This window comes from Acidipropionibacterium thoenii DSM 20276, assembly GCF_000423445.1.
Lineage (GTDB): Bacteria > Actinomycetota > Actinomycetes > Propionibacteriales > Propionibacteriaceae > Acidipropionibacterium > Acidipropionibacterium thoenii.
The window spans coordinates 1-56866 of record NZ_AUHZ01000016.1; the positions used below are offsets into that span (position 1 = coordinate 1).

Genomic DNA, 56866 nt, shown 5'->3' on the forward strand with positions numbered 1-56866 from the left:
CGACTTGCATGTGTTAAGCACGCCGCCAGCGTTCGTCCTGAGCCAGGATCAAACTCTCCAATGAAAAAATATCACCAACCACCACCCACAACAACAGGCAGCAGCACAGGCAACCACATCAAAGAATCCAAAACAAACCCCAACAAACCAACTGACTTCCATCAGATGATCAATCGAAATCAATCAAAGGAATCAATAAATCCGACACACAACCAAGTTGTGCATCAACCAACAAAATTATTGACTAAAAAATAGACACACTGTTGAGTTCTCAAACATCACACACGACCCGCACCAGGACTCACACCCCGGCTTGGAGCACTTGCTCTACATTACTCTTTCCATCGTCGGTGTCAATTCCGACTCTTTCGGAGCAACGATTCTTTCCATCTCCTTCTGGAGACTTCCCGAACCGCCAGACACCCGCTCTCGCGGAGGCCCTGGTGAATTGTAGACCCTTGGGGCCACTCGGTCAAGACCGCCGATCGACTAGCAATCAACTCATTCCTGATCTTTCACCAAGCCGTAACCCCGAGGGGGAACGGCCGAGGGCCAACTATGCCGCGCCTCTGGCCGGAGTGCAAGTCGGTCCGGCAGCTGCGCGGATCCGGGTGGACAGGCGGTCCGGATGGCTGCGCCGGCGGCCCCTGGCACTCCCCTCGACACCGGGGTGGTGCACCCGCCCATAGACTCGGTCCTGTGCCTGCCCTGCCTTCCCTGTCGCGCCGCTGCTGTGGAGTGCTTGCCGCTGCAGTGGCCGGATGTCTGTTCGTGACGGGTTGCCAACGGCCGACCGTCGATGACCCGCAGCCCAGCGTTGCGACGATGTCTGCGCACAGTAGTTTTCCCGCGACAGCGTCACCCTTCTCCGGCGATGTCGCCCCTCACATCGTCGACGAGCTCGTCCAGGCGGCCGGCGGTGCACCTGTGACCAAGGTCGACATCACCTCCAAGCAGGTCAGTGTCACAGTGCGGGTCGGAGCCACTGCGCAGATCTGGAGCTGGCAGGCCGGCCAGATCAGCTCCACCCAGGCGGCCAGCTCGCAGACCGTCTCGAGGCCCTTCAACCCCGACAGCTTCGCCCTGGAGCGCATCTCCCAGATGCTCAGCACTGCCGCCTCGGTTGCCGGCTCGCGGAAGAACCAGGAGCTCCAGGTCCTGGAATACAACCAGGGGGTGGTGCTGATCTCGGTCTCCACCCGACCCGAGACCGCTCCGGTCTTCTTCCGTCCGAACGGCAGCCTCATCAACACGGTGGACTTCGCAACCACTGCGGGGATGACCGAGGCCCTCAGGGATGCGGTGGACGGGTCCCGTCAGGTGCTGGCGATCAGCTACCAGTCGGGCAAGGGGGTGATGGTCGACACCCCCTCGGGCACTGACGGAATCATGGTGCGCCGTACCCGACCCGCTGCCCTGCCCGCGTGGGCGGTCGAACGTCGGGGCGACACCAGTGCTCAGCTGTTCAGCCCCAGCGACATCTCCCCCACCGTGCTGGCGGGCCTGATGGCCCAGATCCCGATCACCCTCGGCAAGGCCCCGTTGGCCTCCCAGCTGTCCTTCCGTATCGACATGTCGGACAAGCGGTCACTGCCGACCATCCACTTCTCCCTGGACGGCGCCACCGTCGTCACCGACATCACCGGGAAGGACATCACCTCGCAGGTCAGATGAGCCCGTCTTCGGCAGCTGCGCCTCCGGTGGTTGAATGGAAAACGTGCTGGTAGTCGCGATAGGAGCACCGGGGAGCGGGCAATCCCTCGCTTTTCGTGTGCCCCACGGCATGAACCCGCACCAGGAACTCTGGCGTCGGGGGCTGGTTGCCAAGGAGTACCTGTCGGCTGATCTGTCCGATTCCGAGGTCACGATCACGGTCCGGGTGATGCCGCGAACCTCCCGTTCCCGGCCACCCAGGAACCGCCCCGGCGTCCCCGATCTGGCCAAGGATCGCAGGCCCGGGGAGCCGATCAGGCTCTACCAGCGACTTGCTGCCTATGCGGTGGTCCGTTCGAGTCTGGGTCTGCTGGGTACCGAGTGCTCCACGGTCACGGCGGTGCCGGGGCTGTGGGCCCTGCCAGGTGGCGGGATCGAGAAGGGGGAGTCCCCAGCCCAGGCGGTCACTCGTGAGGTGATGGAGGAGTCGGGTCAGACGGTGCGGCTCAATCGCATCATCGATCTGCAGTCCGACCACTGGATCGGACGTGCTCCATCCGGGGGCCTGGAGGACTTCCACGCCCTTCGCATCATCTACAGCGCCACCAGCAAGGAGCCGACCGAGCCGGTCGTCCTGGACGTCGGCGGTACCACCACCCGGTCGCGCTGGATCCCGATCTGGAGGTGGCGCAGGCTGCCCTGGGGGGCGGCCACCCGGTCCTGCCTGGAGCACCACCTGCATGACGTGCCCCCCACCTGACCGATCACCCGATCGGTGCGGTGTCCGGCGGCCCGGTGGTCGCCGGGTCCACAGCCCCCGGACGCGACTCGGCCCCGGCTTGGAATAGCCGGGGTCGAGTCGCGTCCGGGCCTGTCACGGCAGGCCGGGATGAGCCGAGGATCAGTTGGACCTGAAGTAGCTGAGAATCCGCAGGATCTCGGTGTACAGCCACACCATCGTCACCGCGACGCCGAAGGCCGCCCGCCAGGACTCGCTCGCCGGAGCCTGGTTCCGCACTCCTTGCTCGGCGCTGTCGAAGTCGACAACCAGGTTCATCGCCGCCAGCACGACGCCGATCGCCGAGCCGAGAATCGGCAGCCAACCGGCGCCGGCGCCGAAGGCGCGCAGACCGAGGCCGGCCGGGACGAAGAAGGCCATCACGAGGTTGGCCAGCATCGCGACAGCGAACCCGATGGTGGCGATGGTGACCACCTGACGGAACCGGCTGGTCACCCGGATGTTGAGGAACTTGTAGGCCGCCAGGGTGACGCCGGCCGCGCAGAAGGTCCCGAGCACCGCCTGGACGACGATGCCGGGGAACATCCTCTCGAAGATGGCGGAGATGGCGCCGATGAAGACACCCTCGATCACGGCATAGGCGATCACCCCGGCCACCGGGACCTTGGCCCGGCTCGCCACGATCATCACGGTGACGAAGCCGACCAGGGCCGACAGCAGGGCGGCTCCACCTGCCAGACCCGGCCGGTCGATGACCCCGAGATAGGTCACCACGCCGATCGCGAAGATGGTGAGCAGCACCAGACCGGTCTTGGCGACGACGTCGTCGAAAGTCATCACCGGTTGGGACTGCTGAGCGTATGGGTCGTAGCCGGGCCCGGCCGCGGCGGGCTGGCCACCCCAGGACTGAGACTGCTGATATCCCTGCTGGCCCTGCCAGACCTGCTGATTGCTGTGAGGCTGGAAGGCCTCAGCACGGGCGAAGACGGGATTGCCCATCATGTACCTCCTGTTATGTCACCTGGTCGCCAGTCTATCGAGGCGGCAAAGGCGACCGGGCTCGGCCGCAGGAGTTCCTGGTCGCCTCAGGGGCGGCTCAGACCCTGGCACCAGGACCCGGGGCATCGCTGTGTGCCTGACTTGCGCCCGATGGTGAGCCTCCAATAGTGTTCATCGTCGATGTCGGGCGGATGATCCGCCGGGCACCATGCGGACGTGGCTCAGTTGGTAGAGCATCACCTTGCCAAGGTGAGGGTCGCGGGTTCGAGTCCCGTCGTCCGCTCGGAGAAGGTCTTTCGGACCTGGATCCAAGACGGCTCGTCACGATGATCGGCACCGATCACCGGCACCGGCGATCGTGGTGGAGTGGCCGAGAGGCGAGGCAACGGACTGCAAATCCGTGCACACGGGTTCAAATCCCGTCTCCACCTCGGGCGATTGGCGCAGCGGTAGCGCGCTTCCCTGACACGGAAGAGGTCGCCAGTTCAAACCTGGCATCGCCCACCACGAGGCTGTCTGATGTCGGCCCGGTTGCTCAGGGCACTGCCCCATGGCGGAGGTCGACGCCTCTGGTCACTCAGGCCGCAGGCCCGGTGGTCAGAGTCACCGACGCCGTGTGACTCACTCCCTGGCTGTCGGTCCAACCCAACGTCACCGTCGAACCCGGCCGGTAGCCGGCCAGCGCACTGCTGAGGCCCGAGGCCGTGGAGATCGTTCTCCCGCCGATCGAGGTGATGGTGTCACCGGCTTCCAGGCCGGCCTGCGCGGCCGGCGTGCCGTCGATCACCTCGGCCACCTGCGCGCCACTGACCGTGCTCGAGGTGGCGGCCTGGCCCTGCTGGCCCTCCCCCCCCTGCTGCCGACGAGGTGGTGCTGGTCGCGCTGGCGACCTCGACTCCCAGGAAGGCCGGGTAGCCGAGGGTGACACCGTCGCCCTCCTTGCCGCTCTCGACCTGGCTGACGACCTTGAGGGCGTTCTCGATCGGGATGGCATAGGCGACCACGGCGGTCGTGCCGCTGGAGGCCGCCGTCGTCATCCCGACCACCTCACCCTCGGTGTCCAGGAGAGCACCACCGGAGTCACCGGAGACGACATCGGCGGAGATCTGGATCATGTCGTCCAGGGACTCGCTGCCGACGGTTCCCTCCGCCGACGTGGTCACTGTCGAGTTGAGCGCGCTGATCACTCCCGATGCGGCCATCAACGTCCCCTGACCCTCGGCATTGCCGACAGCGGTGACCTGCTGGCCGACGGACTCGGCGTCCTTGTCCTGCTTGACCGTGGTGAGTCCCGACGAGCCGGTGAGCTTCAGCACAGCGATGTCCTCGCTGGTGTCGGTGCCGACGACGGTCGCGGGGTAGGACTTCCCGGTGGCGGGCACGGTCACGGTGATCCTGGTGGCCCCCTCGATGACATGGTTGTTGGTCAGCACGGTCCCGTTGCTGGTGAGGACCATGCCCGTGCCGGCGGCACTCTCGTCGGCGTAGCTGAGCGTGGTGTTGATGGTGACGACCCCGGCCGACTGCTCACTGGTGGCGGTGACCGCCTCGCTCTGGGTCTGACCGGAATCCTGCTGCCAGGAATCCTGCTGCCAGGAATCCTGCTGCCCGGAATCCTGCTGGCCGGAGTCGTCCTGCCCGGACTGCCCGTACTCGTTGTGCCCCGTGGAGTCCTGACCCGAGCCCGGCCAACCGGAGGGATCGTTCCATCTCCCGCCCGACACCACGGCATCCTGCCCGCTGGTGATCACCGAGGACGCGACCTGCCCGCCAACGACCAGCGGAACCCCCAGGGCCAGCGCCAGGACCGGCGCCAGCCCCGAGACCATCGCCGTGAGTCGGGTTCTCCTGCGTCGCCTGAGCGGACCGCCGCCCTGCGGTGTGGTGACTTCCGTCGGCAGCTGGTCCGCCTGGTCGTGCTGGTGCCCGCTCATGGTGATCTCCTCGCTCGTGTGCCACCTGAGGAGATCCCACCGCGACAAACCATGAGGAGAATGAGGAGAAGCTGTCTCCTGCTGAGGACAGGCTCGCGACGAACCTTCTGAGAACCTGTGGACCAGCTGTTCTCGGCGGCCGCATCCTCGCGGTGGTGCCCCCGGCGGGACTCGAACCCGCACTTGAGCGGGTTTAAGCCGCCTGCCTCTGCCGTTGGGCTACGAGGGCCGGTCAGCCGATCAACAGCCGACGGGCGATACCGTCCAGAATATCGGTCTCCGAGACGATCAACTGGTCAGCTCCCATCCGGGTCCCGATCTCGGCCATGATGAGAGCCCCGGCACAGATCACCTCGGCGCGACGGCGCTTCAACGGGCCCATCGTCAGGACCTGATCCACCGTCGAACTGAGCAGCCGACTCGCCAGTTCCGTCAGATCGGATCGGCTCAACCGCGATCCGTGGACCTTCTGCCGGTCGTAGACGGTCAGGTCCTGATGAATCGCCGAGAGGCTGGTCACAGTTCCGGCGACCCCGATCACGGTGGCTGCGACGCTCGGATCCACCTGAGCCGTATCCAACATCTCGCGCACCAGGTCACGGGCGGCGTCGATCTCGCCGGCGGTGGGCGGATCCCCGTGCAGGAACCGTTCCCGGAGCCGCACCGAACCGATGTCCAGGCTCACCGAACGGTCGACGATCGGCGTCCCCTCCCCGTCGCGGTGTCCGAGTACCAGCTCGGTCGAGCCGCCTCCGCAGTCGATCACCAGTACCGGCTCCGCGGTGACCTCGATCCCCGACATCGCGCCGGCGAACGACAGTGCCGCCTCCTCGGTACCGGGCACCACCTCCGGATCGACGCCCAGGCGGGCGCGCACTCCGGCGGCGAAGGCGTCCCGGTTGGAGACATCACGGGCAGCCGAGGTGGCCACGAACCGCACTCGGTCGCAGCCCTGCTCCGAGATCGCCCCGGCGTACTGGTCGCAGGCCGCGAAAGTACGCTCCAGGGCGGCGGGGCTGAAGGCCCCGGTGGCGTCGACCCCCTCCCCCAGTCTCACCAGTTCCAGACGTCGGTCGTACTCGACCAGGTTGCCGCGCCCCCCGTCAGAGGCGATCAGCAGCCGGATCGAGTTCGTGCCGCAGTCGATGGCGGCGACCTTGGGAGCACCGGTTGGCGCTGTCATCTGCTCTCCTCATCCTGGCCTGGGGGCTCGCTGTCCCCAGACCCGCTGCGATGCTCGGCCAGGAAGCCCTGGAGCATCTCGACGACCTCGTCGCCGATGGGGTTGACGCCGGGACCGGCCGCCAGCGCGTGAGCGGCCAGTGCGTGCAGGCACTTGACCCGGGTGGGCATCCCGCCGGCCGAGATGCCGTCGATCTCGGGGACCGGGCCCAGTCCGGCCTGCTCGGCATAGTGCCGACGATCGTTCAGATAGGCCTGATGGGCCTGCCGGTAGCGCCGGGCCAGCTCGGCGTCCTGGCCGAGGCGCTCGGTCATCCGGGCCATCTCGCCGGAGGCCTCGATGGTGCCGATTCGTGAGGCCAGCGCCGGGCAGGTGAGGTAGTAGGTGGTCGGGAAGGGGGAGTTCCCGGGCAGCCTGGGCAGGGTCGCGATGACCCCGGGACGCCCGCAGCTGCACCGCCATGCGACGCCGATCACCCCGCGCGGTTCGCGGCCGAGCTGGGCGGCGACATCGGCACGGTCCTGAGCACCGAAGGGTTCGAGATGGGTCATCGAGTCACCGCTTCCCAGTGGTAGCGACCGGCTTGTCGGCGGTTCTCACGCTGCCGGTCAGCTTCTGCCACCACGGGCTGGTGGCGGTGGTCGTGGCGGTGGATCCTGCGGAGTCCAGTTCGGCGCCGGGTCCCATCACCTTGCCATCCTTGCCGATCACCCTGAATCCGGTCTCCCCCGGCACCACCCAGCCCAGCTGGCTTCGTGCCTGGGAGCGGACGTAGTCCGGATCGTCCCATCGCTCGAGCTCATCGCGGAGGCTGTCGATGGACTGGCTCGTCTGGGCCTGCTGGGCGGTGAGATCGGCCAGCTCGGAGCGTTGCTTGAAGTAGACGCCCAGGCTCGGGGTGATCATCACGATCACCATCACCACCGCGGCGGCCAGGATGAAGGCCCTCGATGTGAGGCTCAGACGCCCCAGCCCGAGCAGCGTCCGAGGCTGTCGGCGAGAGCTGGAGGATCCGCCCTTGCCAGCTCTGCCGGCCGGACCCGTCCTCTCGTCGGGGGTCGACCTCCCGGTACCGGCTGCCGGCTCGGCGCGGGCCATCCGGCGGCTCGAGGCACCGGCATTGCGTACGTGGGTGTTAGGGCGGGAGGCAGGACGCCGTGCCCCCGACCGCGGCGCACCGGCGTGCGGTCCGGTGGCGCCGCCGCGGGCACCGGAAGCGCCACCACGCAGGCCGGAGGCACTGCCGTGGGGACGGGATGCGGGGGTTCTCGGTGAGCTGGCCATCACCGTCCATGATCCCCCTGCCGCGGGGGCTCACACCAGACCGACACGGACCTGACACCAGACCGGCACCGGCCTCACCTCCCGACAGCGGCCGGTCCGCCACCGACAAGTCGTCCCTCGGCAGACCGCCGACCCGGCAGAAGGGCCCTTCCCATCAGGGCCTCTCCACAGAACCCAATGACACAAAGGCCCTCGACACACAGCCATGGCCCGGAGTCCTGATGGACTCCGGGCCATGGCTGTGGATCAGCCGGGGAACCGCACCGGACCCACAGCGGGTCGAATGCGGCTCAGCGGCGAATCAGGCCTTGAACCGCGGGAAGGCGGAGGCACCGGCGAACACTGCCTCGTCGTCGAGCTCCTCCTCGATGCGCAGCAGCTGGTTGTACTTGGCAATCCGCTCGCCGCGGGCCGGAGCGCCGGACTTGATCTGACCGGTGCCCAGGGCGACGGCCAGGTCGGCGATCGTGGTGTCCTCGGTCTCACCGGAACGGTGGGACATCATGCAGCTGAACCCGTTGCGGTGGGCCAGCTCCACGGCGTCGATGGTCTCCGACAGGGAGCCGATCTGGTTCACCTTGACCAGCAGGGCGTTGGCGGCCTTGAGGTCGATGCCCTTCTGGAGTCGCTTCGGGTTGGTGACGAACAGGTCGTCGCCGACGATCTGGATCCTGTCGCCGAAGCGGGCGGTGAAGGCCTGCCAGCCGTCCCAGTCCTCCTCGTCGAGGGGATCCTCGATGGAGACCAGCGGGTAGTTGGAGATGAGCTTCTCGTAGTACTCGATCATCTCGGCCGAGGAGCGCTTCTGACCCTCGTAGAGGTACTTGCCGTCCTCGTAGAACTCGGAGGAGGCGACGTCCAGTGCCAGCGCGACGTCCTTCCCGGGCTCATAGCCGGCAGCCTTGATGGCGTCCTCGATGAGGTCGAGGGCGGCAGCATTGCTCGGCAGATCGGGGGCGAAGCCGCCCTCGTCGCCCAGGCCGGTGTTGAGGCCCTTGTCCTTGAGGACCTTCTTCAGGGCGTGGTAGACGTTCGCGCCGATCTGGTAGGCCTCGGCGAAGGAGCCGGCGCCGATCGGGGCGATCATGAACTCCTGGATGTCGACGTCGGAGTCGGCGTGGGCTCCACCGTTGAGGATGTTCATCATCGGGACGGGCAGCACGTGAGCGTTCGGGCCGCCGAGGTACTGGTACAGCGGCAGGTCGGCGGATGCCGCAGCGGCGCGTGCCGCAGCCAGCGAGACGCCGAGAATGGCGTTGGCGCCGAGCTTGCCCTTGTTGTCGGTGCCGTCGAGCTCGATCATGGCGGCGTCGATGGCGCGCTGCTCGGAGGCGTCGTAGCCGAGAACCTCCTCGGCGATCTTCTCCTTGACGTTCTCAACGGCCTTGAGGACACCCTTGCCGCCGAACTGAGACTCATCCCCGTCACGCAGCTCGACCGCCTCGAAGGCGCCGGTGGAGGCTCCCGAGGGAACAGCGGCCCGGGCCTCAGTGCCGTCGTCGAGGACGATCTCGACCTCGACAGTGGGATTGCCACGGGAATCGAGAATCTGGCGAGCGTCGATGAATTCGATGGTTGCCATTGGCCAACCTTTCACATGGATAGTCTTTCGCCCCCAAGCCTAACCGAGGCCGGCCACGACACGCCCGGCAGGTCGCAAATCCTCAGTCCTGGACCTCACTGCCGCGTAGGTGGGGGTCAGGCGCACCGTCGGGCCGGTGCTCGGCGAGGCGCACCCGCGACTCCAGGCGGCGCACCGCATCGCGGGTGGCCTGATCGGCGTCCACCCCGCTGGCATGGGCCCTGGCAGCCAGCGCGAGGATCCGGTCGCCGACCTGTTCGGCGCTGATCGGCTCGGTGGGCAGGGCCACCGGCACCTGGTGCTTGCGCATCCGGGCGACCACCTTGACGGCCCGGGCCAGCGCCGACAGCGACTCGGCTATCCCGTCCAGGCTCGAGACCCGGCCCTTCTCGGCGGTCTTGCGCGCCTCCCAGCTGCGATCCAGATCGTCGGGTACCGGGGCGTCGGCGAAGACATGGGGGTGACGCCGTCGCAGCTTGGTGACGATTCCCCCGGCCACCTCACGGATCGAGAATCGACCCTGCTGCTCGGCGATCCTGGAGTGCAGCACCACCTGGAGGAGCAGGTCGCCGAGTTCCTCGACCAGATCCTCATCGGTGCCGATCTCCACGGCGTCGACCACCTCCCCCGTCTCCTCGATGAGGTAGGTGACCAGGCTGCGATGGGTCTGGCGGGCGTCCCAGGGGCACTGGTCGCGCAGCAGCGCCACCAGATCGACCAGCTCCCCAAGGCTGGCGGTGGGGCGCTGCAGCTCGGCCGCCGACCCCTCCGGATCCAAGGTCACGAACGGGTACCGGACCACAGATTCGACAGCGAGGAGCTGCCGGCCACCAGCAGTTCCTCGGACTGCCATCCGCCCAACCTGGGGTTGACCTGGACGTCGAGGTCCCCGATCTGGGCCATCAGGGTCTTCTCATCGGTGGTCTGGACGACGGCATAGAGGGAGGCCAGGCTGCGACCCATCTGGTGGCAGGTCGGGTTGGACTCCAGCACGGTGAGGTCGTTGGCCTTGAGCACCTCGTCACGGGCCGCAGTGCTCAGGGTGCGCCCCGACCGGGCCAGCAGGGCCTCCCCCACCGCCCCCCGGGTGACGGTGGTGGCGATCACCTGACGTGGGGTCATGGTGTCGGAGACCGCCAGCGAGGAACATGCGTCCAGGTCCTTCTGGAAGGTCTCCATCGAGACCTTCTGGTCACCGACCTCCACGGCTGTCGAGGAGGAGGGCACGCATCCGGCCAGCGAGCCGGCTGCAAGAGTCGTCACCGCCACCGCCGCGACCACTCTGGTCGGGCGGGACACTCGGCCGGTGAGCCGGGCGAAGTAGGTCATCGTGGAGTCTCCTGACTGGTGTCTGGCGCCGGCCCGCAGAACTGCCGTCGCGCCTGCGATCCTACGACCCCTCATCCGACCCGGGCCGGGCTTTTCGAGGTTCCGGCGGCCTGGCCCGCCGATCCGGCCCCGGCCGGTTGGGGCACCGCGAGAATGTCGGTGACCACGGCACGGGCCCAGTCCAGCAGTTCGGCCCCGGCCAGTGGACGCCCCCCGACCCTGGCGGTGCGCGGCTTGGGGACCAGGACCAGCCCGGCGGCGTCCTTGACGGTCGAGCCGGGGTGCAGCCGCTTGAGCCGCATCGTCCGCGACTCCGGAAGGTGGATCGGGGAGAACCGGATCGAGGAGCCTGTGGGCACCACCTCCCGGATTCCATGGGCCCGGCACAGCAGCCGGAACCGGGCGACGCCGAGCAGCGCCTCCACGGCCTCGGGCAGTGGACCGTAACGGTCCAGCAACTCGTCGCGGATGGCGTCCACCTCATCATCGGAGCGCACTTCGGCGAGCCTCTTGTACATCTCCAGTCGCAGCCTCTCGGACTCGACGTAATCGACCGGCAGATTGGCGTCGACCGGCAGCTCGATGCGCATCTCGGGTTCCTCGGCGGTGGTGTCCCCGCGGAACTCGGCCACGGCGTCCCCCACCAGCCGGATGTACAGGTCGAAACCGACGTCGGCGATGTGGCCCGACTGCTCCCCGCCGAGCAGATTGCCCGCCCCGCGGATCTCCAGATCCTTCATCGCGATGGCCATCCCGGCGCCCAGGTCAGTGTGCTGGGCCATCGTGGCCAGCCGGTCGTGGGCGGTCTCGGTGAGCGGCTTGTCCGGCGGGTAGAGGAAGTAGGCGTAGCCCCGCTCGCGGCTACGCCCGACCCGGCCGCGCAGCTGGTGGAGCTGGGACAGCCCCATCCGGTCGGCGCGGTCGACGATCAGGGTGTTGGCCGTGGAGATGTCCAACCCGGACTCCACGATGGTGGTGCACACCAGGACGTCGGCGCGCCGCTCCCAGAAGTCCACCATGATCTGTTCCAGCTGCTTCTCGTTCATCTGGCCGTGGGCTGTGGCCACCCTGGCCTCGGGTACCAGTTCGCGCAGCTTCGCGGCGGTCTTCTCGATGTCCTGCACCCGGTTGTGGATGAAGAAGACCTGACCCTCGCGGGCCAGTTCGCGGCGGATCGCGGCGACCACCTGGCCATCGTCCTGGGGTCCGGCGAAGGTGAGCACCGGATGACGCTCCTCCGGCGGGGTGGCGATGGTGCTCATCTCACGAATCCCGGTGACGGCCATCTCCAGGGTGCGCGGGATCGGGGTGGCACTCATCGACAGCACGTCGACGTCGACCCGGAGCTTCTTCAGCTGTTCCTTGTGCTCGACGCCGAAGCGCTGCTCCTCGTCGATGATCACCAGGCCCAGATCCTTGAATCTCATGGTCTCCGAGAGCAGCCGGTGGGTGCCGACCACCACGTCGATGGTCCCTCTCTCCAGGCCCTGCCTGACCTCGCGGGCCTGGGCCTCGGTCTGGAACCGGGACAGCGAGGCGACCGTGACCGGGAAACCGGCGTAGCGCTCCGTGAAGGTCTGGGTGTGCTGCTGGACCAGCAGCGTGGTGGGCACCAGGATGGCGACCTGCTTGCCGTCCTGAACGGCCTTGAAGGCGGCCCGGACGGCGATCTCGGTCTTGCCGTAACCGACATCCCCGCAGACCAGCCGGTCCATCGGGACGACCTGCTCCATGTCCTCCTTGACCTCGGCGATGGTGGTGAGCTGGTCGGGGGTCTCGACGTAGGCGAAGGCGTCCTCCAGGTCGTGCTGCCAGGGGGTGTCGGGGCCGAAGGCATGGCCCTTGGTGGCCTGCCGGGCGGCGTAGAGCTTGATGAGTTCGGCGGCGATCTTGCGGACCGCCTTGCGGGCCTTGGCCTTGCGCCTCTTCCAGTCCGCCCCGCCCATCTTGTCCAGGGCCGGGGCGTCGGAGCCGACATAGCGGGTGATCTGGTCCAGGGAGTCCATCGGGACGAAGAGCCGGTCGCCGGGCTGTCCCCTGCGGGCCGGGGCGTACTCGATGACCATGTACTCGCGGGTGGCCCCGGCCACCGTGCGCTGGATCATCTCGACGTAGCGGCCGACGCCGTGCTGCTCATGGACCACCAGCTCCCCGGGCTTGAGCTCCCGGGGCTGGATCTGGTTCCGACGCCTGGCCGGCATCTTGCGGGTGGCTCGGTCGGTGGACTCGGCCTGACCGGTGAGATCCGCGGTGCCGTGGACCACCAGTTCGAGCCGTTCGGCGCGGAACCCCTGACGCTGGTGGGCACGAACGATGTGGACGACGCCGCCCGACGGGTTCTGCCGGCCGGCGTGAGAGGGGTCCTCGGCAGCGGCGGCCGGCAGATCGGCAGGCTCGGTGAGGTCGGCCTCGATGGTGGCCGGTACGTCGTGCTCGGCCAGCAGCTCGGCCATCCGGTGGGCCAGCCCCTCCCCCTCCACCGCCAGTACCACGGTCCAGCCGGCGGACAGCCGTCCCGACATCGACGCCACCGCCGAGTCGACATCGCCATGCCAGGGATCGACCTCCTCGAGTTTGAGGTCCAGGCTGTCGGGGGCGTCGGCGAACTGGATCTCGTCGGCCTCATCGGGATCCGCTGACTCGACCCCGGAGCTGAAGGCCGACAGGGACCACCAGCTCATGCCGCGCTGCAGGGCATGGTCGCGGACCTCCACGAGGCTGCGGTAGCCGGAGGAGGCCAGGTCGATCGGCGCCGCGCCACCGGAGGCCGCAGCCGCCCAGCCGGCGTTGAGGAACTCCTCGGAGGTGCGCACCAGCTCGGCTGCGCGGGTCCGGATCAGTTCGGGATCGCAGGCCAGCACCATCGCCTCGGCGGGCAGCACGTCGACCAGCAGCTCGATCCTGTCGACCAGGGCCGGGATGAGGGCCTCCATCCCCTCGACGGCCTGGCCCTGGCCGATCCTCTCGAGCATGTCGGCCAGCTCAGGGTGGTCGGGGATCAGGGCGCGGGCCCTGGCGCGCACCTGGTCGGTGAGGATCAGTTCGCGGCACGGTGCGGCGGTGACGGCCTCGTGCACCTCGTCGGTGGAGCGCTGGTCGGCCACCGAGAAGGACCGGATCTCCTCCACCTCGTCGCCGAAGAAGTCGATCCGCACCGGGTGGTCCAGGACCGGCGGGAAGAGGTCGAGGATCCCGCCGCGTACCGCGAACTCGCCGCGGCGCTCGACCATGTCGACGCGCAGATAGGCGGCCTCGACGAGGTCCTGGGAGAGCTGGGTGAGGTCGTACTGCCCACCGGTCCGGATGAGCACCGGTTCGACGGTGCCCAGACCGGCCACCTGGGGCTGCAGAACCGCCCTGATCGGGGCGACGATGACCTTCGGGGGCCGCTGCCCGCCGGTGCCGAGTACCCGCCTCAGCACGGCCAGCCGGCGTCCCACGGTGTCGGAGCGGGGGCTCAGGCGCTCATGCGGAAGGGTCTCCCAGGACGGGTAGTAGCAGACCTCGTCGGCACCCAGCCAGGATTCCAGGGTGGCGGTGACCTCCTCGGCCTGCCGGAAGGTGGAGGTGACCATCAGGATCGGCAGTCCCCGGCCCGATCCCTCGAAGGCATCGGCCAGCACGGCGGCCACCGCCGGCCGGGAGGGGGCCGCGGCGGTGAGGTCCAGGGCCCGGACGTGACCGGTCAGGCCATCGCGGATCACCCGGTTCAGCACGGGTTCACGGGACAGCAGGGAGACCAGACCAGCAAGAGGCACCCGCACACTCTACGTTGCCCGCTACCGGGGTTCTAACTGTTGAAACGGTTCTGGGCGGCTGCCAGACCCTCGGTCATCAGGTACTCGACGGCGTCCGCGGCCAACCGGACCTGGCCGCCGACCTCCGCCTTCTCCCGTGAGGCGAATCCCTTGAGCACATAGTCGGCAGGGTCCTGGTGACCCGGGGGGCGACCCACCCCGATCCGGACCCGGAGGAAGTCGCCGCTGTGCAGGTGGGCGCGGATCGACCTCAGGCCGTTGTGGCCGTTGTCCCCGCCACCGGCCTTGACCCGGAGCTGTCCCAGGTCCAGGTCGATCTCGTCGTGGACGACGATGATCTGTTCGACCGGGACGCGGGCGAAGTCGGCGACCTTTCGCACTGCGATCCCCGACTCGTTCATATAGGTCCGGGAGCGCATCAGGATGACGGCCTCGGACTGAGCCGCCGGAACTGCCAGGCCTGCTGCTGAGATCCGGGTGCGGGCCAGCTCGGCCCGCTGACCGCGGGCCGAGCTGAGAGACAGCCCGGCCCGTCGGCACAGCTCCTCGACGACCATCGCGCCGACATTGTGGCGCGTCCCGGCGTAGGTCGGACCGGGGTTTCCCAGCCCGGCCACCAGCCAGGTGCGAGTCACTCCTCGGCGTCCTCAGGGGCAGCCTCGGCGTCCTCGGCCTCGGCGTCCTCATCGGTGGCCTCCGGCTCCTCGACGGGCTCGGCGGCAGGAATGACGATCGAGATGGCGACCGACTCGGGATCGGCGGCCAGCTCGACGCCCTCGGGCAGCGCAACCTCACCCAGGGTGATGCTGTGGCCGGCCGGCAGGTCGGTGACGTCGACGGTGAGGCTCTCGGGGATGTTCAGCGGATCGGCGTTGACCTCGACCTCGTTGACGTCGACGGTCGCGACGGTGCCCTGCTCGGGCTCGCCCTCGACGCGCAGCGACACGGTGACGGTGACCTTCTCGCCGCGGCGCACGGTGATCAGGTCGACGTGGGTGACGAAGCCGGTGAAGATGTCACGCTGGACGTCCTTCGGCAGGGCCAGCTGGGGCTCGTCGCCCTCGACCTCGATCGACAGCAGCGGGTTCTCGGCGCGCAGCGCCAGCAGGGTCGCGTGACCCGGCAGGGTGACGTGGATGGGGTCGGTGCCGTGACCGTACATCACGGCGGGGACCAGGTCGGCACGGCGGATGCGGCGGGCCGCACCCTTACCGAACTCGGTGCGCTTGCCAGCTTTGAGGGTGATGACGTCAGCCATGTGTTTCTCCTACTCGGAACCGATCGATGGGCTCGACGAGTGGGATATCCAGAGTTCCTCTGAACGGCCAGTCGATCACGGACCTTCCGGTCCCTCGCCAAGCATCAAGAAGTGTACAGCGTCCTCGGCCAGGACCGGAAACGCAGCCAGACGGTGTCGTCCCCGCCGGGGACGACACCGTCTGGCTCGGCTCAGCGGAACAGCTGGGCCACCGAGCCGTCCTCGAAGACCTGCTGGATCGCCTTGGCGATCAGCGGGGCGATGGACAGCACCGTCATCTCGGGAATGTCGACGCCATCGGCGGGAAGGGTGTTGGTGACGATGAGCTCCTCGATCGGCGAGGCCTTGATGCGATCGGCCGCCGGCCCGGAGAGCACCGGGTGGGTGGCAGCCGCGATGACCTTGGCCGCCCCGTGCTCCTCGAGTGCCTTGGCGGCCTGGCAGATCGTTCCGCCGGTGTCGATCATGTCGTCGACGAGGATGCAGGTCTTGCCGGCCACCTTGCCGACCACCTCGTGGGTGGTCGCCTCATTGGCCTTGGTGGGATCGCGGCGCTTGTGGATGATGGCCAGCTGGCAACCCAGCTTGTCCGTCCACATGTCGGCCAGCCGAACCCGGCCGGCGTCCGGGGAGACGATCACGACGTCCTCGTGTCCGTACTTCTCGCGGACGTAGTCCGACAGCACCGGCAGGGACCAGAGGTGGTCGACCGGACCGTCGAAGAAGCCCTGGATCTGTGCGGCGTGCAGGTCCACCGCCATGATGCGGTCGGCCCCGGCCGCGGTGAACAGGTCGGCCATCAGACGAGCCGAGATGGGCTCGCGACCCAGGTGCTTCTTGTCCTGGCGGGCGTAGGGGTAGAACGGCGCCACCACGGTGATCCGCTTGGCCGAGGCCCGCTTGAGGGCGTCGATCATGATGAGCTGTTCCATCATGGCCTCGTTGACCGGGGCGCAGTGGGACTGCACGACGAAGGCGTCGCAGCCGCGCACCGACTCCTGGAACTGGACGTAGATCTCAGAGTTGGCGTAGGTGACCTGGCGGGAGGGCACCAGACCGACCCCCAGTTCCTTGGCGATCTCCTCTGCGAGTTCGGGATATGCCCGTCCCGAACACAGCATCAGGTGTTTGTTGTTGGGTCGTGTGGCACCGCTCACGAATGTTCCTCCGGCGTGGAAATGTGGTCTCGGCTGTCGGACCGGGGGTCCGAGTCTGAGGAGGGGGCGGCCTGCCCCCGGTGCCGGGCCACCCAGCCCGAGCTGATGTGGCCGCGGTCCCTGGCGATCGCCAGAGCCCCCTCGGGCACATCCTCGGTGATCGCCGAACCGGCGGCCAGGAAGGCGCCTGCGCCCACACTGACCGGGGCGACCACCACGACATTGGAACCGACGAAGGCGCCATCACCGATGCTGCTGGTGGCGGTGGACTGCCCGTCGTTGTTGGCGAACACTGCACCGGCACCGACCGTGACCTCATGGCCGATCACCACGTCCCCGGCGTAGACCAGCCGCGGGATGGATGTGCCGGCACCCAGATGGGCGTTCTTGGTCTCCACGAAGGCACCGATCTTGGTGCCCTGGTCGAGCACCGTACCCGGTCGCAGATTGGCGTAGGGCCCCACCCGGACGCCCTGTCCGAGCACCGCGAGGGTGGCGTCGGTGCGGGTCACCACGGCGTCCTCGCCGACCTCGCAGTCGGTCAGCGTGGTGTCGGGCCCGATGACGGCTCCCGATCCGATGCTGGTGGCCCCGTTGAGATGGCTGCCGGGAAGGACCGTGACGTCCTGGCTGAGGTCGACATCGGGCTGGATCCAGGTGCTGGAGGGGTCGGCGATGGTGACGCCGTCGCGCATCCAGCGCTCCAGGATCCGACGGTTCATCTCGACGTTGACACGCGACAGCTGGACCCGGTCGTTGACCCCCTCGGTCTGCCACAGGTCCTCGGTGCGATAGGCCGCCACCCCGGACCGCTCGGAGCCCTCGCCGCGGATGCTGCCGGCAGCCGCCATCGAGACGACGTCTGTGAGGTAGTACTCCCCCTGGGCGTTGTCATTGGACAGCGCCGCGACGCCGCGCCTCAGGGCCACCGCGTCGAAGACGTAGATGCCGGAGTTGATCTCACGGATTCGACGCTGGGCGTCGTCGGCGTCCTTGTGCTCGACGATGCCGGAGACCCGTTCACCATTGCGCAGGATCCGTCCGTAGCCGGTCGGGTCGGGCACCTCGGCGGTGAGCACGGTGGCCAGGGTGTGGGCCGCCCGATGGGCTGCGACCAGATCCTGCAGGGTTGCGGTGTCGAGCATCGGGACGTCGCCGTAGGTGACGACGACCTCCCCGGTCAGCTCGCCGAGGCCCTCCAGGGCACAACCGACCGCATGTCCGGTGCCCTTCTGCTCGGCCTGGACGGCGGTGGCGACGTCGGGGGCGTCCTCGGCCAGCTGGGCCTCGACCTGCTCGCGCAGATGGCCGACCACCACGACGAGATGCTCCGGGTTGAGCCCACGGGCGGCATTGACGGCCCACGACAGCATCGGCCGGCCGGCCACCTCGTGGAGAAGTTTCGACCGCCTCGACTTCATCCGGGTGCCCCCGCCGGCAGCCAACACGATGACAGCCGCCACACCTGTAGAGGTCGTCTGGTCGCTGGTCGTGGTCACGTTCCTCACCTCTCGCTGTGCAGAGTTGGTACTCCGGGAGTCATCCTTGCAAAGACCCTCCGGTGATCCCTGGTCGCTGCGAACTGCGCCAGCTGAGCGTACCGCCAGTTGACATCGGCCCACGCTCCCCGGACAGGAGTCGAACCTGTGTCGCTCATCCTGATTCAAAGTCAGGCGGGCCCTGCCGGCAGACCAACCGGGGATCGCTCGAGATCGAGCGGGCCCCACGATACGGCAAACAGCTCACCGGCTGCGCCGCCGAGGTTCTCGGCCACCGGCCGGCGCGCTCGGGGGTGCGCACCCGATCCGGCCCTGGAGTGGCCCGTCGAGTATCTTCAGGGCATGATCACCTCGTCATCTGGAAAGGACAATCCGTCACGGCGCCAGCCGAGAGTCCGGATGACCAGTGCGCAACGCCGCAACCAGCTGATCGGCGTCGCCCGAGGACTGTTCGCCGCCAATGGCGTCGGCGGCACCTCGGTGGAGGAGATCGCCTCGACCGCCAGGGTCTCCAAACCTGTGGTCTACGAGCACTTCGGCTCCAAGGACGGGCTCTACGCGGTGGTCGTCGACCGCGAGGTCCAGCTTCTCCAGTCGAGCCTGCTGGCGGCCCTCACCCGGCCCCACCAGAGCCCCCGCAGCATCCTGGAGTCGGGTGTGCTGGCGCTGCTGGACTACATCGACGACCACACCGACGGCTTCCAGATCATCTCGCGGGACTCCTCGGTCGGCACCTCCACCGGCTCCTACGCCTCGATCCTCTCCGATGTGGCCTCCTGGGTGGAGGGCCTGCTCAGCGAGACCTTCGCCGGCCACGGGTATGACCCCTCGGACGCCGGTATCTACGCCCAGGCGCTCACCGGCATGGTGGCGATGGCCGGTCAGGCCTGGCTGGAGACCAGGCAGCCCTCCAAGGAGCAGGTGGCGGCCCATCTGGTCGATCTGGCCTTCAACGGCCTGGGACGGCTCTCGGCCTCCCCCCAGCTCACCCGTTCGACCCAGCGGGCCCGTGGCCTGACGAACCGCCCCTGATCTCCTGATGACCCAGCACGGCCCGGAGCCCGGCTCCCAGCTGGTCGACGTCCTGGGGGTCGAGTTGGCGCATGAGACCGCCCTCGGAGTCCAACAGGGCGGCCAGCGCACCGTCGACCAGCTCCATCCCCTTGCCGGTGAGCTCGACCAGGGCGCTCCGGCCGTCCACCGGATGGGGACGCCGCAGCACCAGGCCGCGGGCCGACAGTCGCGAGATCCGATTGGTCATGGTGCCCGAGGAGACCTCGAGCTCGCTCAGCAGCTGACCGGGACTCATCTGGTAGGGCTCTCCACTGCGGCGGAGGGCCGCCAGCACGTCGAACTCCCAGACCTCTAGGTCGTGCTGGGCGAAGGCCCGCGACCGGGCACGGTCGAGCAGCCGTGACAACCGTGTGACACGCGACCACACCTCCATCCGGTCGACCGGCAGGTCGGGGCGCTCGCGGGCCCATGCGGCGATGATGCGATCGACGGAGTCAGCCACGTCACATCCTCGCCTGAAGGGTGCCCGGCAGCAGTTGGGCGCCGGGCACCGGGCCGCGCACCACCCTCACGTCATCGACCTGGTCGAGCTCGACCAGCGCCTTGGCGACGGTGCGGCCGGCGGCCTCCTCGCCCACCAGGAAGGCCACTGTCGGGCCGGAGCCGGAGACCAGGCCGGCCAGCGCGCCGGCCTCCACCCCGGTGCGCAGCACAGCTGACAGATCGGGGCGGAGGTCCAGCGCGGCGTCCTGCAGATCATTACCCAGGCAGTGCGAGACGGTCTCCACATCGCCGCTCGTCAGCGCCGCGATCAGGGCGGTCGGCACCCAGTCCCCGCCGGCTCCGCCCAGTTCGTCGAAGCGCCGGTAGACCGTCGGGGTGGACAGTCCCCGCTCGGAGGTGGCGAAGACCCAGTGATGGGTGCCGCGCGAGATCACCGGGACCAGATGCTCTCCCCGGCCACGGCCCAGCGCCACCCCTCCCACCAGGGCGAAGGGGACGTCGGAGCCCAGGTCGGCGGCCAGCTGCTGGAGATCGTCGGGGCCGGTGTCCAGGTCCCACAGCACCGAGCAGGCCAACAGGGTGCCTGCGGCATCGGCCGATCCGCCGGCCATCCCGCCGGCCACCGGGATGGACTTGGAGATCTGGATGTCGGCGCCCAGGTGGGGCCCGGCCCACCGCTCGCGCATCAGCTCGGCGGCCCGGCAGGCCAGGTTGGTGTGGTCCTGGGGCACCATCTCGGCCTGCGGGCCCTCGACGGTGACGCGGATCCGGTCGTCGGAGCGGGCCGAGACGCTGATCTGGTCGTAGATGCCGACGGCCTCGAAGACGGTCGCCAGCCGGTGGTATCCGTCCTCACCCAATGGCCCCACCCCCAGCGCGAGGTTCAGCTTCGCCGCGACCCTCACCATCACCGGTGGGGCCTCGGGTGTGCTGCGTGGATTGCCGGCCATGAGGCCAACTTATCCACTCCCCGGCTCGCGGCGTAGCCCGGCGGCCGGGTTCACAGCCGTCCGGCGCCGGCCAGCTGCTCGGCGATCCGGGCGAATCCGGCGATGTCGAGGGACTCCCCGCGTGCCGTCGGGTCGACATCGGCTGCCGCCACCATCGCCGAGGCCGCCGCCGATCCGCCGCACAATCCCGACAGGGCCGAGCGGAGCATCTTGCGACGGTTGGCGAAGGCGGCGTCGATGACGGTGAAGACCTGTTCGCGTGTCGCCGAGCACCACGGCGGTGCGCTGCGGGTGATGCGCACCAGGCCGGAGTCGACATTGGGCATCGGCCAGAAGACCCCGGGCGGCACGGTGCCGACCTTCGTGGCCCGGGCGTACCAGGCCAGTTTCACGCTGGGGACGCCGTAGACCTTCGATCCGGGCCCGGCCACCAACCGGTCGGCGACCTCGAGCTGGACCATCACCAGCCCGGTGCGCCAGGCCTCGGCGATCGCCAACAGGTGCAGCAGCACCGGGACGGCGACGTTGTAGGGCAGATTGGCCACCAGCGCGGTGGCCGGATCCCCTGGGAGCCGATCGACCTTGAGGGCGTCGGACTCGATGAGTTCCAGCCTGCCGGCGGCCTCGGGCATCCTGGCGGCGACGGTGCCTGGCAGCCGACCGGCGAGCAGCGGGTCGATCTCGATGGCCAGCACCTGGGCGCCGGTCTCCAGCAGTCCCAGGGTGAGAGATCCCAGACCGGGGCCGACCTCGATCACCCGATCCTGCGACCCGATGCCGGCCAGCGAGACGATCCGGCGGACGGTGTTGGCGTCGTGGACGAAGTTCTGACCCCTGGACTTGGTGGGGCGCAGCCCGATCTCATCGGCCAGCCGGCGGATCTGGCGGGGTCCGAGCAGCCCACTGCCGTCCTCACTCATCGACGCCCCCGGCGGTGGTTCGTGAGGTCCGCTCGAGCTGAGGACCCGCGCCGCCGTCGGCCTCCGGACCCCATGGCCCGCCGTAGGCCGCCGAGGCGTTGGCAGCCAGCAGCCGGCAGCAGTCGATCTCCGTCAGGCCCAGCTGGTCGCCGATGAAGCGGGCGGTGTGGGCGGCCAGATAGGGGCCGTTGCGCGCGCCCCGGCAGGGCGTCGGGGTGAGGAAGGGGGCGTCGGTCTCCACCAGGATGCGGTCGTGGGGGGTGACGGCCAGCGCCTCGCGCTGGGGGCGCGCGGAGTTGAAGGTGACGGTTCCCGAGAAGGACAGCCAGGCGCCGTGGTCCAGGCAGCGGCGAGCATGATCGGCGTCCCCGGAGAAGCAGTGCATGATGACCCGCTCGGGCCAGCCCTCGGCGTCCAGGATGTCGAGGATCTCATGGTGGGCGTCGCGATCATGGATGGCCAGTGTGAGGCCGTGTGTCCTCGCCAGCGCGATGTGGGCGGCGAAGGCCTCCCGCTGCACCTGCCATCCGGGGCCCTCGGGGGTGTTGTGGTGATCGATGCCGGTCTCCCCGATCGCTCGCACATGGGGCCCGGCCCCGGCGAGCCGGTCGATCTCGTCGATGGCCTCGCTCAGCGACTCGGGTGATCCGGCCGCCAGCGCGGCAGCGTCATCGGGGTGGATGGCGACCGCGGCCACCACCTGCGGGTGGCTGCGGGCGAGTTGCTCGGCGAACTGGGAGCCGGCCACGTCGCAGCCGATCTCCACGATCCAGGTGACGCCGGTCGCTGCGGCGGCAGCCAACGAGAGTTCCGGGTCGATGCCGACCATCTCCGCGATGGTGTCCAGGTGGGTGTGGCTGTCGACGATCGGGGCGGCCAGCGGTTCGGGCAGCTCGGGGAGGCCGAGCCCAGCGAGCCGGCCGGAGATCTCGCAGCGGTTCACCGGTCGGCCTCGCCGTCATCCTGACCGACCTGCCGGTCCTCCTCGGGGCGGCCGGCTGCCCGGTCGTCCGCCGAGCCGCGGGTGCCCGATCTGTGGTCCAGGGCCGCTGAGTAGAGCTCTCGGCGGTTCACCCCGGTGCTGGACGCCACATCGCCCACCGCACTCGAGAGCTTCTCCCCGGCGGCGACCAGCTCGGCGACCATCTCACAGGCCCGGGCCATCCCGACCGTGACCCCCTGGGCCCCGGCGATCACCACGGTGATCTCTCCCTTGACTCCCTCGGCGGCCCACTCAGACAGCTCCGCGAGGGTTCCGCGACGGACCTCCTCGTAGGTCTTGGTGAGCTCCCGGCAGACCGCGGCCTGGCGGTCGGCGCCGAGCTGGGCGGCAGCCTCGTCGAGCAGTGCCGCCAGCCGGTGGGGTGCCTCGTAGACCACCATGGTGCGCTTCTCGGCCGCGAGCTCGGCCAGCGCACGGCGTCTCTCCCCCGCTTTTCTCGGCAGGAAGCCCTCGAAGCAGAACCGGTCGGTGGGCAGCCCCGACAGTGCCAGGGCGGTGGTGACCGCGGTGGGCCCGGGCACCGAGGTGACGCCGATCCCCTCATCGATGGCGGCCCTCACCAGCCGGAAACCCGGATCGGAGACCGACGGCATCCCGGCATCGGTGACCACCACCACATCGCGGCCGGCGCGCAGCTCCTCCAGGAGTTCCGGCAGCCGATGGGACTCGTTGCCCTCGAAGAAACTGATCACCCTGGCCGCCGAGGTGATGCCGAGCCGCTTGAGCAGGTCACGGTAGCGGCGGGTGTCCTCGGCGGCGACCACCTGCGCGGACTCCAGGGTCTCCAGCAGCGCCCGGGAGGCGGTCCGTCGGTCCCCGATCGGGGTGCCGGCCAGGATGACTCGTCCAGTCTCGTTCACCGGCCCAGTCTCCCATGGCAGGCGAGGAACTCCTGACCGGGCGGCGCCCGCCCTACGATGGGTCGGGTGAGTGCAGCGAACCGTGGCCCGACCTCGACCCTGGAGCGGCTGGACGACGGCCGGATGACCGACGGCTTCACCAGCTGGGTGGTCACCGTCGCCATCACCGCATTCGCCCTGGTGCTTCGGATGTACAACGTCTCCTTCCCCAGGACCCTGGTCTTCGACGAGACCTACTACCCCAAGGACGCCTGGACGATGCTCCATCTGGGCTACGAGGGCAGCTGGCCCGATGCCAAGACCGCTAACTCGGACATCGTCAACGGGATGACCGGGATCTGGAACAACCAGGCCGAGTTCGTCGTCCACCCCCCGCTGGGCAAGTGGATCATCGCCCTGGGCGAGTGGATCTTCGGGATGAACTCCTTCGGCTGGCGGTTCATGTCGGTGATCTTCGGCTCCCTGATGATCCTCATGACGATCCGGCTGGCCCGTCGGCTGTCGCGCTCGACCCTGGTCGGGGCCATCGCCGGGGTGCTGCTGAGCCTGGACGGATTGTCCTTCGTGATGAGCCGGATCGGCCTGCTGGACATCTTCCAGGCCTTCTTCATCGTGGCCGGGGTGGCGGCGGTCGCCGCCGACCGGGACTGGTTCAGGCACCGGCTCGCCGACCATCTCCGCGACACTGGAAAGCTCAACCTGGACGGCGCCTTCGGACCTGCGCTGTGGTGGCGTCCCTGGCGGCTGGCGGCCGGCCTGATGCTGGGATGTGCCATCGGCGTCAAGTGGAACTCGATGTTCGTCCTGGCGACGATGGGCGTCGTCTCGGTCTGCTGGGACTTCTCGGCCCGCCGTCTCGCCGGGGCCCGCAAGCAGTCCTGGTGGTCGCTGGCCCGCGACGGCCTACCGGCCTTCTGTTATCTGGTGGTGGTCGCCGGCGCGGTCTACCTGGCGACCTGGGCCCGTTGGCTGCTGGCCTATCCGCAGATGAGATTCGGAACGGGCTGGGCCGGTCCGGTTCCCGATCCGCAGGTGCAGGCGCTGGTGGGCCGCCGGCTGGCTGCGCTGTGGGACTACCACAAGCAGATCTACGACTTCCACACCGGCTCGTACATGATGACCCAGACCCACGTCTACTCGGCCAACCCGTCCGGCTGGCTGATCGTGCAGCGGCCGATCGGCATCGATGCCATCAACGGGATCGCGCCGGGGACCCAGGGCTGCGAGGCGGTCGATGACACCTGCCTTCGGGTGATCTCGGCGGTCGGGACGCCGACCCTGTGGTGGATGGCTGCGCTGGCGCTGGCCGCCGGGGTGGTGTGGTGGATCGCCGGTCGCGACTGGCGGTTCACCCTGCCGATCGTGGCGATGGCCTCCACCTGGATCCCCTGGTTCCGCTACGACGACCGCCCGTTGTTCTTCTTCTACGCGATCTGCATCATCCCGTTCACCGTGACGATCCTGGCGATCTGGCTGGGCCAGATCCTGGGCCCGGCCGAGGACACCCCCAGACGCCGGATGGGGGCCGCCATCGTCGGGGCCGCGATGGCCCTGGTGGCCCTGAACTTCGCCTTCATCTACCCGATCCTCACCGATTCGCTGATGACCAGGACCGCCTGGTTGACGCGGATGTGGTTCCGCAGCTGGATCTAGCCCAGTCGCAGATCGATCCTCGCCCCGGGCGACAGCTGGGCCAGGGCGTCCAGATCGGCCGGCAGCACGACCCCGATGACCGGGTATCCGCCGGTCACCGGATGGTCGCGCATCAGGATCACCGGGATCCCGGCGGTGGTCACCTGGATCGACCCGGCGACCGTCCCCTCGCTGGCGAGCTCGCCCTGCCTCACCCGTTGCAGGGGGCGGCCCTCCAGACGCAGCCCGATCCGGTTGGAGTCCTCGGCCACCCGCCATCGCTGGCTCAGCAGCGACTCGACCGCCTCGGCGGTGAACCAGTCATCGCGAGGGCCGAGCACCACCCTGGCGCACGCCCGGCCCTCGGGCAGCGGATCCGGGCGGGTTCCGGGTGTCGGCTCGACCGCCCTGCGGGACGGCGCCACCGGGAGGATCTGACCCCGCTGCAGCGGTGCGGGGCCGATCTGCGACATCACATCGGTGGCCGCTGAGCCGAGCACCCGCGGCAGATCCACTCCGCCGCGCACCGCCAGGTAGGCGCGCAGCCCGGCTGCGGGGGCACCCAGGCTGAGGACCTCGCCGTCCATCAGCCGAATCGGAGTCTCGTGCTGCAGCCCTCGAGCCGGCTGCTGCTGCGGCCCATTCGTCGCCTCGGTCCGATCGGAGGACTCCCGGGTCAGCGGTACCAGGGCGCCGGTGACGGCCACCATCTGATCCCCGAGGGCCCGGACCTGCAGCCCGCCGGCCAAGTTCTCGATGAGCGGGGCCGTCAGCGGGTTGCCGACCAGGACATTGGCCAACCGGGCGGCGCCACGGTCCATCGCTCCGGACTCGGCCACCCCCAGGTCGGCGTGTCCGGGTCGACCCAGATCGGTGACCAGGCACTGGGGCCCGGTGGCCAGGATCTGCAGCCCGCGGGCCGCCGCAGGCTGGGCGGGCGCAGGCGGTCCGACCACCTCGACCAGCTCTCGTACCGCTCGGTAGCAGACGGTGCTGCCCGCGGTGATGAGAGCCGGGGACCGGCGGTCCGGGTCCCACAGCACGGCGGTGGTCCGGCCGATGAGTTGCCAGCCGCCCGGGCTGGTGCGCGGGTAGACCGCCGAGAAGGGCCCGGCCAGCCCGACCGAGCCGGCGGGAACCGCAGTGCGCGGGGTGGATCGGCGGGGCACGTCCAGACTGTGGTGCTGTGCGATGCAGTAGCTGAACCCGGGAGCGAACCCGCCGAAGGCCGCCGTCCACAGCTGCCCGCAGTGAGCGGCGATGACCGCCTCGCGGCTGCCTCCCAGGAGCTCGGACAGATCGTCCAGATCCGGCCCGTCGTAGCAGACGTCGATCTGTACCCGGCCGGTGTCTGTCGGCTGCCGTTCGGACACAGCCATCCGGGAGATCTCGGCGGCCAGTCGTTCGGCGGCCGTGGTGGAGGCCGCGCGAACCATCACGGTGCGGGCTGCGGCGACCACCTCGAGCTGGCCGGGAAGCGGATCGGAATCCAGTTCGGCGTGCAGCGCCAGGACCGCCTCGAGGCTGGGCAGCTCCACCAGGAAGGCCGTCGGGCCGGATGGTCGGATCCGGCGGCCGGCCCCCGACGGTGGGCCCGGCGGCGGGGCCGGGCTCATGCGAACCGTGCCAGGGCGACACCCGCATCGAGGAGTGCGGCGCGAACCGCCGAGGCGATGGCCACCGCCCCGGGGGTGTCGCCGTGGACGCAGATGCTGGCGGCGTCGATGCCGATGGTGCTGCCGTCGATCGCGGTGACCTGGTGATCCACCGCCATCGCGACGACCCTGGCGGCGATCAGGTCGGGATCACGCAGTACCGATCCCGACCGGCGGCGGGAGACCAGCGTGCCATCGGGGTTGTAGGCCCGGTCGGCGAAGGCCTCGAGGACGACCCGCAGACCTGCGGATCCGGCGGCCCTCGCGATCTCGGAACCGGGCAGGCAGAGCACTGCCAGTGAGTCGTCGGCAGCCGCGACCGCCCGGGCGACCGCCTCGGCCTGGCCCCGGTGGTGGACGATGGCGTTGTAGAGGGCGCCGTGCGGCTTGACATAGCTCACCCGACCGCCCACGGCCCGGGCCATCGCCTGGAGAGCGCCGATCTGGTAGATCACCTCATCGGTCAGCTCCTCCGGAGCGACATCGACGAAGACCCGGCCGAAGTGATGCAGATCGCGGTAGGAGACGTGGGCGCCTATCGCCACACCGTGCTGGACCGCGGAGTCGACCGTCGCGTGCATCACGGTGGGATCCCCGGCATGAAAACCGCAGGCGATGCTGGCACTGGTGACGATCCCCATCATCGTGGCGTCATCGCCCATGCTCCAGTGGGAGAAGGACTCCCCGGAGTCGGCATTGAGATCGATCATTCCTCGCCCCTGTCCGGTGCGGCCGCCCGGCCGGCACCGGCTGGGCGGTCTGCTGAATGTCGGGAGTCTAGTTCAGTCCTGGTCACGGGGGGCTGTCGGCGATGGACCGCCGTGCCCGGGCCGCAGGAGCTGGGGACGGCTGCCGCGATCGGTCGGCAGGCGTCTGAGGGGTGCCCCCGGTGGGCTGGAGGTCGGCCCCGCCGGCCTCCTCACAGCCGCAGCCTCTTGGCGAGCTCGCGGCGGGCGTCGGGGAACCAGCCGAGCAGCCTCACCAGGCCGGCCCCCGAGACGGCGACGCAGACCCACGAGGCGATCGGGTTGGGCGCCCAGCCGAAGACCAGGAAGAGAATGGGGACCAGGCCCAGCAGAGCGATGAGGCCGCTGTAGACGATGTGATCGCCCACCTCCATCCGCATCACCCGCACCGCGATGAGCACGGCCACGATGGAACAGGCGGACACGATCGGCACCACATAGCTCAACGACCAGCGGTGCCATCCGGTGAGGTAGTCCCAGTAGGCCGAGACCCCGCCGATCACCAGCACCAGGTAGACGGTTCCCTTGGCGGCGTTGCGGCGCTTGCGCACGGCCATCAGCACCACCCACCACATCGCCACCACCCCGAGCCAGACCGACCGCAGGACGCCGATCCCGGCGGGCCCGCGGTGCAACAGCAGCTGGCTGGCGAAGGATCCCAGGATCACTGCCAAGGAGCACCCGAACAGCACCCGGAGCACCCGTCCGCGGGAGAAGACCAGCGGGACCCTCGGCAGTGGGTCGGGGGTCGCCCGGCCCTGCAGCGGAAGGTGGCACAACGGGCAGCTCTGCCAGTCCCCCTCGACGTCGACCCGGCAGGCCTGACAGCGCCTCATCGGTGCTCCCGGCCGGGTCGGTGCCGTCTGGTGCGGTGTCGGGGCAGGTTCACCACGCCCAGCTCGGCCTCGATGACCCGGGATGCGGCCACCGTCACGCCGATCCCCTGGTCGGTGAGCAGCCGGGCGAACTCCCGGACGTGACCGGTCTGGACGAATGGAGAGGTGAAGCTGATGGTCAGCCTCCCGGCATGGGTCATCGCGCAGAACTGGGGCCGTACCGCGGCGGTGTGGAACATCATCGCCGCCACCCGCGACTCGGCGGCATCGGGCAGCCGGACCAGGCCGAGGTTGGAGACGGCCACGGTCAGACCGCGATTGCTGGCCCGGTTGACGCTGCGCAGGATGAGGTTCTTGAGCGGGCTGGGCATGATCCTCAGCGGCGGCATCCGTTCCAACCGGATGAGACGCCGCAGCTTCTGCTCCAGCGCCTCGGGGGTGGCGCCGGCGCTGAACTGGCCGGACAGGTCGGCGCAGATCGCTGCGATCTCGTCGTGGCCCTGTCCGAAGTCGTGGCCCACCCGGATGGTCGCGAAGAAGTTCCTGGCCGAGGAGGAGGGGAAGAACTGACGCAGGTTCACCGGCACCGAGGCGGTGAGGGTGGCCGGGCTCTCCGGTCCGGGCGAGGACTGCCGGACCGCCTTGAGGAAGAGGGCCGTCAGATAGACCGTGGTGGCCGCCCCGCGGCTGCGCGCCAGTTCCAGGACGGGGTCGGCGGCCATCCCGAGCTCCACCACCCGGGTCCGGTTGTCGGGGTTGCGAGTGCCTCGAACCCGCTGGATCCGGCGGTCGAACAGCCGGCGTCGGCGTCTGCTCGGGCGGGCGGCGGGCGATCCGGGGCCCTCGACCGACAGGGCCGCGGGGGCGGCGGCATGCCGGAACTCGTCGCGGCCGGCGGGCTCCCCGTCGGCCCCGGATCCGCGTCCCCGGCGGAAGTACTGGGCGAAGGGATCGGTGCTGAGGTCGTGGACCGGCACCCGTGCGGGCTCGGACTGGCCCCGCGGGTCGCCCGCCTGGCAGCGGCGCCGGCAGTAGGCGTCCACCAGGTCGGTGAGGAACCACAGCGCGCCGGTGCCGTCGGACAGTGCGTGAAAGATCTCCACCATCATGCGACGACGCCGGTAGAGCACCCGGAACAGCAGGTTGCGCCGGTCGGGCTGGTAGATCGGGGCGCACGGGTAGTCGGTCTCGGGTCGGACCCGGGGGCGCAGATCGCTGTCCTGCAGGTAGTACCAGAAGATCCCGCGGCGCAGCACCGCGTGGAACAGCGGGTACCGCTCGAAGGTGAGGTCCAAGGCCTCCTGGAGGACCTCCGGATCGACCTCCTGATCCATCTCGGCGCTGATCCGGAAGACCTTCGGGTCGATGTCGCTACGGGCGGCCAGGAAGATATTGGAGGCGTTGTCGAGGGCCACCCAGTTGCGGCGGGTCATCGCGACCTCCACTGCCGGCTTCCGGCGGTGGCCGGCGCCGGCCCGAGGAAGTCATTGATGACCTGGTAGCCCTCGCGCAACGGCCGGGCGAACCGCGGCAGGGTGATGAACCCATGCAGGGCTGCCGGCACCCGGTGGATGCGCACGGTGTTGCCCGCCGTCTCCAGGGCCCGTCCGTACGCCTCCCCCTCGTCGCGCAGCAGGTCGAGCTCGGCGGTCACCACCAGGGTGCTGGGCTGGTGGGTCAGGTCGGTGGCCATCAGTGGGGCGACCAGCGGGCTGTGCCGGTCGGCGGGATCGCAGGTGTACAGGTCGAGGTAGTCCTGCACCTCGGTATTGGTGAGTCGGTAGTCGCGGCCGTGGTCGCGGACCGAGGGAAACGGAGAGGTCCTCGGGTCGTGGTCCCAGTGGGTCACCGGGTAGAGCAGGATCTGCCGGTCAGCGCCGCGCTGGCCGCGGTCGCGCAGCAGCAGGGAGACCACCGCGGCCAGATTCGCACCGGCCGAGTCGCCGATCAGCACGATCCCTGAGGGGTCGGCGATGTCGGCCCGAGCCGGCTCGTCCAGCAGCAGGTGGGCGACGCGGTAGCAGTCCTGCAGGCCGGCCGGAAAGGGGTACTCGGGAGCCAACCGGTAGTCGACGGAGGCCACCACCGCGCCGGTGAGATCGGCCATCGTGGCGCACGCCGGGGTGTAGCTCTCGATGTCCCCGGTCACCCATCCGCCGCCGTGGAAGAACAGCAGGATCTCATCGCGCCGACGCTGCCGGGGTTCGAAGACCCGCACCGGGATGGGGTGGCTGTCGTCGGCGGCCATGATCTGGCGGTCGAGAGCGCGGTAGCGCTGGGCCGGCAGGGCGGCGAGCTGCCGCTGGATCCGACGGACCTTCCGGTAGTCCTGGCGGATGTCGAGCCGCGGCGCCGCGAACAGTCTGAGCACCGCCCGGGCGAGCGGACCCACCGGCGGTCGGAGGGAGGGGGCACGATCGGTTCCCATGCCCCCAGCGTAGGGACTGCCCGGACCGGCCACGTCCGTGGTGGGGCCGGCCCGGACCTCACCCGGCTTCCGAGGAGGATGCTCCGGTAGCCGTGTGAGGGGCCCGATCCCGGAACTCAGGCCTGCGCGGCCAGGGTCTCCTCGATGGTCCTGTTGAATGCGTCGAGATCGCCGGGCTGGCGCGAGGTGATGAGCCGGTAGCCGTTGGCCGGACACACCTTGACCTCCTGATCCACCCAGGTGGCGCCGGCATTCCTCAGGTCAGCGCTGATGGAGTGGTAGGAGGTCAGCGTCTTGCCCTTGGCCAGACCTGAATCGACCAGCAGCCACGGGGCGTGACAGATCATCGCGACCACCTTGCCGTCATCGGCGAAGGACTTCACCAGCGCCTGGGCGTCGGAGTCGGTCCGCAGGGTGTCGGCGTTGATGGTGCCGCCGGGGACCACGACGGCGTCGTAGTCGGCCACCCTGACATCGGACAGGGTGGCGTCGGGGTGACCTTCTCACCGGGATCCTTGTCGCCCTCCAGGGTGGCGATCGGATCGGTGCTGGGAGCCGCCACGGTCACCTGGGCGCCATGCTCCTTGAGGTAGCGCAGGGGTGAGGTCAGCTCCGAGGTCTCGGTGCCGTAATTCGTCGAGAGGATGAGAATCTTCTTGTCATTCAGTGTGTCTGTCATGAACTTCTCCCTTCCACGTTCAACGCTACGTGGCGATCCCGGCCGACTCCAGCGAACACGTGCTCAGCGAACAGTGCTCGGATACCGCCTCCGCCGGGAATAGCGGTGCCCCTCAGGGCCGGCCGCCGACCAGCTCCCCGATCTCGCAGACGACACTGCGCAGCGCCGCCGTGAGCGCCTCTGCTCCCTCGGGGGCCTGTTCGGACTGCAGGGTGAAAGCCAGGGCCGCGGTGACGACGCTGACCGCCAGCCGGGAGCGGTGGTCCTCCCCGGTGCGCCGGGCGGCCAGCTCCACCAGGTCGCTGCGGAGCTGATCCATCTGCCGTCCGACGTCGCCGAGCAGTCCCGGCTGGCACACCGCCAGCCGCTTGAGCCCGGCCGCATCGCTGGAGGGCTCGACATGACCGCCGAACATCTTGCACAGGTCGGCGATCAGGTCCTGGTCCCTGCCCAGGAACCACTGCCGGTCGGCCTCGGTGATCGGCCGGATGGTCATCCCGAGCACGGCTGCGACCTTCGACGGGAAGTAGTTGAAGAAGGTCCGCTGGGAGATCTCGGCTGCCTCGCAGATCTGCTCGACGGTGACGCCGTCCAGCCCGCGTGCCGCAGCCAGCTTCAGCGCCGACTGATGGATGGCCGCCCGGGTGGCCTGCTTCTTGTGCTCCCGCAGACCACCCGGCCTGGTGTCAGCGCTCACTGCGCTGCTCCTGGCCATCCTCGACGGCCTGGCCGGCCGCATCCGTGTCGGTGGCGTCATCCTCAGCGTGGTGGTCAGGTTCACCGGCGGCCGCAGCGGCCTCGGCCTGCTGACGGGCATGGTGGGCGCGCTCCTCCAGGGCGGAGCGCTCGCGCAGCGGCGGCACCTTGAAGAACCAGGTGAGCACGAAGGCCAGCAGGATGACCCCCAGACCCACCCAGTAGACGGCCCGGGCCGAGGAGGTGAAGCCGTTGAGGAAGGGCTTGGCCAGTGCGTCATCGGCACCGTTGAGGAAGGAGGTGTCGGAGGTGTCGGCGGTGGATGCCGAACCGGTCCCCGATGCGATCTGGTCGGCCAGCTCCGGGACCACCTGATCCACCACATGGGAGCGCTGTGCGGCGTCGGAGTAGTTGACGGCCAACTTGCCATCGACCACGCTGACATGCTGCTCCTCGGCGACCTTTGACAGGGCCTGCTGGAGCGCCCGCTGCTGAGCGGCGGCCGGCAGGGATGCCGTCTCGGCGCTCACCTGCGCAGTGACCTTCTGAGTGGCCTGATCGAGGCCCTTCGCGTAGCTCTGCTGGATCCTGTCGGTGATCGGCGACCACATCGTGTCCATGATCGCCGCGTTGTTCGGCGCAGCGGCGACCTTGGGATCCAGTGCCGCGTCGAGGGCGGCAGTCAGGGTGGGGCGATCGGCCATCGCGGTGCCGATATTGGTCGGCATCACCGAGAACAGCACCGACAGCAGCACTGCGGTGCCCAGCGTCCCGCCGATCTGGCGGAAGAAGGTCGACGAACTGGTAGCCACTCCCATGTCCTTGCCGGGCACCGCGTTCTGGCTGGCCTGGGTGAGGGCCTGCATCAGCAGGCCGAGGCCGAGACCGAGCACGAACATCCCGATCAGGACGTGCCAGAGCGGGCCGCCGAGGGCCCACAGCAGCACCAGGTAGCCGCATGCGGTGATCCCGGTGCCCACCGGCGGGAACCACTGGTACCTGCCTGTCCGGGCGATGATGACGCCGGCCATGATCGAGGAGATCATCAGGCCCAGCATCATCGGCAGGGTCGCGAAGCCGGACTCGGTCGGCGTCAACCCCACCACGATCTGAAGGTAGAGCGGGATCGTCATCATCGCGCCGAACATCCCGAACCCGATCAGCAGGCCGAGCACCGAGGCCCAGGAGAAGGCCCGGTAGCCGAACAACCGCAGCGGAATGATCGCATCATCACCGACAGCGTGCTCGATGAGAACGAAGGCGACCAGCGAGACTGCCGAGACGACGTAGCAGAGGATGGCTGCCAGCGACGTCCAGCCCCACTCGCGTCCCTGCTCGGCGACCAGCAGCATGGGAACAAGAGCCAGCACGACGGTGGTGGCTCCCCACCAGTCCACCCGGGCGCGCTCGTTGGCATTGAAGCTCGGAAGGTGCAGGAAGAGAAAGACCATGATGACGGCGAGCACACCGACCGGCACATTGACCAGGAAGACCCAGCGCCATCCGGAGATCCACAGGATCTGGGAGGCGTCGGCGAAGAGGCCGCCGAACAGCGGACCGACCACCGTCGAGATCCCGAAGACGGCCAGGAAGTAGCCCTGATACTTGGCCCTCTCGCGGGGGGCGAGCATATCGCCCATGATCGCCAGGGGCAGGGACATCAGGCCGCCGGCGCCGATCCCCTGAAAAGCCCTGAAGGCCGCCAGCATCAGCATCGAGGTGGAGCAGGCCGAGGCCAGCGAGCCCAGCACGAAGATCACGATCGCGATGAGGAAGAGCGGCCGACGGCCGAACATGTCGGAGAGCTTGCCGTAGATCGGCGTCATGATCGTGGAGGTGATGAGGTAGGCGGTGGTCACCCAGGCCTGCTTGTCGAGGCCGTTGAGATCATCGCCGATGGTGCGGATCGCCGTGGAGACGATCGTCTGGTCCAGCGAGCTGAGGAACATCGCGGTCATCAGGGCCAGCACCACGAGCATGATCTGGCGCTGACTCATCAGAGCGCCGTGACCCTGGCTCGCGGGACCTCTGCCGGTGGGCCCGTGCCCACTCGCAGCAGAGGTCTGCGGCACCCCCGCCGCGGCGGTTGGAATTTCTGCGGTCACTGCGTTCCTGCGATTCTCATTCGAGCAGGACAGGGGCAGGTCCGAGGTGTCAACGCGGGGACGTGCCCCGCGTCCCTGCGGGTCGCCCGGGGAAACCTCCGGGCTGGAGCAAAGCTAGCTCAATTTGCACAGTATGCAAAAATTTCGCCCCGAGCATGGCATCGGCCAGCTCGGGGCGAGACTCTCCGAGCCGCTGGGACGGGGATCATCCCGGACTCGACAGGACCGCCAGCGGATCGCCTGCCTCACGCAGCGGAGGCGATCCGCTCGGAGAACTCCACCATCCGGTTGGAGAATCCCCACTCGTTGTCGTACCAGCCCAGCACCTTGACCTGCCTGCCGATCGCCTTGGTGAGCGGCGCGTCGAAGATCGAGGAGTGCGGGTTGCCGACGATGTCGGCCGAGACGATCGGGGCGGTGGAGTACTGGAGGTACTTCATGAGCGGCTCGGAGGCGGCTGCCTTGGCGAAGGCGGCATTGATCTGCTCGACAGTGGCCGTGGTGGCCAGTTCGGCGGTCAGATCGGTGATCGAGCCGTCGGGTACCGGGACCCGCAGGGCGAAGCCGGTGAGCCGGCCGTCCAGCTCCGGGATCACCGCGCCGATCGCCTTGGCGGCCCCCGAGGTGGTCGGGATGGTCGACAGGGCGGCGGCCCGGGCGCGCCGCAGATCCTTGTGAGGAGCGTCATGGAGACGCTGGTCGCCGGTGTAGGCGTGCACCGTGGTCATCAGGCCCGACTCGATGCCGAAGGTGTCGTTGAGCACCTTGGCCAGTGGGGCCAGCGAGTTGGTGGTGCAGGAGCCGTTGGAGAAGACGTCGGAGGCGCTCGGGTCGAGGGTGTCGTCGTTGACGCCGAGCACGAAGGTGGGGACGTCGTTGCCGGCCGGAGCGGAGATGATGACCTTCCTCGCCCCTCCCCTCAGGTGCAGCAGGGCCTTGTCCCTGGCCGTGAAGCGGCCGGTGGACTCGATGACGACGTCGGCCCCGTGGTCTCCCCAGGCGATGGCAGCCGGGTCGGGCTCGGAGAGCACCGCGATCCTCCGGCCCGCGACGGTGAGGGTGTTGCCCTCCACCCCGACGCCGTCCAGATGGCCCGAGATGGAGTCCCACTCCAGTAGGTCGGCCAGGGTGGCGGCGTCGGTGAGATCGTTGACGGCCACCACCTCGACGTCGGTGTCGTTGGCCAGGGCGGCGCGCAGGTAGTTGCGCCCGATCCGGCCGAAGCCGTTGATTCCAATACGAACAGTCATGTCAGTTGTCCTTTCGGGATAACGCTGATGACCCGTTGGGGTCGGGGTGAGCTGTGGCGATCCGATCCGGTGCGGCGTCGGCGCTGCCGGTGGCAGCCGGCCGGGACCCGGCCGCGCTGCCCCGGACTGCGTCCAGGAGGTCCACCGCACCCTGGCGGGCCTGGTCGAAGGGAGCCCGGTCCTGGGCGGCGATCGCCAGGACGTAGCCGCCCTGGATGGTCGCCGTCATGAGATACGCGAGTCGACCGGCATCGACATCGGCGGGGAGCTCTCCTCCTCGAACGGCCTCCTCGATCACCGCGACGAGACTGTGGTGAATCGTCTCGAAGGATGCCCTGATCGGTGCCAGCATGCCTGGATCTGCCACCACCTCCGGGTCCTGGGTGAGCCTGCCCACCTTGCACCCTCGCAGCGGATCGCTGTCACGGCTCAGGTAGCTCGTGAGCCGCTCCATCGGATCGCCGGGGTTGTTGAGGATCTCGAGGTTGGCAGGCAGCGAGGTCTCGCAGTTGTGCCGGATCGCGGCCATGCCCAGATCCCGTTTCGACGGGAAGTGGTAGTACATGCTTCCCTGTCCCACCCCCGAGCGTTCACGCACCTCACGAGGGCTGGTCGCGGCATAGCCGCGCTCCCAGATGAGGTCGCTCATCGTGTCGATGAGGTTCTCCTTGGAGTTCATGGTCTGTACTGTACCTACCTAGAGGTACACAAACAAGGGGGCACGTCGGCGGCCTCGGACGCGGTAGGTCTGCCATCACCTCCGACCCTGCGGCGCACCACCCAGGTCACCCCGGAGGCGCCCAGCCGAGAGATAGCGCGCCACCCGGGAAACCTCCTGATCGGGGTCCTCGGCCAACTCGAGCAGGACCGCCGTGGCCCCCTCCCCGGGGATCTCGCCGAGGGCCTGGACGATCCTGCTGCGGCCGGCCGGATCCGCCACCGCCAGCTGCTCGACCAGCTCCCGGGTGATCCTGCCGGCCGCCCGGGCCGAGTGGGAGGCGAGATCCCCCAGCGCCTCGGCGGCCTCGACATCGGACTGCCCCGCGACGACCAGGTGCACCAGCGGTGTGCAGATCACCGGCAATGGGAGGCCGGGCGAGGGGATGTCGCGGGAGACCAGGAGGATCGCGGCGAGCCCGGCGGTCGACGGGTCGGCGTCAGCCAGTGCCCCGACCAGGGCATCGGCCGCGGCGGGACCATCGATCTCACCGAGGGCGTGAACGGCCCGTCGCCGCACGGCGGTCACGGCGTCGGACAGGTGCGCGGCGAGGGTCGGCACTGCGGCCTCCCCCGCCCGCGCGATCGCCCAACGCAGCGATCCCGCCACTGCCTCCTCCGGCTCAGACAGGTAGATACCGATCAGCAGATCGGGCGCAGCCGCAGTGATCCCAGAGCGGAGCGCCGCGGCCTGGCGTTCGCCCGACCGCCCGGAGCGCAGCCCGGAGAGGAGGTCGACGGCGCTCAGCGCCTCCTGCCAGCTGTGGGGACCGCTCGACTCGATCTCCCGCAGTCGGGTCAGCAGCTCGCGCTCCGCCGCGATCCGCCGCACCGTGCGATCGATGAGTTCGGAGAGCATCCGTGCGGCGTCGAAGCCGGGATCGTCGAGGGCCCTGCCGACCTGCTCGAGGGAGAGCCCGAGGCTGCGCAGGGCCTCGACACGGAACAACCGGCGCAGATCCTCGGGCTCGTATCGCCGGTACACGCTGCCGATCCGTCCCGAGGGCCGCAGGAGGCCGATCCGGTCGTAGTAGTGCAGCATCCGAACACTCACTCCCGAACGCCGCGACACCTCCCCGATGAGCATCAGGTCGTCCGCATCATTCGGGCACCCCCATCACCCAGACCCTCAGCGCCTCCTCACGGGCGGCGTCGAATCCGAGATCGGGGTCGACAATGAGCCGCTGGATGGTCTCGGCATGCAGCGCCGCCTGGGACCCGGCGGTCTCGGCCGCCGCTGCCAGGACGGCCTCACCGGCCTCCCCCAGCTCCAGGTAGGCCCGGGCCAGGCTGAGCTGCATGGTGTGGTCACCACGCCCCAGCTGCCCGGCCAGGCGTCGCGCCAGCCGCTCACGCTGATCACCGGGCACCAGCGCAGCAGCCGCCCGCCAGGCGGCACGAGCCACCTCGTCATCGCGATCAGCGATGAAGGCATCGCTGACCGCCGGCCAGCCGCGCGGATCCCCGATCTTCGACAAGGCATGCAGAGCCTGGGCCCGGGCCTGCGGATTCGCCGAGTCGAGCTCGCCGAGCAGAGCCGGCACCGTCTCGTCGCTGGGATGGCTCAGCAGGGCCCAGACCAGCATGTCCCGGACGAAGAAGTCCGGCTCGACCCCGCAGCGGCGGATCAGGACCGCGACATCGCCCGGCTCCGGGTGGGTACCGGCGGTCATCGCGACCTGCAGCCTGGTCGCCGGCGAGAGGGCCTCGAGTGCTCGCGCGAGTTCGGACGGGGTGTGGTGGGCAGTACTCATGGGAATCGCCTCCTGACGATCGAGCCGCATCATCAGCGACAACATCGCACGGTGCCACGACCATTCCCCCGCCGGGTGTTCTCTGACCGCGAGCGGGCACCGAGACCTGCGGCCCCCGGGCTACCGTGGATGCGACGACCGCCGCCGACCAGGAGACCCAGATGTCGCACACCACCCGAGACCCCCATCTCAGCCGGGAGGAACAGCCTGGCCTCGACACGGACCGGTTCGCCGACGACTGGCGCTCCTGGCACCAGGCCCACGAGAAGGGCCGCACCGACCCGCTCGGGATCCTGTCGGCCACCGGGTTGTACTTCCTGGACGACGATCCGCTGAGGGTCGACGGCGTCCCCGGCAGCTGGCGGCTGGTCGAGGGCCAGCCGCAGGTGGATCTCGCACCGGGCGAGACCCTGACCGACGGATGCCAGGAGCTCACTGGATCCGTGGCGCTGGGAGACCGGATCGCCAGGGGTGGGGCGATGCTGGGATTCGATGCCGAGGGTGCCCACGGCGTCGCCGAGGTCGCCTGGCGAGGCTCATCGGTGATGCTGCGTCCGCGCCGGTCCGACAGCGCCTATCTGGCGCACTTCCCCGGCACCCCGGCCTATCCGGCCGATCCCCGCTGGGTGGTCCCGGCGCACTTCGATGCCTACCAGGAGGTTCACGAGGAGACCGTCGGGGCGGTCATCGACGGGCTGCAGCACCATTTCGACTCCCCCGGCGTCCTCACCTTCACCATCGACGGCACTGACTACCGGTTGACGGCCTTCACCGGTGGCGACGACGGATCGCTGACCGTGCTGCTGCGAGACGCCACCAGCGGGGTGACGACCTATCCCGCCAGCCGGACCCTGCGGGTCGCGGCCCCCGATGCGCAGGGCGACACCGTCATCGATTTCAACAGAGCCACCAACCTGCCCTGCGCCTACACCGACTTCGCCACCTGCCCGCTGCCGCCGGTCGAGAACCGGCTGCCGATCGCGGTGGAGGCCGGCGAGAAGCTGCCGGTGTCCCGAGTGTCCTGATCGGCGGTCAGACCGGCTCGGCGAGCAGAGACCTCTCCAGCCGGGCGTAGGAGTGCTCCATCCCCTCGATCATCCCGGTGCCCAGGATCATGTCTCGGGTCTGGGCGTCGGGATACTCGATGACGGTGGTGACCAGGGTGATGCCGTCCTCCTCGACCAGGGTGAGGTCGTTGACGGTCTCGGGACCCTCGGTGCCCAGCATCCGCTCGGTGGTGACGGCCCGGAACGGCACCTGACGCAGCAGCAGCTCTCCCTCCAGGCCGAAGGACTCGCCCTGCTGGCGGGGGACCGCCGGGTCGGTGGTCCACACGTAGCGGAAGGTCTGGCCGACCTCGCGTGCCACCTTGCACTCGCTCATCACCCAGCCGTCGGGGCCCAGCATCCAGCGGCGGATCATCTCGGGATCGTTGTACGCCCGCCAGATCAGCGTCCTGGGGGCCTCGATGGCCCGGGTGATCTTCACCCAGGTGTCGGAGAGCACCTCCAGATGGGCCACCCGGCCCTGATAGGTCTGCCGGAGTCCATCGAGCACGGCGTCGGCCTGACCCATCGCCTGGGTGAGTCCCTCTGTCATCTCCATCTCCTGGGCGATCTTCTTGAAGTCGTCGAGGGTCTCGAATGTGGTGGTGAGGGTGAACCGGGGGCCGTTGGCCGCCGGTTCCAGGACGAAGGACATTCGCGACGCCGGGAGCGCCGTGCTCGGCTCGCCGTGCTCATCGGCGAAGGAGTCGAGGACCTGGAAGCTGTGCCCGGGATCGATGTCGAGGATGTCCCAGCGGCCCCAGTAGCGCTCGTCGCGAGTTCCGGTCATGTAGTAGAGGGCGCGACCGCCCTGCCTGAAATCCCACTCGGTGAAGGTGGCCGGAGCTCCCGGAGGACCCCAGACCCGCTCGAGCCGGCGGGGATCCGTGTAGAGCTGCCACACCCTCTCCACCGGATGAGCGAGGTCGGCGATGACTGTGACTGTGAGGTTGTTCTCGTCGATGGTGACGTCGGTGACTGACATTTCTGGCTCCTCGATGACTCGGGGGCAGGTGATGCATTTCGTGGCATCAACTCTGCCCGGCCATCCAAATGCCCTTGTCAGGCTCCACCCCGGGGACGCTCCACGGCAGTTGGAGGAGGCGGCTCATCGGCGAGGAGTCGCCGGCCCGGCCGGGATGGGGGCTGAGCCCGCCATGCCGCACCCGCAGGCCGCCGGTACCATCCGGCACCCCGGCTGCCACTTGAATCGATGGCCGCGGCCCTCCGCAGCCAGGCCTTAGACTCCTGTCATCGGTGGCTGTGTCCACATGGCCGGAAGGAGCACGCGGCGCATGAAGCGATTCTGGAAGGGCACCAGCGTCTTCGTCGTGCTGGAGTATCTGGTGAAGGTCCTGGCGATCGGAATCGTGCCGGAGAACCGGCGGCCCTCCTCCTCGACGGCATGGCTGCTGCTGATCCTGTTCCTGCCGGTGGTCGGCGTCCCGCTGTTCCTGTTGTTCGGCAGCCCCTATGTCAGCGGTCGGCGCGCCAGCATCCAGGCCAGGGCCAATGAGCTGCTCACACTCGGAACCGAGGACATGCCGAACTCCCCCGAGTCGGTCACCCTGCCGGATGGCCTCGGTGAGATCGTCGAACTCAATCGCTCGCTCACCGCCCTGCCGATGGTCACCGGCGTCAACAACGGCGTCATGATGGACTACGAGGCCGGCATCGAACGGATGACCCGACTGGTGGAGGTCGCCGAGGAGACCGTCGACGTCGAGATCTACATCATGGCCCGCGACCAGACCACCGCCCCCTTCTTCGACGCCCTGGCCGATGCGGTCGCACGCGGGGTGAAGGTGCGCGTCCTGATGGATCACCTCGGTTCCCGCAAGTACCCCGGATTCCACCAGCTGCTCAAGGACATGACGGCCGCGGGCATCGAGTGGTACCTGATGATGCCCTTCCTGCCATTGCAGGGGAAGGTCCGTCGGGTGGACCTTCGCAATCACCGCAAACTCCTGGTCGTCGACGGCCAGGTGGCCATCATGGGCTCTCAGAACCTGATCGAGGCGACCTACGGTTCGGCGAGGAACCGCCAGATCGGACGCCGGTGGAATGACATCTCGATCGAACTGACCGGTGAGATCGTCTCCTCCCTCGAGGCCATCTTCGTCACCGACTGGTACACCGAGTCCCACGAGATCATCGAGATGCACGCCTACCGGGGGCTGGGCGGTGGCGGCACCGACTCCCACGTGCTGCCCACCCGGCACGGCGGCCAACGACAGGTCGGCGGAGATGTCAACGCGGTTCAACTGATCCCCTCGGGACCAGGCTTTCGCACCGATCCCAATCTGCGTTCGTTCACCTCGCTGATGTACCTGGCCCACGAGCGGCTCTCGGTGGTGAGCCCCTATTTCGTTCCCGACGAGTCCCTGCTGGCGGCCATCACCTCTGCTGCCCTGCGCGGGGTGGAGGTGGACCTGTATGTCAGCGAGCAGGCCGATCAGTTCATGGTCGACCGGGCCCAGTCGTCCTACTACCACGCGCTGCTGGAGGCCGGGGTGAGGATTCTTCGCTATCCCGCGCCTCAGGTGCTGCACACCAAGTGCTTCATCGTCGACGACGAGATCGCCGTGATGGGCTCCTCGAACCTGGACATGCGGTCCTTCGGTCTGAACTACGAGATCAGCCTGTTGTCCTACGGCGGCGACATCGTCGGCCAGCTCAAGGAGGTCGTCGCCGACTACGCCGCCAGGAGCACGGTCCTGGACTACCAGACCTGGAACTCCCGCTCCATCGCCCGGCGGTACACCGAATCGGTGATGAGGTTGACCTCGGCCCTGCAGTGACCAGGATCCGGCGGTGACTCGCTGCCGCCGGTCAGCGGCCCTCCTCCGGCCCGACCCTGCGGCACGTACAGTCGCCCCCACCCGCACTCGCCGCACCGCAGGGGATGACCATGGGCCGCTTCGTGTACTGGATGAATGTCTCGCTGGACCTTCGAATCGAGCAGACTGCCGGGGAGAACGGCGGCGGCCAGTGGATGCGGATCACCGAGACCCTCCACCAGGAGTTCAATGATCGCGCCGCCGAGCTGACGGCGATGGTGCAGGGCCGGGTGGTCTACGAGCTGATGGAGAGCTACTGGCCGCAGGTCTGGGCCGATCCCTCTGAACCGCAGGTGATGCGCGAGTACGGCCGGATCTGGACGACCATGCCCAAGATCCTGGTCTCCACGACCCGCACCAGCGCGAACCACAACACCCGGATCCTCGCCGACAATGTCGTCTCGGAGCTGGCCGAGTTGCGGGCGGGGACCGATGGCCGGATCGGCGTCGGGGGAGCCACCCTCGCCACCCAGCTTCTGGCGACCGGGCTGCTGGACGAGCTCCTGGTGTTCGCCCACCCGGTGATCCTGGGGACCGGGAGGCCGCTGTTCGATGATCTGGACTCCCCGGTGGAACTCGATCTGCTGGAGCAGCAGTCCTTCGACCAGGGGGTCACGATGCACCGTTACGCGATCCGAGGCGCACTGGTCTGAGGCGGGCGGCGACCCCCTCCGGGCGGTCAGCAGGCCCGCCGTCAGATCGACCGGTACGACACCTGCTGGAGATGACCCGGGCCCTGATAACTTCTGTCCACCTCGGCTTCATCCTTACTCAGGGGACAGGACGCAGCGATGACCAGCTACGTGAAGATCTACCAGGAGCCCACCGATCCTCGCCTGGGCCGAAACGTCAATCACGACCCCCGGTCCTGGAACTATGCGTTCAGGGCCGCCGACCTCAGCACCCTCTCGTCGGTGCGTCACATCTCTCACATCCCGACCCTGGACCAGGGCAACCTCGGTTCCTGCACCGGCAATGCGGCCACCAAGTGCCTCTCCTACCTGCCGTTCTGGAGTCAGCCCGAGGTTCAGGCGGTGCTCACCGGCGACCCGGACGCCGACCAGCGCTACGCGGTCGGGGTCTACTCCGATGCCACCAAGATCGATCCATTCCCGGGCACCTACCCACCCACCGACACCGGATCCGACGGGCTGTCGGTGGCAACAGTGCTCAAGAACCGCGGCCTCATCAGCGGGTACGAGCACGCCTTCTCGCTGAGTGCGCTGCTGACGGCACTGGCCCGCCAGGCAGTCATCGTGGGCACCGAGTGGCGACAGAACATGTTCACCCCGGCCCCCGACGGGCACCAGACGATCACCGGACGGGTGGCCGGCGGCCACGAGTACTGCCTCGACGAACTCGACGTCGAGCACGAGCGGGTCTGGATGCAGAACTCCTGGGGACAGCAGTGGGGGCTGCAGGGTCGGGCCTACTTCAGCTGGGACGACATGGAGATCCTGCTGAAGGCATCGGGCGACTGCACCATCTTCACCCCCCTGGCCACACCGCCGGCGCCCCCTCCCCCGCCAGATCCCCAGGCCGAGTTCGTCGCCTCCGCCAGGTCGTGGTTGTCACTGCGACACTCATCGACGTCGAACAAGACCTTCGCCGCGGACCTGAGGAAGTACCTCGACACCCTGGAACCCGACACCCCGTGAATCACCGGCACACCATCAGTTGAGCGCCTCCGTCAGCTGCCGACCGCTCGCTGACGACAGCCTGCCTGCTCAGGGCCGCGATGTCCCGGGCTCGGGAGGCGCCAGCGCGCCCTTCTCGGCCTGGTGGTACTGGCGAACCGCAGCGAGCGACTTCACCACCGCGGCGGTCACCGGCGGGCCGAGGACCATGCCGAGCAACCCGGCGATGGTCCCGCCCACGATGGTGGCAAGCAGCACGATGACCGGGTGGAGCGACAGCGAGCTACCCAGAGCCCAGGAGCCGACGACGCTCTGGATCGTCCCGTTCGACACCAGCAGGCTGACTCCCACGATCAGTGCTCCCGTCGGGCCGACCGCGCCGAAGGCGGTCAGGATCGCGAAGGCGCCGGTGATCCAGGCTCCGACATAGGGGATGAAGGAGAGGAAGAAGTAGAGGATCGCGATCGGCAGGATCAGCGGGAGCCTCAGGAGGAACAGCGGTAGCAGGAAGATCGGCGCCGTGATGATCGCCGTGATCGCCGTGCCCCTGAAGTAACCCCGGACGGCGGTCTGTGACAGGGCCTTGACCTCCTCGACGAGTGCCAGGTCGGCGCCCGCCGTCCGCGACAGCCACCCACCGAAGCGCCGGAAGTCCTTCAGCACGAAGAACAGGAAGAAGAGGCTGAAGAAGCTACCCATCACCATCGACACGCCTCCCGAGAGCGTGCTGACGACCAGGCCGAGGATGCCCTGGCCGACCCGCGGAGCATACCCGCTGACGGCCTCGCGGATCTGCTCGAGAAGGACGGCGTCCAGATCGAGACCTCGCCCCCATACGACGAAGGCCTTCCAGCCCGCCATCAGTTGCCGGGTGATCTCAGGAAACTGCTGAATGAAGCCGACGACCAGCAACCAGACCATCGCGACCGCCACCAGGACGGCCGACACCAGACCGACCAGGGCGGCCAGCGCGGAGGGCACCTTCCGGCGCTCGAGCCAGCAGACCCACGGCTCCAGCACGACCCCCAGGATGGCGGCGACCACGAGGGGAATGAGGATCCCCGAGAGCGCGCCCAGCGCGGCCGCGATCACCGCAGCCAGCAGGATGATGCCGAGTGCCGACCACGCGGTGGTGCCTGCTCGGTGGACTCTCGCCGAACGCGAGGGTCCAGTGGGACTGCCGTCGGACATCCTGCACACTCCCTGAGGTCACGAGCGTGGCCCGATCACAGTCTTCCAACCGGCTGCCAGGCACAACACCCGGCCAACCGGCCTGTGCTGGTGGTGGACCTCCGTAGAGAGTTTGAGAACCCCTGCCCACACCTGAAAACCCTGTCTTTGCGCAGGTCACGGGGCTTCTACAACCACGACCAGCGCCCCTCTGAGCCTACCGTTTCCGACTCAAGGGGTCGAGTGGTGCGATCACTCGGGATGGCTCAAACCCTCCTTCGCCCGGAGCAGGTCGACGATCTGGTGGCGCAGTACCGCAGAGGCGCGACGCTCGTGGAGCTGGCATCCGTGTTCGGAGTGAACCGCCGCACGGTCGCCACCCACCTCACCCGGCGGGAGGTGACGATCCGCCGTGGACGGTTCCCTCCCGCATCCACGAAGCAGCCGACCTCTACCTCAGCGGGTTGACGCTGGTAGAGGTCGGCGTGAAGGTTGGGGCGGGGCCTCAGGCTGTCCGACGAGCGCTCGCTTCGCACGGCGTCGTGATCCGGCCTGGCGGGCGCTGTGGTTCTCGCATCACGGCATCCACTGCCGTGGGCGGTTGAGCCTAGACACGAAGGGCAGGCTCACGCAGGCTCGCCTCGACGCCGTGGCGCTGGTGACGACGGACCGGAGCCTCGCGCAGGCGCGCACGGATGAGCAGAGCGACGCTCACGGGTCCCATGATGATGAACTTGAGCGCGTTCCAGCATGCCCACAGCACGATGAGGTGGAGCCAGCCTGGGCCGCCATCGGCTGCCGAGCCAGAGCAGATGCTGGCGATCAGGATGTACGGAAGCGCGACCAGCATCGCGGGCATCCCCCACTTGAGTCCGCGACGTGTGCGGATGGCAGCCACCAACTACCAACTCACGCGGCCGGAGGACGCTGCGAAGGCGGGCACATGAGGCTCTGTCGTGAGGTTGGCCGCCGGTGATACGGGCTCTGTGGTGAACGGCCCCGGGTGACAACGAATGAGGCCTTCGAGGCCGGTCACACAGTTGAGTATCGAAAGTTGTGAAATGCGGCCGGCAGGCACAACACGACATTGCACGTCACATGGAGTAGCGGCTGTGGCGCGCTGTGCCAGCCAGGCTGATTAGCGCTGCAGGCGCCGACACCCCGTCATCCTCTGACGTCCGGGCCATGCCCTGCCATCGCTGCCCGTGGTGAACACTCGCCCACTGGGGGTGGGTACGGTCCGGTCCAAGATCTCCCACAGCTCGGTCACCATCTGATCCAAGCGTTGGCGGGTCTGCTCGATCTGGTCTTGCAAGGCGAAGAGCTGTCGGACTTCGTCGAGGTCCATCCCGGCGCGCTGAACCAGGTTCCGCGCTTGCCTCAGCCGCACAAGGTCGTGCTGGTCGTAGCTCGCTTGGCCGGCGGCGCTGCGGCGTGGGCTCACGATGCCGGCGCGCTCGAAGGCTTCGAGCGTGCGGGGGTGCAGACCGGTCAGGAGCACCACCTGGCTGGTGGTGAACACCACACCGTCATGAACGCTGTTGTCGGTGGTGGTCATCTCAGTTCCTCCCAAGGATCGAAGCGCGGGGGTTGGTCTGGCCCATGGCGTGGGCGAAGTCGCGCATTGCCTGCTTGGCCTGGTCGTTGAGCGACGTCGGCATGACGACCTCGACGGTGACTAGCAGGTCGCCGGTTCCCGCCTTGGTGGTGACGCCCTTGCCTCGCACGCGCAGGGTGCGCCGGTTCGGGGTGCATTCGGGGATACGCACCTTCACTCGTCCGCCTTCGAGGGTGGGCACCTCGATATCGGCGCCCAGGATGAGTTCGTCGACGGTGACCGGCACGGACACGGTCAGATCTCGTCCCTTGCGGCCGAACAGTGGGTGCGGGGTGACATGAACGCGGACCAGCAGGTCGCCCGCCGGGCCGCCGTTGAGGCCGGCCGAGCCCTTGCCCTTGATTCGGATGGTCTGGCCGTCGTCGACGCTTGCCGGGATGCGCACCTTCATGGTCTTGGCTTGGCTTACCCGTGCGGTGCCGTGGCAGGAGCCGCATACCTGTGGCGGGTTTCCCGAGGTGATGCCAGCGCCGCCGCAAGCTGTGCACGCCACCTCAGAGACCAGCTGCATCGAAACGGTGGTGCCCTTGACAGCTTCGAGGAAGCCGATGGTCACCTCCCCCTCGATGTCAGCGCCCTTCCGAGGGCCGCTGGGCCGCCGAGCACCGCTGAAGCCAGCGCCGCCTTGGCCGAACAAGCCGCCCAGGATGTCCTCATAACCCGCACCTTGGCCAAAGAGGTCCTCAGCAGACCCACCAGTCGAATAGCTGTAGGTGTAGGGGCCACCGGCGGGGTTTCCATAGGCGTACTGGCCACCGGCGCCCGGATATCCTGCGCCGGGGCCGTAGCGGAAGCCGCCATTGGCGACCATCTCGCGGATCTCGTCGTACTCTCGTCGCGAGTCGGGGTTGGACAGGACGGAGTTTGCCTCCGAGATTTCTTTGAACCGGGCCTCAGCAGCAGCGTCGCCGGGGTGCTGGTCGGGATGGTTCTGACGAGCGAGCTTACGGAAGGCCTTCTTGATGTCCTTGTCGGTAGCGTCCTTCGACACGCCCAGGACCTTGTAAAAGTCCTTGTCAACCCAATCCTGTGCGCTCATCCCTCCTCATCTCCGTGCGTACTGGACTCGGTGGCCGCCTGTTGTGCGTCCGGCTCGCTGACTGCGACGCGGGCAGGGCGGAGGACCTTGTCGTGAATGCGGTGACCTGGCTGCATCACTTGCGAGATACAAGTCTTGGTGGCGCCAGACATCGGCAGCTGCATCAATGCCTCATGCAGGGTGGGGTCGAATTGGTCTCCGACCTGGCCGTAACTGCTCAGGCCGTGCCGAGCAGCCACTGCGGAGATCTGGTCGGCAAGCATCTTGAAGGGGCCATCCAGCTCGCCGTGCTGGTCGGCCAGCTGGATCGCATCCAAGGCGGGCAGAAGGTCCGTGAGAATCTGTTCCTTTCCCGCGCGGCGCGCCAGGTCCCGGTCACGGTCGACTCGTCGCTTGTAATTGATGTACTCGGCTTGCAGCCGCTGCAGGTCCTCAGTACGTTCCGCCAAGCGGCTCTCCAGCTGCGCGACCTGATCACGCAACGCTTCGAGCTGCGCGTCAGGAGCGAGCACCTCGTCGGCCGCTGGCTGCGGAGTGGGCGTGGTGGTCACGTCGTCTGTGCTCATGCTTCCTCCTGTGGGTGATTGTCGTGGCAGCACCTGACAGGCAGGGCCACCGTGGATGGGCTCAGGACCACGCGAAGAGCTCGCAGCGCGGGCCGCTACGGGCCGATCGCGTGGTGATCGCCGGAATGGGTGGGGTCGCAAGGCGACCCCACCGGGCGCATCACTTGTCGTCGACGATCTCCGCGTCGACCACGTCATCGTCGGAGGATGTCTCCTGCTCACTCGGCGATGCCGGTCCCTGAGCCTGTGCCTGGCTTGCTGCATAGACCGCCTGCCCCATCACTGAGGTCTTTTCGTTCAGCTCCTCCATCAGAACCTTCACTTGGTCATCGTTGTCGGTGCCCTTCAGGGCCTCCTTCAACTTGTCCAGGGCCTCCACGACGGGTGCCTTGACATCGTCGCCGATGGTCGCGGCGTTGTCGGCGAGTAGTTGCTCAGTGCGGAACGCCAGGGCATCGGCCTGATTTCGCATCTCGACGGCCTCACGACGCTTCTTGTCCTCCTCGGCGTGCGCCTCGGCGTCCTTCACCATCCGGTCGATGTCGTCCTTGCCCAGCGCCGAGCCGCCGGTGACGGTCATCGACTGCTCCTTGCCCGTGGCCTTGTCCTTGGCGGACACGTGCACGATGCCGTTGGCGTCGATGTCGAACGTGACCTCGACCTGCGGAACCCCGCGCGGGGCAGGCATCAGACCGGTCAGCTCGAAGTTGCCCAGCGGCTTGTTGTCGCGGGCGAACTCACGTTCACCCTGGTACACCTGCACCATGACCGACGGCTGGTTGTCCTCGGCCGTCGTGAAGATCTCGGACCGCTTGGTCGGAATCGTCGTGTTGCGCTCGATGATCTTCGTCATCACGCCGCCCTTGGTTTCGATGCCGAGGGAGAGTGGGGTGACGTCGAGCAGCAGGACGTCCTTGACCTCGCCCTTGAGGACACCAGCCTGCAGCGAAGCGCCCATGGCCACGACCTCGTCGGGGTTTACACCCTTGTGTGGTTCCTTGCCCGACAACTCCTTGACCAGGTCGACGACGGCCGGCATACGGGTGGAACCACCCACGAGAATGACCTCGTCGATCTTATCCACCGAGGTGTGGGCGTCCTTGATGACGGCCTGGAACGGAGTCTTGCAGCGGTCCAGCAGATCCTTCGTCATGCGCTGGAACTCGGCGCGCGTCAGCTTGGCTTCGAGGTGCAGCGGCCCTGCGGCTCCGGCCGTGATGTACGGCAGGTTGATCTGGGTCTCAGAGGCCTGCGAGAGCTCGATCTTGGCGCGCTCGGCGGCCTCCTGCAGACGTTGCTTGGCCATCTTGTCCGCGCTCAGGTCGATACCGTTGGCGTTCTTGAACTGCGTCACTAGCCAATCGACAATCCGCTGATCCCAGTCGTCGCCGCCGAGACGGTTGTCGCCCTTGGTGGCCTTGACTTCGAAGACACCATCGGAGATGTCCAACAGCGAAACGTCGAACGTGCCACCGCCCAGGTCGAAGACGAGGACGCTTTGCTCCTTGTCGCCCTTGTCAAGGCCGTACGCCAACGCCGCCGCGGTGGGCTCGTTGATGATGCGGTCGACGGTCAGACCCGCAATCTCGCCGGCCTCCTTAGTGGCTTGACGCTCAGCATCGCTGAAGTACGCCGGCACAGTGATGACCGCGTTCGTGACGGGCTCGCCCAGGTAAGCTTCGGCGTCCCGCTTCAGCTTCTGCAGGACGCGGGCGCTAATCTCCTGCGGCGTGTACTTCTTGCCGTCGATGTTGACTGACCAATCGGTGCCCATATGGCGCTTGACCGAGCGGATGGTGCGATCGACGTTCGTGACGGCCTGGCGCTTGGCGACTTCGCCGACGAGTACCTCTCCACCCTTGGCGAACGCGACTACCGACGGCGTCGTGCGGGAGCCTTCGGCGTTGGGGATGACGGTGGGCTCGCCGCCTTCGAGGACGGCGACGCAAGAGTTGGTGGTGCCGAGATCGATACCGACTGAACGTGCCATGGTTGTTCTCCTCCTTTGTTGTGAACTATGAAAGATCATCGAGAAGCGCTGGCGTGGCCGGTGCGCTCTCACGTCATCTACTGTTCCAGACTTCGGGGTTCTCGTCGATGGGTGGCGACACCCAAAGTGGCCGAGATGATCCCCACTGCCTCACTCCGCCTCCTTGGGCGAGTGAGCGGGGCGATCAGAGCCCTGAAGACATCACGAACAGCGAAGCTGCTCCGCACGGGCAAGGACCGCGTCCGGAGGCGGAAGACTGCGGTTGGGCCGGAAGACGAGTTCGCCGCCGCCGGCCTTGGATGGCTGGCATCAACGACCTTCGGGTCGTGATCGAGCACCGACGCCGTGCCCGACGCGCGGGGTCGGAACCTCGCGGAGTCAGTCGCTGGCAAGCGTCGCGGACACCGTAAGCTCCCTGCCGTCGCGCACCACCAGCAGGTTCACCGATTTCCCGACGGGAAGTCCCCTCACATGCCCTACCAAGGACAATGCCGAGGTGGTTGCAACACCGTCGATGCTGATGATGTGGTCTCCGACCTGTAGACCTGACTTGTGGGCCGGGCTACCGACAACCACCGAGGCGACCATGGCACTTCGGATCCGCTGCGTCCCCCGTGCTGCGATGCCGTCTGCCACGGAGATCCCCAGCTGGGCGTGATGGGCTCTGCGGTCACGGATGAGCTGCTGGGCCACCATGGACACCTCGTCGGACGGAATCGCGAACCCGATGCCGATACTGCCGCTGCCAGGCCCCAATGTTGCGATGGATGAGTTGATGCCGATCAGTTCGCCACAGCCATTGACAAGAGCACCACCCGAATTGCCCGGGTTGATCGGTGCTGAGGTCTGGATCGCGTTGGTCACTGTCGCGACGCTCGGCCCGGTACCCTGCTCGGAGGCAGCCACTGGACGGTTGAGGGCGCTGACGATGCCGGTGGTCACAGTCCCTGCCAGTCCCAGCGGGTTGCCCACGGCCATCACCGGCTGCCCGGTGCGCACTTCGGCCGAAGTGGCAATCGGGATCGGGGTGAGCTTGGTGTCCTGCACCGTGAGCACGGCCAGATCAGTGATCGGATCACGACCGGCGATGGTGACGGGCTGGACGCTGTTGTCGGACAGGGTGACCGACACGTCGCTATCAGTGGCATCACCCACCACATGGGCATTCGTGACGATGTGGTGCTCGTCAACTGCCACCCCCGAGCCCTCGCCCACCGGGTGGCCGCCGCTGGAGACCTCCACGGACACCACGGACGGGCTCACCTTCTCAGCAAGTGTCGTCCAGGACGGATCGTCGATGCTGCACGAGGTAACAGAGCTGTTACCCGAGGTCGGACTTGTGAGGGGGCTGTTGGACGCCACTGGTGCTGGCGTCTTCACGTCTTCGGGGTTCATCGGCGCGGTGGCACTACAGGAAGTGAGCGGAATCAGTGCGGTCATCGCAATGGCTGCTGCCACAGTGCGCGCGGGAAGGCTGTTTCTCATCATGGCGAGACTCCTAAAAGAGACCGAGTTGTGGTTGGAAGGGTCGTAGGCGTTTGCCTGGTCGGTCAGCTGTTCTTGGCCGCACGCCACACGGCGATGGCCGCTGCAACTTGGGACATGCCGAGAACCAGCAGCGACATGCCGGCCCAGAGCCCGATGGTGATGATCGCAGCGGCGTGGTTGAAGATGAACCAGATGCCTGCCAAGACCAGCAGAACGCCAGCCAGGACGTACAGCCAGCGACGCCGAGCAGTTTTCTCGGTCATCAGGCCCAAGCCACACATGATGGTCCATAGGCCAACGGCGGCAGCGATGAACGACAAGGTGAGATCAGGCAGGAGGACGATGAGTAGGGCTAGTGCGACGCCCAGGGCCCCCACTCCGCCTCGCAGCCACCGCAGGACGCCGTAACAGCGCCATGCGCCGATCATCGCCGAAATTGACTCGACGAGCAGAAAGGCGCCGCAGAACATCACCAGGGATTGCAGGGTTAGCCCTGGCCACCAGATGAGCATGAAACCGAGCAGGATCAGCAGTGCTGCACCAAACAGCTCGATCAGGGCCAGTGTGCGAAAAGTCTTGGACATGGAAAACCTCCGAGGGTCGCTCAGGACAGGGATCGCGACAAGAAGGCCCGCGCAAAGCAGGCCAACCGCCGATGATGGTCAGCGAGGCCCGGCACATGGCCATGAACCCCGCACGTCCCATTCCAGCCCTGACCACGGCCGATCACCATCGGTGCTAACACCCACAACGGACTGACCACACATGCACAAGCTGGGGATAGCTGCCGTGCCGCTGTGTCCGGTTCAGGGCTCGATGAGTCCGACGCGGATGGCGTAGCGGGTCAGTTCGAGGCGATCCTTCATCCCGAGCTTCTCCAGCAAGTTGGCACGGTGCCGTTCGACGGTCTTGGGGCTGATGAACAGCATCTCGGCGATTTCTTTGCCGGAGTGGCCCTCGGCGATGAGCTTGAGGATCTCCTCTTCGCGGGGGGTCAGGAGCCGGTCGCCTTCGTTGGCTTGGCCGCGCTGGACGTACTCGCGGATGATGGTGGACATGGCACCTGGGTAGAGGAAAGGCTCGCCTCGCACGGCTGCGCGGCACGCGTTGAGCAGGTCCCGGTCTGCCATGGACTTGTGCACATAGCCGGCTGCACCGGCCTTGAGGGCCTCGAACAGGTACTGCTCGTTGTCATGCATACTCAGGATCAGCATTTGGGTAGGCAGCTTGCGCTGGGACACTTCGCGAGCAACTTGCAGCCCGGTCATGCGGGGCATGGTGATGTCGAGAATAGCGAGGTCGATGTCGCCGTGGTTGATGCGATCCAGTGCTTGGGCTCCATCAGCCGCTTCGGCTACGACGGTGAAGTCGGGTTGGGGGTCGAGCATCATTTTCACGCCTTGGCGCAGCAGAGTGTGGTCATCGGCCAGCAGCACGCGAGAGATTCGGGTTGTCGGCGTGTGCATGGTCATTCCTTTGGGAGAGTGTCGAGGTTGATGCGCAGTTCGATGCGTGTGCCACCGTCGGGATTGTCGGCGACGTTCAAGTTTGCGTTGATGGATCGCGCGCGATCTCGCATGCCCGCCATGCCGGTGCCGGGTATAGCCTCACCAAGGCCCTTGCCGTTGTCTGTTACGACCAGTTGGACGAGGTTCTCCCGGTGGGTGAGAGACAGGGTCACCACACTGGCACCGGAGTGTTTCGCACAGTTGGTCAGAGCTTCCTGAGCAACCCGGTAAACCACCAGCTGTGCAGCCCAGCCCAGGTCGGGGACGGGGTTGATCTCGCGGCGCACGGCCATACCGGTGGCCTCGGCGTGAGCTGTGGCCAAAGACGTGAGCGCACTGACCAGGCCGATGTCGGCCAACACGCTGGGGCGCAGGTCGGCGGCCAGTCGCCTGACGGTTTGCAGGCTGGTCCGAACGGCATCCTGCGCCATGGCAATCTTCTGCTGGCTATGCGGGTCATCTTGAGCGGACTGCAACAAGAGCAGTGCGTAAGTGAGGGTCTGTCCGACGTCATCATGGAGCTCACGGGATAAGCGAGCACGCTCCAACTCCTGACCCTCGATCAGAGCCGAAACCGTCGCACGACGTTGCGCGCGCAGGCGTTCGACGAGGGCATTGTGGGCCGCCACGATGCCGTCCAGCTCGGGCAGATCGGGCGCCGTCTCGATGCGGCGTGCCGCATCGAGGTTTGTCGTGGCCTCAATGTCTTGGGCGACGCGGATGAGTGGGGATAGCCCATGCTTGATGATGGGCCAACTGATGAGGGACAAGACAATCACTCCAGTGATGACCCAGGCGATCTGCCCGGGAGTGGGTGGATAACTTATCGTGATCGGGGAAGCGATCAGGATAGTGGTCATCACTACGAAGGCACCCACGACCATGGCCCAGATACGTCTCTGTAAACTCACCGAATGCCCCTCTCTAAGGGTGAGCCGCTTCCCGAGGCATCGCCACCTGCTCTGGGGACCTTGCCAAGCGCTGTATCGGGAGTCTGTTCGGTCAGTCTATCGGGTAGCGGATCCGTCAGCCTGACCTACTTCGACGGTGTTGGCCACCACCGCTACCGGCGAGGTGGACAACCGGAGCAACAGGCGGTTCTCAGAGCGCTCTCGTTCGACAGAGCGACTGGCGTGTTGGCTGCTCACGACAGTCAGGCTCGCTTCCGATGCCTTCGCGAGCAACGCGTCAGTCAGCTCGTGGGCTGAGACCTCCACATCAAAGGTCTCGGGGAGGTCGCTACCTAGGACCCGGGTGAGGACCTGCACGGTCTGGAGACGCGCCCGGTCGGGGCCTTGCCCCTTGTCGTCGACAATGACCTTCAGCCGGGCCCCGGTGCGCCCCGCGACGGATACGGCGAAACGAATGCTGGCAGGGCTTGGGCGCTCGGCGTCGAGGCCTAACACAAGAGGGCGCTCCAAGGTGTTCCAGGTGGTGGAGGGGAGCACCACCACCGGACCGGCAGCCTCCTGGAGCACGGCTTCGGCCGCGGCGTCCACAATCGGGAGGACGGGCGAGCCCTGACCACGGGACGCGACGACGACCATGGCCGCGGTGCGACTCGCCTGGACCAATGCTGGGGCCAGCATTGATTCGACACACATCAATGTGCCGCTTTCGCCCAACATTTCCCGCACATCGGGCGCCAGCCCTTGGGTGTAAACAATGCCCAAGGGCCAGTGTCCGGCGCGAGCGATGTCCCGGGCCCACACGGCGGCGGCGATCGAGGTCGACGAACCGTCGACGCCGACCACGACGTGGTCTGTGAAGTCCATGGTGATTTCCTCCTGCGATTCCTCGTGCGATGCGAACGGATGGACGAGGTGAGGGTCAGCCTCTGTTCCTTCCTGGCCATACAGTCCTTCCTGTCCACGCAGCAAGGATCGCCGACGAGGACGGCCCAGATCCATAGATCTGGTCGCACATGGGCGTCGTCCCCCACTGCAGTGAGGGCCAACCCCCAAATGCGGCCGAAGCGCTTGACCCGGAGCCGCACCGATGCCCACCATCGAAGTGCGTCAGGTTTTCCTGTTGGGTCTGCCGGTACAGCCGCTGACGGCCCGCCGAGAGCCCTGGCGCCACAGCCTCGCAGCGGCCCGCCCCGCGCGGGCGCATACCAGTCCCGATCCGAAGGAGAAGCACATGGACACCGAGAAGCTCACCACGATGAGCCGGGACGCGGTCTCGGCCGCCGTCCGCAACGCATTGGCGGCCGGCAATCCCTCGGTCGAGCCCGTTCACCTACTGCATGCCTTGCTGATGGTCCCCGAGAACTCAGTGGGGCCACTACTGGAATCTGTTGGTGTCGACCCGGCCCAGATTGACCAGCGCGCCCAGGCTGCCATCAGCAAGCTGCCCTCCAGCCAAGGCAGCTCGGTAGCCCAACCGCAACTGTCCGGTTCCTTCGCGCGGGTACTCGCCGACGCGGAAATTCGCGCCGACAAGCTGGGCGACTCCTACGTCTCCACCGAGCACCTGCTCATTGCGCTGACGTCCATCCCGTCTGAGGCACAGACGATGCTGGTCGGTGCAGGGGCGACCACAGAGAAACTGGAAGAAGCCTTCGCAGGCGCACGGGGCGATCGCCGTGTCACCAGCCCCGAGGCCGAAGGCGGCGAGTCCGCCCTCAGCAAGTACTCCGTCGACCTCACCGAGCGCGCCCGCGAGGGCAAGCTGGATCCGGTGATCGGCCGCGACCAGGAGATCCGCCGCGTCGTGCAGGTCCTCGCCCGGCGCACCAAGAACAACCCAGTCCTCATTGGCGAGCCCGGCGTCGGCAAGACCGCCGTCGTCGAGGGCCTCGCGCAGCGCGTGATCGCCGGTGACGTGCCCGACTCGCTGAAGGGTCGTCGCGTCGTCAGCCTCGACCTCAGTTCCATGGTGGCCGGGGCCAAGTACCGCGGCGAATTCGAGGAACGACTCAAGGCCGTGCTGAAGGAGATCAAGGAGGCCGAAGGCAAGATCATAACCTTCATCGACGAGCTGCACACGGTCGTCGGCGCTGGCGCGAGTGGTGAAGGTGCCATGGATGCGGGCAACATGCTCAAGCCGATGCTGGCCCGCGGCGAGTTGCGCATGATTGGCGCCACGACGCTGGATGAGTACCGCGAGCGCATCGAGAAGGACCCGGCGCTGGAGCGTCGCTTCCAGCAGGTGTATGTGGGCGAGCCATCGGTGGAGGACACCATCGCCATCCTGCGCGGTTTGCGCGAGCGCTATGAGGCGCATCACAAGGTGCGCATTACCGATGGCGCTCTCGTTGCTGCCGCGTCGCTGAGCAATCGCTACATCACCAACCGACAGTTGCCCGACAAGGCCATCGACTTGATCGATGAGGCTGCCAGCCGACTCCGCATGGAGATCGACTCCAGTCCTGAAGAGATTGATGCGCTGCGGCGACAAGTGGACCGGATGAAGATGGAGCAGTTCGCCATCAAGAAGGAGACCGACGCTGCCAGCAAGGCGCGCCTGGAACGGCTGGAACAAGAACTGGCGGATTCTGAGGAGAAGTTGCGGCTCCTGGAGAGCCGCTGGGCTCAGGAGAAAGCCGGACTCAACCGAATCGGAGAGCTGAAGACCCAGATCGATCAGCTCCGGATCGAGGCAGAAAAGGCCCAGCGTGTCGGCGACCTGGCTGCAGCAGCCGAGATTGCTTACGGGCGGATTCCGGCGCTGGAACGCGAATTGGAGCAGGCCAAGCAGGAAGAGAACGAAGAGAAGGCCAGTCGCATGGTCGCCGACGAAGTGACCACAGAGGACATTGCTGAGGTGGTCAGCGCCTGGACCGGCATCCCTGTCGGCAAGATGCTCCAAGGCGAATCCGAGAAGCTCCTCCACATG

50 protein-coding genes, 5 tRNA genes, 1 rRNA gene and 2 pseudogenes (1 of these 58 cut by a window edge) are annotated in these 56866 nt (G+C 67.8%); 12 read left to right on the forward strand and 46 right to left on the reverse strand.

Features of this window, described 5'->3' with window-relative positions; genetic code table 11:
• Window positions 1-64: ribosomal RNA gene (locus tag G554_RS0106800) — 16S ribosomal RNA — on the reverse strand; the annotation flags it as partial.
• A gap of 761 nt (window positions 65-825) precedes the next feature.
• Between G554_RS0106800 and G554_RS15135 the strand changes: the two genes are divergently transcribed.
• Both G554_RS15135 and G554_RS17175 read left to right on the forward strand, forming a co-directional pair.
• Window positions 826-1674 (forward strand): hypothetical protein, encoded by an 849-nt coding sequence (locus tag G554_RS15135; protein ID WP_245569985.1) that lies wholly within the window; start codon window positions 826-828, stop codon window positions 1672-1674.
• A gap of 109 nt (window positions 1675-1783) precedes the next feature.
• Window positions 1784-2413: an NUDIX hydrolase gene (locus G554_RS17175; RefSeq protein WP_027587327.1), complete on the forward strand. Its 630-nt coding sequence runs from the start codon at window positions 1784-1786 to the stop codon at window positions 2411-2413.
• A gap of 141 nt (window positions 2414-2554) precedes the next feature.
• On the opposite strand, the gene G554_RS0106815 is transcribed toward G554_RS17175, so the two are convergent.
• Complete coding sequence (locus G554_RS0106815) at window positions 2555-3391, reverse strand: Bax inhibitor-1/YccA family protein (protein WP_027587328.1); 837 nt, start codon at window positions 3389-3391, stop codon at window positions 2555-2557.
• Between the two features lie 210 nt (window positions 3392-3601).
• Between G554_RS0106815 and G554_RS0106820 the strand changes: the two genes are divergently transcribed.
• The 3 genes from G554_RS0106820 (at window position 3602) to G554_RS0106830 (ending at window position 3898) form a co-directional block, all read left to right on the forward strand.
• A tRNA-Gly gene (locus G554_RS0106820) sits at window positions 3602-3674 on the forward strand.
• A gap of 77 nt (window positions 3675-3751) precedes the next feature.
• Window positions 3752-3822 (forward strand) — tRNA-Cys (locus G554_RS0106825).
• Between the two features lies 1 nt (window position 3823).
• A tRNA-Val gene (locus G554_RS0106830) sits at window positions 3824-3898 on the forward strand.
• Window positions 3899-3968: 70 nt separating this feature from the next.
• Here the strand turns inward: G554_RS0106830 and G554_RS18580 are convergent.
• From G554_RS18580 to G554_RS0106900, 15 genes and pseudogenes are all read right to left on the reverse strand, one after another.
• A complete protein-coding gene (locus G554_RS18580; protein ID WP_084648372.1) occupies window positions 3969-4385 on the reverse strand; it encodes a PDZ domain-containing protein in 417 nt (138 codons plus the stop codon).
• A pseudogene (locus G554_RS16725) lies at window positions 4366-5325 on the reverse strand (S1C family serine protease); the annotation flags it as partial. The pseudogene G554_RS16725 and the gene G554_RS18580, both read right to left, overlap by 20 nt.
• Before the next feature lie 153 nt (window positions 5326-5478).
• Window positions 5479-5554, reverse strand: a tRNA-Leu gene (locus tag G554_RS0106840).
• 3 nt (window positions 5555-5557) lie between these two features.
• Window positions 5558-6508, reverse strand: coding sequence for a Ppx/GppA phosphatase family protein (locus G554_RS0106845; RefSeq protein WP_027587329.1), 951 nt, complete (start codon window positions 6506-6508; stop codon window positions 5558-5560).
• Complete coding sequence (locus tag G554_RS15150) at window positions 6505-7059, reverse strand: DUF501 domain-containing protein (protein ID WP_084648373.1); 555 nt, start codon at window positions 7057-7059, stop codon at window positions 6505-6507. Before G554_RS15150 ends, G554_RS0106845 begins: the two co-directional genes overlap by 4 nt.
• Before the next feature lie 4 nt (window positions 7060-7063).
• Entirely contained in the window at window positions 7064-7792 is a 729-nt protein-coding gene (locus G554_RS18350; RefSeq protein WP_245569986.1) for an FtsB family cell division protein, read from the reverse strand.
• Window positions 7793-8093: 301 nt separating this feature from the next.
• Complete coding sequence (gene eno / locus G554_RS0106860) at window positions 8094-9374, reverse strand: phosphopyruvate hydratase (RefSeq protein ID WP_027587330.1); 1281 nt, start codon at window positions 9372-9374, stop codon at window positions 8094-8096.
• Window positions 9375-9456: 82 nt separating this feature from the next.
• The gene (locus G554_RS15160; RefSeq protein WP_051232647.1) at window positions 9457-10152 is read right to left on the reverse strand and encodes a nucleoside triphosphate pyrophosphohydrolase; all 696 of its coding nucleotides are present in this window, start codon (window positions 10150-10152) and stop codon (window positions 9457-9459) included.
• A gap of 2 nt (window positions 10153-10154) precedes the next feature.
• The gene (locus G554_RS0106870) at window positions 10155-10703 is read right to left on the reverse strand and encodes a hypothetical protein (RefSeq protein WP_051232628.1); all 549 of its coding nucleotides are present in this window, start codon (window positions 10701-10703) and stop codon (window positions 10155-10157) included.
• Window positions 10704-10774: 71 nt separating this feature from the next.
• On the reverse strand, window positions 10775-14467 hold the full coding sequence (mfd, locus tag G554_RS15165) for a transcription-repair coupling factor (protein WP_425393345.1): 3693 nt from the start codon (window positions 14465-14467) through the stop codon (window positions 10775-10777).
• 26 nt (window positions 14468-14493) lie between these two features.
• The gene (gene pth, locus G554_RS0106880) at window positions 14494-15096 is read right to left on the reverse strand and encodes an aminoacyl-tRNA hydrolase (RefSeq protein ID WP_027587332.1); all 603 of its coding nucleotides are present in this window, start codon (window positions 15094-15096) and stop codon (window positions 14494-14496) included.
• On the reverse strand, window positions 15093-15719 hold the full coding sequence (locus tag G554_RS0106885) for a 50S ribosomal protein L25/general stress protein Ctc (protein ID WP_027587333.1): 627 nt from the start codon (window positions 15717-15719) through the stop codon (window positions 15093-15095). Before G554_RS0106885 ends, pth begins: the two co-directional genes overlap by 4 nt.
• Window positions 15720-15910: 191 nt before the next feature.
• The gene (locus G554_RS0106890) at window positions 15911-16876 is read right to left on the reverse strand and encodes a ribose-phosphate diphosphokinase (protein ID WP_084648375.1); all 966 of its coding nucleotides are present in this window, start codon (window positions 16874-16876) and stop codon (window positions 15911-15913) included.
• The gene (gene glmU, locus G554_RS0106895; RefSeq protein WP_425393346.1) at window positions 16873-18384 is read right to left on the reverse strand and encodes a bifunctional UDP-N-acetylglucosamine diphosphorylase/glucosamine-1-phosphate N-acetyltransferase GlmU; all 1512 of its coding nucleotides are present in this window, start codon (window positions 18382-18384) and stop codon (window positions 16873-16875) included. The genes G554_RS0106890 and glmU overlap by 4 nt, the downstream gene beginning before the upstream one ends.
• Window positions 18385-18499: 115 nt before the next feature.
• Window positions 18500-18578: transfer RNA gene (locus G554_RS0106900), tRNA-Gln, on the reverse strand.
• Window positions 18579-18774: 196 nt separating this feature from the next.
• Between G554_RS0106900 and G554_RS0106905 the strand changes: the two genes are divergently transcribed.
• Window positions 18775-19407 (forward strand): TetR/AcrR family transcriptional regulator, encoded by a 633-nt coding sequence (locus G554_RS0106905; protein WP_027587336.1) that lies wholly within the window; start codon window positions 18775-18777, stop codon window positions 19405-19407.
• Here the strand turns inward: G554_RS0106905 and G554_RS0106910 are convergent.
• From G554_RS0106910 to rsmI, 5 genes are read right to left on the reverse strand one after another with little or no spacing between them, the layout of a single operon-like run.
• Complete coding sequence (locus tag G554_RS0106910; RefSeq protein WP_027587337.1) at window positions 19361-19891, reverse strand: MarR family winged helix-turn-helix transcriptional regulator; 531 nt, start codon at window positions 19889-19891, stop codon at window positions 19361-19363. The two genes, G554_RS0106905 and G554_RS0106910, sit on opposite strands and share 47 nt — an antisense overlap.
• A 1-nt stretch (window position 19892) precedes the next feature.
• Window positions 19893-20843, reverse strand: a complete 951-nt coding sequence (locus G554_RS0106915) for a 4-(cytidine 5'-diphospho)-2-C-methyl-D-erythritol kinase (protein WP_051232632.1) — start codon at window positions 20841-20843, stop codon at window positions 19893-19895.
• Window positions 20844-20893: 50 nt separating this feature from the next.
• Window positions 20894-21763: a 16S rRNA (adenine(1518)-N(6)/adenine(1519)-N(6))-dimethyltransferase RsmA gene (gene rsmA / locus G554_RS0106920; protein ID WP_027587339.1), complete on the reverse strand. Its 870-nt coding sequence runs from the start codon at window positions 21761-21763 to the stop codon at window positions 20894-20896.
• Complete coding sequence (locus G554_RS15170; protein ID WP_245569987.1) at window positions 21756-22706, reverse strand: TatD family hydrolase; 951 nt, start codon at window positions 22704-22706, stop codon at window positions 21756-21758. The genes rsmA and G554_RS15170 overlap by 8 nt, the downstream gene beginning before the upstream one ends.
• Window positions 22703-23626, reverse strand: a complete 924-nt coding sequence (gene rsmI, locus G554_RS15175) for a 16S rRNA (cytidine(1402)-2'-O)-methyltransferase (RefSeq protein ID WP_084648376.1) — start codon at window positions 23624-23626, stop codon at window positions 22703-22705. The genes G554_RS15170 and rsmI overlap by 4 nt, the downstream gene beginning before the upstream one ends.
• 123 nt (window positions 23627-23749) lie before the next feature.
• On the opposite strand from rsmI, the gene G554_RS0106935 reads away from it, so the two are divergent.
• On the forward strand, window positions 23750-25279 hold the full coding sequence (locus tag G554_RS0106935; protein ID WP_027587340.1) for a dolichyl-phosphate-mannose--protein mannosyltransferase: 1530 nt from the start codon (window positions 23750-23752) through the stop codon (window positions 25277-25279).
• On the opposite strand, the gene G554_RS0106940 is transcribed toward G554_RS0106935, so the two are convergent.
• The 12 genes and pseudogenes from G554_RS0106940 to G554_RS0106995 form a co-directional block, all read right to left on the reverse strand.
• On the reverse strand, window positions 25276-26874 hold the full coding sequence (locus tag G554_RS0106940; RefSeq protein WP_051232634.1) for a 5-oxoprolinase subunit B/C family protein: 1599 nt from the start codon (window positions 26872-26874) through the stop codon (window positions 25276-25278). The two genes, G554_RS0106935 and G554_RS0106940, sit on opposite strands and share 4 nt — an antisense overlap.
• Window positions 26871-27623: a LamB/YcsF family protein gene (locus G554_RS0106945; protein ID WP_036924955.1), complete on the reverse strand. Its 753-nt coding sequence runs from the start codon at window positions 27621-27623 to the stop codon at window positions 26871-26873. Before G554_RS0106945 ends, G554_RS0106940 begins: the two co-directional genes overlap by 4 nt.
• A 209-nt stretch (window positions 27624-27832) precedes the next feature.
• Window positions 27833-28495, reverse strand: coding sequence for a DUF6320 domain-containing protein (locus G554_RS0106950; RefSeq protein WP_027587343.1), 663 nt, complete (start codon window positions 28493-28495; stop codon window positions 27833-27835).
• The gene (locus G554_RS15180) at window positions 28492-29928 is read right to left on the reverse strand and encodes an alcohol acetyltransferase (RefSeq protein WP_051232653.1); all 1437 of its coding nucleotides are present in this window, start codon (window positions 29926-29928) and stop codon (window positions 28492-28494) included. Before G554_RS15180 ends, G554_RS0106950 begins: the two co-directional genes overlap by 4 nt.
• Window positions 29925-30923: an alpha/beta hydrolase gene (locus tag G554_RS0106960; RefSeq protein WP_051232636.1), complete on the reverse strand. Its 999-nt coding sequence runs from the start codon at window positions 30921-30923 to the stop codon at window positions 29925-29927. The genes G554_RS15180 and G554_RS0106960 overlap by 4 nt, the downstream gene beginning before the upstream one ends.
• A 116-nt stretch (window positions 30924-31039) precedes the next feature.
• Window positions 31040-31602 (reverse strand): annotated as a pseudogene (locus G554_RS18585) (type 1 glutamine amidotransferase domain-containing protein).
• A gap of 112 nt (window positions 31603-31714) precedes the next feature.
• Complete coding sequence (locus tag G554_RS18050) at window positions 31715-32299, reverse strand: TetR/AcrR family transcriptional regulator (RefSeq protein ID WP_051232639.1); 585 nt, start codon at window positions 32297-32299, stop codon at window positions 31715-31717.
• A complete protein-coding gene (locus tag G554_RS15195; RefSeq protein ID WP_084648379.1) occupies window positions 32289-34295 on the reverse strand; it encodes an MDR family MFS transporter in 2007 nt (668 codons plus the stop codon). The genes G554_RS18050 and G554_RS15195 overlap by 11 nt, the downstream gene beginning before the upstream one ends.
• Before the next feature lie 353 nt (window positions 34296-34648).
• Window positions 34649-35653, reverse strand: a complete 1005-nt coding sequence (gene gap / locus G554_RS0106980; protein ID WP_027587345.1) for a type I glyceraldehyde-3-phosphate dehydrogenase — start codon at window positions 35651-35653, stop codon at window positions 34649-34651.
• A gap of 1 nt (window position 35654) precedes the next feature.
• The gene (locus G554_RS15200) at window positions 35655-36332 is read right to left on the reverse strand and encodes a TetR/AcrR family transcriptional regulator (RefSeq protein WP_084648380.1); all 678 of its coding nucleotides are present in this window, start codon (window positions 36330-36332) and stop codon (window positions 35655-35657) included.
• 75 nt (window positions 36333-36407) lie between these two features.
• Window positions 36408-37457: a MerR family transcriptional regulator gene (locus tag G554_RS0106990; protein WP_027587346.1), complete on the reverse strand. Its 1050-nt coding sequence runs from the start codon at window positions 37455-37457 to the stop codon at window positions 36408-36410.
• A gap of 13 nt (window positions 37458-37470) precedes the next feature.
• Window positions 37471-38124 (reverse strand): HEAT repeat domain-containing protein, encoded by a 654-nt coding sequence (locus G554_RS0106995; RefSeq protein ID WP_027587347.1) that lies wholly within the window; start codon window positions 38122-38124, stop codon window positions 37471-37473.
• Window positions 38125-38285: 161 nt separating this feature from the next.
• On the opposite strand from G554_RS0106995, the gene G554_RS15205 reads away from it, so the two are divergent.
• Window positions 38286-39149, forward strand: coding sequence for a DUF1684 domain-containing protein (locus G554_RS15205; protein ID WP_051232655.1), 864 nt, complete (start codon window positions 38286-38288; stop codon window positions 39147-39149).
• 7 nt (window positions 39150-39156) lie between these two features.
• Here G554_RS15205 and G554_RS0107005 read toward each other — a convergent pair whose 3' ends face one another.
• A complete protein-coding gene (locus tag G554_RS0107005) occupies window positions 39157-40155 on the reverse strand; it encodes an SRPBCC family protein (RefSeq protein ID WP_027587348.1) in 999 nt (332 codons plus the stop codon).
• Between the two features lie 310 nt (window positions 40156-40465).
• On the opposite strand from G554_RS0107005, the gene cls reads away from it, so the two are divergent.
• The 3 genes from cls (at window position 40466) to G554_RS0107020 (ending at window position 43668) form a co-directional block, all read left to right on the forward strand.
• On the forward strand, window positions 40466-41971 hold the full coding sequence (gene cls, locus G554_RS0107010; protein ID WP_027587349.1) for a cardiolipin synthase: 1506 nt from the start codon (window positions 40466-40468) through the stop codon (window positions 41969-41971).
• Window positions 41972-42081: 110 nt separating this feature from the next.
• Window positions 42082-42663, forward strand: a complete 582-nt coding sequence (locus G554_RS0107015) for a dihydrofolate reductase family protein (protein ID WP_027587350.1) — start codon at window positions 42082-42084, stop codon at window positions 42661-42663.
• 138 nt (window positions 42664-42801) lie between these two features.
• Entirely contained in the window at window positions 42802-43668 is an 867-nt protein-coding gene (locus G554_RS0107020; protein ID WP_027587351.1) for a C1 family peptidase, read from the forward strand.
• A 69-nt stretch (window positions 43669-43737) separates the two neighbouring features.
• On the opposite strand, the gene G554_RS15210 is transcribed toward G554_RS0107020, so the two are convergent.
• From G554_RS15210 to G554_RS0107085, 11 genes are all read right to left on the reverse strand, one after another.
• Window positions 43738-44838 carry an AI-2E family transporter gene (locus G554_RS15210; RefSeq protein WP_051232641.1) on the reverse strand — a complete coding sequence of 367 codons (1101 nt, stop codon included), beginning with the start codon at window positions 44836-44838 and terminating at the stop codon, window positions 43738-43740.
• A gap of 586 nt (window positions 44839-45424) precedes the next feature.
• Window positions 45425-45667 (reverse strand): hypothetical protein, encoded by a 243-nt coding sequence (locus G554_RS15220; protein WP_211220419.1) that lies wholly within the window; start codon window positions 45665-45667, stop codon window positions 45425-45427.
• Between the two features lie 288 nt (window positions 45668-45955).
• Complete coding sequence (locus G554_RS0107040) at window positions 45956-46375, reverse strand: MerR family transcriptional regulator (protein ID WP_027587352.1); 420 nt, start codon at window positions 46373-46375, stop codon at window positions 45956-45958.
• Between the two features lies 1 nt (window position 46376).
• On the reverse strand, window positions 46377-47474 hold the full coding sequence (locus G554_RS0107045) for a DnaJ C-terminal domain-containing protein (protein ID WP_027587353.1): 1098 nt from the start codon (window positions 47472-47474) through the stop codon (window positions 46377-46379).
• Complete coding sequence (gene grpE, locus G554_RS0107050) at window positions 47471-48040, reverse strand: nucleotide exchange factor GrpE (RefSeq protein ID WP_027587354.1); 570 nt, start codon at window positions 48038-48040, stop codon at window positions 47471-47473. Before grpE ends, G554_RS0107045 begins: the two co-directional genes overlap by 4 nt.
• Window positions 48041-48200: 160 nt before the next feature.
• Window positions 48201-50030, reverse strand: a complete 1830-nt coding sequence (gene dnaK / locus G554_RS0107055; protein WP_027587355.1) for a molecular chaperone DnaK — start codon at window positions 50028-50030, stop codon at window positions 48201-48203.
• 378 nt (window positions 50031-50408) lie between these two features.
• A complete protein-coding gene (locus tag G554_RS0107060) occupies window positions 50409-51518 on the reverse strand; it encodes a S1C family serine protease (RefSeq protein ID WP_211220420.1) in 1110 nt (369 codons plus the stop codon).
• 62 nt (window positions 51519-51580) lie between these two features.
• Window positions 51581-52102 carry a DUF308 domain-containing protein gene (locus tag G554_RS0107070; protein ID WP_027587358.1) on the reverse strand — a complete coding sequence of 174 codons (522 nt, stop codon included), beginning with the start codon at window positions 52100-52102 and terminating at the stop codon, window positions 51581-51583.
• A 222-nt stretch (window positions 52103-52324) separates the two neighbouring features.
• The gene (locus tag G554_RS0107075) at window positions 52325-52984 is read right to left on the reverse strand and encodes a response regulator (RefSeq protein ID WP_245569989.1); all 660 of its coding nucleotides are present in this window, start codon (window positions 52982-52984) and stop codon (window positions 52325-52327) included.
• 2 nt (window positions 52985-52986) lie between these two features.
• Window positions 52987-53886: a sensor histidine kinase gene (locus G554_RS15225; protein ID WP_161626468.1), complete on the reverse strand. Its 900-nt coding sequence runs from the start codon at window positions 53884-53886 to the stop codon at window positions 52987-52989.
• 147 nt (window positions 53887-54033) lie between these two features.
• A complete protein-coding gene (locus G554_RS0107085; protein ID WP_027587360.1) occupies window positions 54034-54801 on the reverse strand; it encodes an adenine nucleotide alpha hydrolase family protein in 768 nt (255 codons plus the stop codon).
• Between the two features lie 367 nt (window positions 54802-55168).
• Between G554_RS0107085 and clpB the strand changes: the two genes are divergently transcribed.
• On the forward strand, window positions 55169-56866 hold the 5' portion of the coding sequence (gene clpB / locus G554_RS0107090; protein WP_027587361.1) for an ATP-dependent chaperone ClpB. It continues 885 nt past the right edge of the window; the window shows 1698 of its 2583 coding nt (coding positions 1-1698); its start codon is at window positions 55169-55171; its stop codon lies beyond the right edge, outside the window.

Excerpts from the sequence above, each read along its gene's own strand:
- G554_RS0106885 (WP_027587333.1), bottom strand. The coding sequence starts at position 15,719 with ATGGCTGACGTCATCACCCTCAAAGCTGGCAAGCGCACCGAGTTCGGT.
- G554_RS0106960 (WP_051232636.1), bottom strand. The coding sequence starts at position 30,923 with ATGGGAACCGATCGTGCCCCCTCCCTCCGACCGCCGGTGGGTCCGCTC.
- G554_RS0106845 (WP_027587329.1), bottom strand. The coding sequence starts at position 6,508 with ATGACAGCGCCAACCGGTGCTCCCAAGGTCGCCGCCATCGACTGCGGC.
- G554_RS0107075 (WP_245569989.1), bottom strand. The coding sequence starts at position 52,984 with ATGCACACGCCGACAACCCGAATCTCTCGCGTGCTGCTGGCCGATGAC.
- G554_RS0106815 (WP_027587328.1), bottom strand. The coding sequence starts at position 3,391 with ATGGGCAATCCCGTCTTCGCCCGTGCTGAGGCCTTCCAGCCTCACAGC.
- grpE (WP_027587354.1), bottom strand. The coding sequence starts at position 48,040 with ATGAGCACAGACGACGTGACCACCACGCCCACTCCGCAGCCAGCGGCC.
- G554_RS17175 (WP_027587327.1), top strand. The coding sequence starts at position 1,784 with ATGAACCCGCACCAGGAACTCTGGCGTCGGGGGCTGGTTGCCAAGGAG.
- G554_RS15205 (WP_051232655.1), top strand. The coding sequence starts at position 38,286 with ATGTCGCACACCACCCGAGACCCCCATCTCAGCCGGGAGGAACAGCCT.
- eno (WP_027587330.1), bottom strand. The coding sequence starts at position 9,374 with ATGGCAACCATCGAATTCATCGACGCTCGCCAGATTCTCGATTCCCGT.
- G554_RS15225 (WP_161626468.1), bottom strand. The coding sequence starts at position 53,886 with ATGACCACTATCCTGATCGCTTCCCCGATCACGATAAGTTATCCACCC.
- G554_RS18580 (WP_084648372.1), bottom strand. The coding sequence starts at position 4,385 with ATGCCATCCCGATCGAGAACGCCCTCAAGGTCGTCAGCCAGGTCGAGA.
- G554_RS0106945 (WP_036924955.1), bottom strand. The coding sequence starts at position 27,623 with ATGATCGATCTCAATGCCGACTCCGGGGAGTCCTTCTCCCACTGGAGC.
- rsmA (WP_027587339.1), bottom strand. The coding sequence starts at position 21,763 with ATGAGTGAGGACGGCAGTGGGCTGCTCGGACCCCGCCAGATCCGCCGG.
- G554_RS0107085 (WP_027587360.1), bottom strand. The coding sequence starts at position 54,801 with ATGGACTTCACAGACCACGTCGTGGTCGGCGTCGACGGTTCGTCGACC.
- G554_RS0107005 (WP_027587348.1), bottom strand. The coding sequence starts at position 40,155 with ATGTCAGTCACCGACGTCACCATCGACGAGAACAACCTCACAGTCACA.
- G554_RS15180 (WP_051232653.1), bottom strand. The coding sequence starts at position 29,928 with ATGACCCGCCGCAACTGGGTGGCCCTCGACAACGCCTCCAATATCTTC.
- G554_RS18350 (WP_245569986.1), bottom strand. The coding sequence starts at position 7,792 with ATGGCCAGCTCACCGAGAACCCCCGCATCCCGTCCCCACGGCAGTGCC.
- G554_RS15220 (WP_211220419.1), bottom strand. The coding sequence starts at position 45,667 with ATGCTGGTCGCGCTTCCGTACATCCTGATCGCCAGCATCTGCTCTGGC.
- G554_RS0106950 (WP_027587343.1), bottom strand. The coding sequence starts at position 28,495 with ATGAGGCGCTGTCAGGCCTGCCGGGTCGACGTCGAGGGGGACTGGCAG.
- G554_RS0107045 (WP_027587353.1), bottom strand. The coding sequence starts at position 47,474 with ATGAGCGCACAGGATTGGGTTGACAAGGACTTTTACAAGGTCCTGGGC.
- gap (WP_027587345.1), bottom strand. The coding sequence starts at position 35,653 with ATGACTGTTCGTATTGGAATCAACGGCTTCGGCCGGATCGGGCGCAAC.
- G554_RS15210 (WP_051232641.1), bottom strand. The coding sequence starts at position 44,838 with ATGTCCGACGGCAGTCCCACTGGACCCTCGCGTTCGGCGAGAGTCCAC.
- G554_RS0106905 (WP_027587336.1), top strand. The coding sequence starts at position 18,775 with ATGACCAGTGCGCAACGCCGCAACCAGCTGATCGGCGTCGCCCGAGGA.
- G554_RS0106870 (WP_051232628.1), bottom strand. The coding sequence starts at position 10,703 with ATGACCTACTTCGCCCGGCTCACCGGCCGAGTGTCCCGCCCGACCAGA.
- G554_RS0106990 (WP_027587346.1), bottom strand. The coding sequence starts at position 37,457 with ATGCTCATCGGGGAGGTGTCGCGGCGTTCGGGAGTGAGTGTTCGGATG.
- G554_RS0107060 (WP_211220420.1), bottom strand. The coding sequence starts at position 51,518 with ATGATGAGAAACAGCCTTCCCGCGCGCACTGTGGCAGCAGCCATTGCG.
- G554_RS15195 (WP_084648379.1), bottom strand. The coding sequence starts at position 34,295 with ATGAGTCAGCGCCAGATCATGCTCGTGGTGCTGGCCCTGATGACCGCG.
- G554_RS15135 (WP_245569985.1), top strand. The coding sequence starts at position 826 with ATGTCTGCGCACAGTAGTTTTCCCGCGACAGCGTCACCCTTCTCCGGC.
- G554_RS0106935 (WP_027587340.1), top strand. The coding sequence starts at position 23,750 with ATGACCGACGGCTTCACCAGCTGGGTGGTCACCGTCGCCATCACCGCA.
- G554_RS0107070 (WP_027587358.1), bottom strand. The coding sequence starts at position 52,102 with ATGTCCAAGACTTTTCGCACACTGGCCCTGATCGAGCTGTTTGGTGCA.
- G554_RS0106995 (WP_027587347.1), bottom strand. The coding sequence starts at position 38,124 with ATGAGTACTGCCCACCACACCCCGTCCGAACTCGCGCGAGCACTCGAG.
- G554_RS0106915 (WP_051232632.1), bottom strand. The coding sequence starts at position 20,843 with ATGGCCGGCAATCCACGCAGCACACCCGAGGCCCCACCGGTGATGGTG.
- G554_RS15150 (WP_084648373.1), bottom strand. The coding sequence starts at position 7,059 with ATGACCCATCTCGAACCCTTCGGTGCTCAGGACCGTGCCGATGTCGCC.
- G554_RS15200 (WP_084648380.1), bottom strand. The coding sequence starts at position 36,332 with ATGAACTCCAAGGAGAACCTCATCGACACGATGAGCGACCTCATCTGG.
- cls (WP_027587349.1), top strand. The coding sequence starts at position 40,466 with ATGAAGCGATTCTGGAAGGGCACCAGCGTCTTCGTCGTGCTGGAGTAT.
- G554_RS0107020 (WP_027587351.1), top strand. The coding sequence starts at position 42,802 with ATGACCAGCTACGTGAAGATCTACCAGGAGCCCACCGATCCTCGCCTG.
- G554_RS0107015 (WP_027587350.1), top strand. The coding sequence starts at position 42,082 with ATGGGCCGCTTCGTGTACTGGATGAATGTCTCGCTGGACCTTCGAATC.
- G554_RS0107040 (WP_027587352.1), bottom strand. The coding sequence starts at position 46,375 with ATGACCACCACCGACAACAGCGTTCATGACGGTGTGGTGTTCACCACC.
- G554_RS0106940 (WP_051232634.1), bottom strand. The coding sequence starts at position 26,874 with ATGAGCCCGGCCCCGCCGCCGGGCCCACCGTCGGGGGCCGGCCGCCGG.
- dnaK (WP_027587355.1), bottom strand. The coding sequence starts at position 50,030 with ATGGCACGTTCAGTCGGTATCGATCTCGGCACCACCAACTCTTGCGTC.